Annotated in this window: 58 protein-coding genes (1 of these 58 cut by a window edge); 6 read left to right on the top strand and 52 right to left on the bottom strand. The window is 32.9% G+C overall.

Translation table 11 applies throughout. From position 1 onward, the window contains the following. Positions 1–182: 182 nt before the first annotated feature. The 37 genes from QMG60_RS20680 to truA form a co-directional block, all read right to left on the bottom strand. Entirely contained in the window at positions 183–650 is a 468-nt protein-coding gene (locus QMG60_RS20680) for an SRPBCC family protein (RefSeq protein WP_134139965.1), read from the bottom strand. 114 nt (positions 651–764) lie between these two features. Then, positions 765–1,442, bottom strand: a complete 678-nt coding sequence (locus QMG60_RS20675) for a porin family protein (RefSeq protein ID WP_281866267.1) — start codon at positions 1,440–1,442, stop codon at positions 765–767. 54 nt (positions 1,443–1,496) lie between these two features. Beyond that, positions 1,497–2,078, bottom strand: a complete 582-nt coding sequence (locus tag QMG60_RS20670; protein ID WP_281866266.1) for a TIGR00730 family Rossman fold protein — start codon at positions 2,076–2,078, stop codon at positions 1,497–1,499. Between the two features lie 246 nt (positions 2,079–2,324). Further along, complete coding sequence (locus tag QMG60_RS20665; protein ID WP_281866265.1) at positions 2,325–2,852, bottom strand: GNAT family N-acetyltransferase; 528 nt, start codon at positions 2,850–2,852, stop codon at positions 2,325–2,327. A 61-nt stretch (positions 2,853–2,913) separates the two neighbouring features. Then, positions 2,914–4,038 (bottom strand): lactonase family protein, encoded by a 1,125-nt coding sequence (locus QMG60_RS20660; protein WP_281866264.1) that lies wholly within the window; start codon positions 4,036–4,038, stop codon positions 2,914–2,916. Positions 4,039–4,272: 234 nt separating this feature from the next. Next, positions 4,273–5,376 (bottom strand): MBL fold metallo-hydrolase, encoded by a 1,104-nt coding sequence (locus tag QMG60_RS20655; RefSeq protein ID WP_281866263.1) that lies wholly within the window; start codon positions 5,374–5,376, stop codon positions 4,273–4,275. 2 nt (positions 5,377–5,378) lie between these two features. Then, a complete protein-coding gene (locus QMG60_RS20650; RefSeq protein WP_281866262.1) occupies positions 5,379–5,801 on the bottom strand; it encodes a DUF1801 domain-containing protein in 423 nt (140 codons plus the stop codon). Between the two features lies 1 nt (position 5,802). After that, positions 5,803–6,852 carry a serine hydrolase domain-containing protein gene (locus tag QMG60_RS20645; RefSeq protein WP_281866261.1) on the bottom strand — a complete coding sequence of 350 codons (1,050 nt, stop codon included), beginning with the start codon at positions 6,850–6,852 and terminating at the stop codon, positions 5,803–5,805. 182 nt (positions 6,853–7,034) lie between these two features. Next, positions 7,035–7,403 (bottom strand): nuclear transport factor 2 family protein, encoded by a 369-nt coding sequence (locus QMG60_RS20640; RefSeq protein WP_281866260.1) that lies wholly within the window; start codon positions 7,401–7,403, stop codon positions 7,035–7,037. A gap of 79 nt (positions 7,404–7,482) precedes the next feature. Further along, a complete protein-coding gene (locus tag QMG60_RS20635; protein ID WP_281866259.1) occupies positions 7,483–7,695 on the bottom strand; it encodes an ArsR family transcriptional regulator in 213 nt (70 codons plus the stop codon). A gap of 58 nt (positions 7,696–7,753) precedes the next feature. Then, positions 7,754–8,668: a response regulator transcription factor gene (locus QMG60_RS20630; protein WP_281866258.1), complete on the bottom strand. Its 915-nt coding sequence runs from the start codon at positions 8,666–8,668 to the stop codon at positions 7,754–7,756. A 12-nt stretch (positions 8,669–8,680) separates the two neighbouring features. Then, positions 8,681–9,577 (bottom strand): NAD(P)H-binding protein, encoded by an 897-nt coding sequence (locus QMG60_RS20625; RefSeq protein WP_281866257.1) that lies wholly within the window; start codon positions 9,575–9,577, stop codon positions 8,681–8,683. Positions 9,578–9,682: 105 nt separating this feature from the next. Then, positions 9,683–10,168: an SRPBCC domain-containing protein gene (locus QMG60_RS20620; protein WP_281866256.1), complete on the bottom strand. Its 486-nt coding sequence runs from the start codon at positions 10,166–10,168 to the stop codon at positions 9,683–9,685. Between the two features lie 145 nt (positions 10,169–10,313). Then, positions 10,314–10,850, bottom strand: a complete 537-nt coding sequence (locus QMG60_RS20615; protein ID WP_281866255.1) for a hypothetical protein — start codon at positions 10,848–10,850, stop codon at positions 10,314–10,316. Between the two features lie 29 nt (positions 10,851–10,879). Further along, entirely contained in the window at positions 10,880–11,320 is a 441-nt protein-coding gene (locus QMG60_RS20610; RefSeq protein WP_281866254.1) for a hypothetical protein, read from the bottom strand. A 20-nt stretch (positions 11,321–11,340) separates the two neighbouring features. Next, positions 11,341–11,937, bottom strand: coding sequence for an NAD(P)H-dependent oxidoreductase (locus QMG60_RS20605; protein ID WP_281866253.1), 597 nt, complete (start codon positions 11,935–11,937; stop codon positions 11,341–11,343). Between the two features lie 85 nt (positions 11,938–12,022). Continuing rightward, entirely contained in the window at positions 12,023–12,229 is a 207-nt protein-coding gene (locus tag QMG60_RS20600; protein ID WP_057116634.1) for a helix-turn-helix transcriptional regulator, read from the bottom strand. 10 nt (positions 12,230–12,239) lie between these two features. Then, the gene (locus tag QMG60_RS20595) at positions 12,240–12,782 is read right to left on the bottom strand and encodes a DUF2975 domain-containing protein (RefSeq protein WP_281866252.1); all 543 of its coding nucleotides are present in this window, start codon (positions 12,780–12,782) and stop codon (positions 12,240–12,242) included. 284 nt (positions 12,783–13,066) lie between these two features. Then, positions 13,067–13,747 (bottom strand): DUF4919 domain-containing protein, encoded by a 681-nt coding sequence (locus QMG60_RS20590; protein WP_281866251.1) that lies wholly within the window; start codon positions 13,745–13,747, stop codon positions 13,067–13,069. A gap of 108 nt (positions 13,748–13,855) precedes the next feature. Beyond that, positions 13,856–14,590, bottom strand: a complete 735-nt coding sequence (locus QMG60_RS20585) for a DUF2625 domain-containing protein (protein WP_281866250.1) — start codon at positions 14,588–14,590, stop codon at positions 13,856–13,858. A 13-nt stretch (positions 14,591–14,603) separates the two neighbouring features. Next, positions 14,604–15,005: a DUF1801 domain-containing protein gene (locus QMG60_RS20580; RefSeq protein WP_057116631.1), complete on the bottom strand. Its 402-nt coding sequence runs from the start codon at positions 15,003–15,005 to the stop codon at positions 14,604–14,606. Between the two features lie 19 nt (positions 15,006–15,024). Continuing rightward, positions 15,025–15,456, bottom strand: a complete 432-nt coding sequence (locus tag QMG60_RS20575; RefSeq protein WP_281866249.1) for a GNAT family N-acetyltransferase — start codon at positions 15,454–15,456, stop codon at positions 15,025–15,027. 12 nt (positions 15,457–15,468) lie between these two features. After that, the gene (locus QMG60_RS20570) at positions 15,469–17,814 is read right to left on the bottom strand and encodes a hypothetical protein (protein ID WP_281866248.1); all 2,346 of its coding nucleotides are present in this window, start codon (positions 17,812–17,814) and stop codon (positions 15,469–15,471) included. Between the two features lie 95 nt (positions 17,815–17,909). Further along, entirely contained in the window at positions 17,910–18,248 is a 339-nt protein-coding gene (locus QMG60_RS20565) for a n-acetylglutamate synthase (protein ID WP_134139987.1), read from the bottom strand. A 10-nt stretch (positions 18,249–18,258) separates the two neighbouring features. Continuing rightward, the gene (locus QMG60_RS20560) at positions 18,259–18,906 is read right to left on the bottom strand and encodes a suppressor of fused domain protein (RefSeq protein WP_281866247.1); all 648 of its coding nucleotides are present in this window, start codon (positions 18,904–18,906) and stop codon (positions 18,259–18,261) included. A 107-nt stretch (positions 18,907–19,013) separates the two neighbouring features. After that, positions 19,014–19,505 carry a TPM domain-containing protein gene (locus QMG60_RS20555; protein WP_057116625.1) on the bottom strand — a complete coding sequence of 164 codons (492 nt, stop codon included), beginning with the start codon at positions 19,503–19,505 and terminating at the stop codon, positions 19,014–19,016. Positions 19,506–19,649: 144 nt separating this feature from the next. Continuing rightward, positions 19,650–20,399 (bottom strand): DUF2314 domain-containing protein, encoded by a 750-nt coding sequence (locus QMG60_RS20550; RefSeq protein WP_281866246.1) that lies wholly within the window; start codon positions 20,397–20,399, stop codon positions 19,650–19,652. Positions 20,400–20,504: 105 nt separating this feature from the next. Further along, positions 20,505–21,458 (bottom strand): DUF6620 family protein, encoded by a 954-nt coding sequence (locus QMG60_RS20545; protein ID WP_281866245.1) that lies wholly within the window; start codon positions 21,456–21,458, stop codon positions 20,505–20,507. 23 nt (positions 21,459–21,481) lie between these two features. Continuing rightward, on the bottom strand, positions 21,482–22,417 hold the full coding sequence (locus tag QMG60_RS20540) for a hypothetical protein (RefSeq protein WP_281866244.1): 936 nt from the start codon (positions 22,415–22,417) through the stop codon (positions 21,482–21,484). Between the two features lie 13 nt (positions 22,418–22,430). Beyond that, on the bottom strand, positions 22,431–22,673 hold the full coding sequence (locus QMG60_RS20535; RefSeq protein WP_057116621.1) for a hypothetical protein: 243 nt from the start codon (positions 22,671–22,673) through the stop codon (positions 22,431–22,433). Next, positions 22,673–23,623 (bottom strand): SPFH domain-containing protein, encoded by a 951-nt coding sequence (locus QMG60_RS20530; protein ID WP_281866243.1) that lies wholly within the window; start codon positions 23,621–23,623, stop codon positions 22,673–22,675. Before QMG60_RS20530 ends, QMG60_RS20535 begins: the two co-directional genes overlap by 1 nt. A 251-nt stretch (positions 23,624–23,874) precedes the next feature. Beyond that, complete coding sequence (gene lpdA / locus QMG60_RS20525; protein WP_134139998.1) at positions 23,875–25,263, bottom strand: dihydrolipoyl dehydrogenase; 1,389 nt, start codon at positions 25,261–25,263, stop codon at positions 23,875–23,877. A 489-nt stretch (positions 25,264–25,752) separates the two neighbouring features. Next, the gene (locus QMG60_RS20520; protein WP_111285499.1) at positions 25,753–26,337 is read right to left on the bottom strand and encodes an NUMOD4 domain-containing protein; all 585 of its coding nucleotides are present in this window, start codon (positions 26,335–26,337) and stop codon (positions 25,753–25,755) included. A gap of 390 nt (positions 26,338–26,727) precedes the next feature. Next, on the bottom strand, positions 26,728–27,024 hold the full coding sequence (locus QMG60_RS20515; protein ID WP_281866242.1) for a ubiquitin-like protein: 297 nt from the start codon (positions 27,022–27,024) through the stop codon (positions 26,728–26,730). Positions 27,025–27,368: 344 nt separating this feature from the next. Next, positions 27,369–27,662: a ubiquitin-like protein gene (locus tag QMG60_RS20510; protein ID WP_281866241.1), complete on the bottom strand. Its 294-nt coding sequence runs from the start codon at positions 27,660–27,662 to the stop codon at positions 27,369–27,371. A 176-nt stretch (positions 27,663–27,838) separates the two neighbouring features. Further along, the gene (locus QMG60_RS20505; protein WP_281866240.1) at positions 27,839–29,593 is read right to left on the bottom strand and encodes an ABC transporter ATP-binding protein; all 1,755 of its coding nucleotides are present in this window, start codon (positions 29,591–29,593) and stop codon (positions 27,839–27,841) included. Between the two features lie 88 nt (positions 29,594–29,681). Further along, on the bottom strand, positions 29,682–30,416 hold the full coding sequence (gene truA, locus QMG60_RS20500; protein ID WP_057116611.1) for a tRNA pseudouridine(38-40) synthase TruA: 735 nt from the start codon (positions 30,414–30,416) through the stop codon (positions 29,682–29,684). 262 nt (positions 30,417–30,678) lie between these two features. Here truA and QMG60_RS20495 point away from each other — a divergent pair, with 262 nt between their 5' ends. Continuing rightward, the gene (locus tag QMG60_RS20495; RefSeq protein WP_057116610.1) at positions 30,679–31,173 is read left to right on the top strand and encodes a metallophosphoesterase family protein; all 495 of its coding nucleotides are present in this window, start codon (positions 30,679–30,681) and stop codon (positions 31,171–31,173) included. A 2-nt stretch (positions 31,174–31,175) separates the two neighbouring features. Here the strand turns inward: QMG60_RS20495 and QMG60_RS20490 are convergent, their stop codons facing one another. The 3 genes from QMG60_RS20490 to QMG60_RS20480 all read right to left on the bottom strand — a co-directional run bounded on the left by QMG60_RS20490 (position 31,176) and on the right by QMG60_RS20480 (position 33,302). Continuing rightward, positions 31,176–32,093, bottom strand: a complete 918-nt coding sequence (locus QMG60_RS20490) for an ATP-binding protein (protein WP_281866239.1) — start codon at positions 32,091–32,093, stop codon at positions 31,176–31,178. A 13-nt stretch (positions 32,094–32,106) separates the two neighbouring features. Next, entirely contained in the window at positions 32,107–32,766 is a 660-nt protein-coding gene (locus QMG60_RS20485; protein ID WP_057116608.1) for a response regulator transcription factor, read from the bottom strand. Between the two features lie 125 nt (positions 32,767–32,891). Further along, positions 32,892–33,302: a DUF4293 domain-containing protein gene (locus tag QMG60_RS20480; protein WP_281866238.1), complete on the bottom strand. Its 411-nt coding sequence runs from the start codon at positions 33,300–33,302 to the stop codon at positions 32,892–32,894. 183 nt (positions 33,303–33,485) lie between these two features. On the opposite strand from QMG60_RS20480, the gene rho reads away from it, so the two are divergent. Next, a complete protein-coding gene (rho, locus tag QMG60_RS20475; RefSeq protein WP_281866237.1) occupies positions 33,486–35,339 on the top strand; it encodes a transcription termination factor Rho in 1,854 nt (617 codons plus the stop codon). Between the two features lie 146 nt (positions 35,340–35,485). Here rho and QMG60_RS20470 read toward each other — a convergent pair whose 3' ends face one another. The 4 genes from QMG60_RS20470 to QMG60_RS20455 all read right to left on the bottom strand — a co-directional run bounded on the left by QMG60_RS20470 (position 35,486) and on the right by QMG60_RS20455 (position 38,895). Then, a complete protein-coding gene (locus tag QMG60_RS20470) occupies positions 35,486–36,502 on the bottom strand; it encodes a M28 family peptidase (protein WP_281866236.1) in 1,017 nt (338 codons plus the stop codon). A gap of 8 nt (positions 36,503–36,510) precedes the next feature. Then, positions 36,511–37,512, bottom strand: a complete 1,002-nt coding sequence (locus QMG60_RS20465) for a DUF3667 domain-containing protein (RefSeq protein WP_281866235.1) — start codon at positions 37,510–37,512, stop codon at positions 36,511–36,513. Between the two features lie 46 nt (positions 37,513–37,558). Continuing rightward, positions 37,559–38,332, bottom strand: coding sequence for a dienelactone hydrolase family protein (locus QMG60_RS20460; RefSeq protein ID WP_281866234.1), 774 nt, complete (start codon positions 38,330–38,332; stop codon positions 37,559–37,561). Positions 38,333–38,442: 110 nt separating this feature from the next. Beyond that, a complete protein-coding gene (locus QMG60_RS20455) occupies positions 38,443–38,895 on the bottom strand; it encodes an Lrp/AsnC family transcriptional regulator (protein WP_057116602.1) in 453 nt (150 codons plus the stop codon). 223 nt (positions 38,896–39,118) lie between these two features. Between QMG60_RS20455 and rocD the strand changes: the two genes are divergently transcribed. Continuing rightward, complete coding sequence (gene rocD, locus QMG60_RS20450) at positions 39,119–40,372, top strand: ornithine--oxo-acid transaminase (protein ID WP_281866233.1); 1,254 nt, start codon at positions 39,119–39,121, stop codon at positions 40,370–40,372. 178 nt (positions 40,373–40,550) lie between these two features. Further along, positions 40,551–41,651: a glycosyltransferase family 2 protein gene (locus tag QMG60_RS20445; protein ID WP_281866232.1), complete on the top strand. Its 1,101-nt coding sequence runs from the start codon at positions 40,551–40,553 to the stop codon at positions 41,649–41,651. A gap of 177 nt (positions 41,652–41,828) precedes the next feature. Here the strand turns inward: QMG60_RS20445 and QMG60_RS20440 are convergent, their stop codons facing one another. The 8 genes from QMG60_RS20440 to QMG60_RS20405 form a co-directional block, all read right to left on the bottom strand. After that, the gene (locus tag QMG60_RS20440) at positions 41,829–43,481 is read right to left on the bottom strand and encodes an arylsulfatase (protein WP_281866231.1); all 1,653 of its coding nucleotides are present in this window, start codon (positions 43,479–43,481) and stop codon (positions 41,829–41,831) included. Between the two features lie 58 nt (positions 43,482–43,539). Next, entirely contained in the window at positions 43,540–44,802 is a 1,263-nt protein-coding gene (locus QMG60_RS20435) for a putative sulfate exporter family transporter (RefSeq protein ID WP_057116599.1), read from the bottom strand. Between the two features lie 116 nt (positions 44,803–44,918). Beyond that, positions 44,919–46,541 carry a sulfatase-like hydrolase/transferase gene (locus QMG60_RS20430; RefSeq protein ID WP_281866230.1) on the bottom strand — a complete coding sequence of 541 codons (1,623 nt, stop codon included), beginning with the start codon at positions 46,539–46,541 and terminating at the stop codon, positions 44,919–44,921. A 181-nt stretch (positions 46,542–46,722) separates the two neighbouring features. Continuing rightward, positions 46,723–47,439 (bottom strand): thioredoxin domain-containing protein, encoded by a 717-nt coding sequence (locus QMG60_RS20425; RefSeq protein WP_281866229.1) that lies wholly within the window; start codon positions 47,437–47,439, stop codon positions 46,723–46,725. A 4-nt stretch (positions 47,440–47,443) separates the two neighbouring features. After that, positions 47,444–48,502 (bottom strand): sterol desaturase family protein, encoded by a 1,059-nt coding sequence (locus QMG60_RS20420; protein WP_281866228.1) that lies wholly within the window; start codon positions 48,500–48,502, stop codon positions 47,444–47,446. Between the two features lie 351 nt (positions 48,503–48,853). Further along, a complete protein-coding gene (locus QMG60_RS20415; RefSeq protein WP_281866227.1) occupies positions 48,854–50,767 on the bottom strand; it encodes an arylsulfatase in 1,914 nt (637 codons plus the stop codon). A 31-nt stretch (positions 50,768–50,798) separates the two neighbouring features. After that, positions 50,799–52,271, bottom strand: coding sequence for a RagB/SusD family nutrient uptake outer membrane protein (locus QMG60_RS20410; protein WP_057116592.1), 1,473 nt, complete (start codon positions 52,269–52,271; stop codon positions 50,799–50,801). Positions 52,272–52,287: 16 nt separating this feature from the next. After that, the gene (locus QMG60_RS20405; protein ID WP_134140036.1) at positions 52,288–55,413 is read right to left on the bottom strand and encodes a TonB-dependent receptor; all 3,126 of its coding nucleotides are present in this window, start codon (positions 55,411–55,413) and stop codon (positions 52,288–52,290) included. Between the two features lie 926 nt (positions 55,414–56,339). On the opposite strand from QMG60_RS20405, the gene glp reads away from it, so the two are divergent. Continuing rightward, entirely contained in the window at positions 56,340–57,512 is a 1,173-nt protein-coding gene (glp, locus tag QMG60_RS20400; protein WP_281866226.1) for a gephyrin-like molybdotransferase Glp, read from the top strand. A gap of 89 nt (positions 57,513–57,601) precedes the next feature. Then, a protein-coding gene (locus QMG60_RS20395; RefSeq protein ID WP_281866225.1) for a sulfite exporter TauE/SafE family protein crosses the window boundary here: on the top strand, positions 57,602–57,671 show its start. Its footprint extends 677 nt past the window's final position; 70 of the gene's 747 nt are visible here — the first part of the coding sequence; its start codon is at positions 57,602–57,604; the stop codon falls past the right edge of the window.

The following is a 57,671-nucleotide window of genomic DNA, read 5'->3' as shown; positions in this document are numbered from 1 at the left end:
AACGCAAAGTGCGCTAAGGTATTTTAATTACGAGACTTGGGAGAAACCTATATATTAAGTTCGCAAAGCTTTGTCTGTAAAAAAAATAAATAAAGCTTTGTGAACTTTCCATTTTAAAGACCCTCCAAAAAACTTCTCGAACTTTGCTAAAAACCTTTGTGTTCTTTGCGTTTAAATAACCCTCAAGCAAGACCTTTCGGAAAACGATCTAAAACTAGATTTAATTGTAAGTTATGCTCTAAATACGCTTTTGCACCTGCTAAAACCAAAGTAAAACCTTCTGTAGAATTGCGAACCTGATCGATTATTTTATCTGTATCACCATGAAAGCCTGAATTTGTAATACTCACAAAAGTTTCATTTTCGTTTAACGGACTAAAAACCCATTCTACTAAAGTAATTTCGTCTGGATTTCCCCATTCAATAACAATCTTTTTATTTTCCTGTAAAACCAATGTTTGAACCGTAAGCGAAAAACCATACATTTCCCAAGTCCATTCTGTTTTTTGGTTTTCTTCCAGCTTTCCTGAACCTTTGGTAAACCAAAATTTGCTAGTAATCTGTGGATTTACAAAAGCCTCAAAAACTTCTGAGACTGGTTTCCGAATCAGCATTTCAGCTTTTGCAAATTTGTTGTTTTCTGTTTTCATTTGTTTGAAGGTTAGATGTTATAAGTTCTATGTAAAACAATATTTTACAGTCAAACTTCAATTTTTTCTTCCGACCTCTAAATTATGAAATTGCTGTAGTAAAAATGTCAAAAATTAATTAAAAGTGTAACCTACTAATAAATTAAGTGAGTTGGTTTTTATAGAACCATCGTTTATAACTGGAGTGTCAGAAATATTTGTTAAGCCTAGATTTTCTCTTAATTCAATATAAATTTGATTAATACCATTTAATTTAAATTCTTTTCCAATTCCTGCTGAAAAACCAAAATCTATAGATTTTTTATTTTTTGTGTCCTCATCATTTTCATTAATTAAACCTGGAATATTTGAGTTTGATTTTAGACCAGATTTAAGTAAATAACCTAAATAAGGTCCACCATTTATGTAAAAACTTTTATCTCCAGAGAAATTGTATTTTAACAAAATAGGAAGTACGATATAATTTAAATATGCTGTTGTTTTAAATTTATAAGTTCCAAATGGTTCTGTTGGAAGCGTTGGTTCTAATACTTCGATTGTACCTTTCGAAATCTGAGTTTTTCTCTCATAATTCAAATCTGCTTTTATCGATAAATTTTCTTGAATTTGATGTTGAAAAGAAAATCCTAATACGTAAGCGAAACCAGGATTGTTGTCTACATAAGAATCGTAACCTCTAAGGCTGGAGTAGTTTAAACCTCCTTGTATTCCGAATTTAACTTTTGAATCTTGTGCCGTTGTTTTGAAAGTAATTAAAGAAATGATAAATAATAATAAAGTAATTTTCTTCATGTTTTTTGGTTAGTTAATTTTGGTTGAATGTTTTACAGTATTTTTAAAAAGGTTTTAAACTTCCTTTTTATCAATCCATTTTCCAACTGTTGGAGGAATGTAATTTTTCATTTGGTTCAATAAATCTTCTAAATCCTCACTCACCAAAAGCATTTTTTGATTTACCTCTTTCAAAAGACCTTTTTCTGTCATAGTTTCAAGCAATTCTAAAAGTGAATCGTAGAAACCATTGACGTTTAAAATTGCAATAGGCTTTTTATGAAGTCCTAATTGTGCCCAAGTCAGCATTTCGAAAAGCTCTTCAAGAGTTCCAAAACCACCCGGAAGCGCAATTACACCGTCGCATAATTCATTCATTTTGGTTTTGCGTTCATGCATACTTTCAACCAAAATCAATTCGGTTAAGCCTTGATGTGCAATTTCTTTAGATCTTAAGAAGTTAGGAAGAACGCCAATTACTTTTCCGCCTGCATTTAAAGTTCCATCGGCAACTGCGCCCATCAAACCTACATTAGCACCTCCATATACTAATTCTATATTTTGTTCGGCTAAAGTTCTACCCAATGCAATTGCTTGTTCTTCGTAAATTTTATCAGTACCAAAACTTGAGGCGCAGAAAACTGTAATTCTTTTCATTTTTTTTTTGGAGTTATGGGTTGTGGGTTGTGGGTTAAGGGTTATTAGTTAAGGGTTATGAGTTATGGGTTATGAGGTTTTGAATTATGAGTAGTGGGTTATGAGTTATGGGTTATGGGTTATGAGGTTTTGAATTATGAGGTTTTGAATTATGAGTAGTGGGTTATAAGCTGTGAGTTTGGGTTAAACGCCACAATAATTAGCCGATGACTCTAGTTTGATTTCTAACTTCTAACTCATAACTCATTAACTCTTCTTAAGTTCATATTCAAAGTGGGGCAAATTTATCCCATTATTAACAACTACCATTGTATTCGTTTTTTGCGCTCCCAATTTTAAAACGGCTTTCTGCGAACGGAAATTTTCTGCTGCAACATGAAATATTATCGAATTTATATATTGAAAAGCATAATCAATCAATAGTTTTTTACAAGATTTATTATAAGGTCCGCCCCAAAATTTTCTTGCTAAGAAAGTATATCCAATCGCAATACTTGAGTTTTCTGGTTTATAATCGTAATAACGGGTAGTTCCTATAATTTCATTGGTTTGCTTATCTAAAATTAAAAAAGCACCCGTAGAATTTATTCCTGTTTCAAAAAAGGTTTTAAAACCTTTTCTGTTACTTCTGTCTTTTGCAGGATGCTGTTCCCAAATTAAAGGATCTGAAGCAACTTTGAACAGCTCTTCAAAATGACTTTCTTCTAAAGGAATTAATTTTACGATTTCATCTTCTAAAAAATCGGGTTGTAAGTTGAAATATGGTTTTGTCATTTTTTGAAGTTTTATAGTTAGTTTTTAATTGAGATCGTAGAATATGTCATTATAAAATAAATTAAATCCGTTTAATCTGCACACACGAAACATTTTCCATTTTAATTTCTTTACCAACTTTCTTTAGTAATCCCGTTTTGGGATCTCTTCTAAAAACAATCACATTCCCAGTGAGAACATTCGAAGCAACCAAAAATTTGCCGCTTTCATCAATGGCAAAAATTCGAGGATGTTTTCCTAAAGTCGGTTGATAACCAATATTTTTCAAAAGGCCATTTTCGTCAATAGAGAAAATGGCAATATTGTTTTCTTGACCTCGGTTTGTGGCGTATAGAAATTTTCCGTCTGGTGAAATATGAATGTCTGAACTTTCAAAACCTTCTTTTATTTTGTCAGGATGAGCAGCAATGCGCTGGATTTTGTTTAAAACGCCATCATTATATTTATAAACACTTATTTGACCCGCCATTTCTTCAATACAATAACCAAATTTTTGATTCGGATGAAAGGTAAAATGTCTTGGACCAGCTTCTAAATCGGTTTTGGTAAATGGATTTTTAGTTTCCATTAACGGCTTTTTTCGATTTTCATCAAAAGCATAACAACGGATTTTATCGGCACCTAAATCGGGTAAAAAGAGATAATCAAATTGGGGAGAAAACACAGAGGAATGGACATGAGATCTTGTTTGTCTTTCTTTGTGTGTGCTTCCTTCCATATATTGAAAATTCTGTGCAATAGAATCTATTTTTCCGTTTTCTAAAATCGGGAAAACAGAAACGCTTCCTTCTGTATAATTGGCATTTGCAATCCATTTGCCACTTTTGTGAACGGCAACATAAACAGGATTTTCGCCTCCGCTTCTCTGACTGTTTAGAAAAGTCAGACTTTTAGCTGCAGGATTAAACTCAAAACTACTAATGCTTCCCGCGTTCGGCGTTTTGGTATCGGTACACGCATAAACAAATTTACCATTTGGAGAAAGAGTTAAAAAAGAAGGATTAACAATATTCTTAACCGAAGTAACCTTTACCAATTTACCACTTAAAGTATCGAGCTGATAAACCTGAATAGCCTCTGCCGATTTATCACGATTGTACGATCCTAAAAAGACATAAGTACTTTGAGCAAACAGGTTAAACGTTAGGAGAAACGTAATCGTTATGAAAGTTATTTTTTGTTTCATTTTTATGAAGTTTCAGGTTTCAGGTTTCAAGTTTCAAGTTTCAGGTTTCAGGTTTCAAGTTTTTGCCCGCATTGTCAGGCTGAGCGAAGTCGAAGCCTTTTGCGTTGTAAACTTCTCCCGAATTCTCGGGACGCTTAGGGTAACATTGAAAATGTTTAGATTCAGGTTTCAAGTAAAATCAACAATTAACCATTAACCATTAACCATTCACAATTGACAATTCAACATTAAAAATTACCTAACCCCTTTCCACCATTGTTTAAATTTTTGGTTTTCATTTTTCAACTCTACTGTTTCACCAATCATTGGTGTGATCAAAGAAATTGGATTATCAGATAAACTATTTAATTCTGTCACTCTGATTAACGGCTCATCCCAAGAGTGAAGTGATAAAGCAAATTTAGAAGAATGAACTGGAAAAACCTTTTTCGCTTTTAAATCTTTCATGGCTTTTATCACATCTTCTGGCATATTGTGAATGTATTTCCATTTTTCGTTGTATTGACCATTATCAATTAAAGCAATATCAAAAGGTCCGTATTTTTCGCCGATTTCAGCAAAATGCGAATCGTAACCGCTGTCTCCGCCCAGATACATTTTAAAATCTTTCGTTTCTAAAACAAAAGAAGTCCAGAGCGTATTGCAGCGTTTAAAACTTCTGCCCGAAAAATGTCTGGAGGGAGCCGTGTGAATAGTAAGATTTTCATCTAATACTATTGTACTGTACCAATCTTTTTCGATGATATTTTCTGGAGGAAAACCCCAGAATTCAAAATGAGAACCCACTCCAAGAGCAGTAATTATTTTTTTAGTTTTGGGTTTTAATTTTAAAATAGTTTCATAATCCAGATGATCGTAATGATCGTGTGTAATCAATAAATAATCAATTTCTGGAAGATCATCAACAGTATAAATATCAGATCCTTTAAACGATTTTGTAGTGCCGGGAATAGGAGAGGCGTTCCCGCTGAAAACAGGATCGATTAGAAAACGCTTTCCTTCAAGCTGTATAAAATATGAAGAATGCCCAAACCAAACCAAAATATCCTGATCGATAGGTAATTCGTGTAAATTGGTTTTTACGGACGGAATCAAATCGGTTGGAATTTTTCTGTCTACTTTTTTAAAGAAAAATTCAAACAAAACTCCGACAAAGCTAGCTCCTTCGGCAAGATCTGGCGTGAAATGCTGGTTTTCGAATTTTCCGTTTTTATATTGAGGCGAATTTTGAATTGTGGTTAATCTTTCACCAGAAGGTGCTTTTCCGAATTTTGGATGTTGTAAAAAGTTATAAGTTATAAAAACTATTAGAACTAGGATAATTAAGAATGTGATCATTTTTATTGTTGGGGATATAATTTTTGGGTAAATTCGATTGAACGCAAAATTATCTTTTTTAAGACTTCAATATCGATATCAGTCAATTTATTGATGTAAATGCAGGCTTTTGAAGATTTATGTTTTCCTAGTTTAGACAAAAGTTCCTCTCTATTTTCTTCTGGTAAATAGAAATAAACAGTAGTGGCAGCTTTTCTTGGCGAATAAGCGGCTAATGGGGCATCGCCTTCGTGTCCGCTGTCGTATTTGTAATGATAGCTTCCGAAACCAATAATACTTGTCCCCCACATTTTTGGTTCAAAACCTGTGGCTTCCTGCATTATTTTTACGAGTTCAAAAGCATCATTTCTTTTTGCGTCATTTTCGACAGCATTAATAAAATCAGTTACACTTTGCTGCGTTTCGGTAGTTTTATTTTTTGCCATTTTATAATTTTTGATTGAATAATTTGCTCTTCATCAAAATGTCTTTGATCTTAATTTCTGAAGCATAAAAAAGATCAGATTTAGCGTTCATTTGATTTTCTAGAATAATTAAACTAATTCCAGAATCAGGAAAATATAAGTTAAGAGAAGAGAAACCATCTCCTAAACCTGTGTGTCCCAAATATTTTATAGGCTCGTTGTCGATAATTCTTATGCCGTAACCGTAGCCTTTTTTGTCTTTTCCGAAGACATTATGCTGCGACAAAATATTATACTTTATCATTAATTTATAGGTTTCTGGCTTTAAGATTTTCCCGTTGTGCAGCTTATTATTCCAAATTACCAAATCTGCTGCGGTAGAAACAACGCCGTCTGCACCTAAACTTTGCGGTGTGATCTGGCTTTGGGTTACTTTTTCTAAAACATTGTTTTCATTAAAATATCCTGAAACTAAATTTTGAATTTTGCTTTTATCGTAAGAGAAAGTATTCTTCATTTCTAGTTTTTGAAAAAGCTCATTTTGTAATACTGAAAAGTTTTTTTGTGCCGAATATGCCGCAATTTCTGCCAATAAATTATTGCTTAGATTTCCGTATTTAAAATCGGTTCCAGGTTTAAAAGCCAATGGTTTATCTAAATCTACAATTCCGTGAGTATGATTTAATAATTGATGAACGGTAACTGAATCTGCCCAAGTTTGTTTAATATGAGGTAAATATTTTTTAATTGGAGATTGCAGGTCAATTTTTCCTTTTTCTACTTCCAATAAAATCAAAACAGCAGTGATCTGTTTGCTGTTGGACATAATCTCAAACTGGCTTTCGGGTTTTAAAACTTTTTTAGAATCAAAATCAGAATATCCTTTTGCTTTCGAATACAAAGTTTTTCCCTTTTGGGAAATAAGAACAACGCCATTAAAAAGCGGATCTGCATTTTGAATTAAACTGTCAATACTTTTTTTATAATCTACTTTTTTTTGTGCCGCTGAATAACAGCTGGATAAAACAAGTACTAAAAATAAAAAAGACGAAAGTTTAAAAAATAAGTTCATTGATGGATTAAAGATTGGTGATTAGCGTTTTATGTGTTTTACAATTAAAGATTAAAAATTAAAGATTAAAAATTAAAGATTAAAAATTAAAGATTAAAAATTAAAGATTAAAAATTAAAGATTAAAAATTTATGATTGACAATTAACAATTAACAATTAACAATTAACAATTCACCATTAATCTAAAACATTCCATTTTCGTTAATAGTTTCTTTAGGAATCGGCTGGCCTAAATCCCACAGTTCGACGATTTTATCCGATTCAAATTTAAGGATATGAACAACAGCAAAACCAATATCTGTTGGTGTTTGTTTGAGGTGCGAATGTACTGCGACAAGATTTCCGTCTTCTAAAATATGGTGAATTTTAAAAACCTTGTTCGGATTTGTTCTGGCAGATTCTTCCATAGCCAGCATCAAAGTTTCGGCATCACCTTTGAAGTGCTGGTTATGATGTTTGAAATTCTTTCCGACATATAATCTAAAACCTTCGTGAGAATGCCCTTTTGCGGCCAATTTCAGAAAGTTCTTAGCGATTTCTTTCTTAGTCATAATTCGAGATTTAAAAGCAAACTAAGGTAAGGAATTCGGCTCGATAATTATTGCAGAAAATGACTGGAAATTTATAAAATTAAACTTCTTCAGATTTAATTTTTGAGAGATCAATTCCTAATTTAGAAAACTCTTTTTCGCCCAATTCTGTAATATAAAAATGTTTGTCTGAAGGCGATTTTTTAGCAATCCAGTTTTTGTCTGCAAAGTTTTCTAAAAGGAGTTCTCCAAGTTTACCGCCAAGATGTTCGTAGCATTTTTTGGCAGGTTTCATTGTAGATTTTGTGCTCATTTATTTTCGTTTTTAGTATAACGAATTTATGAAATAAATGAATCGTTTCGCTAAATGTTTAATTGAAAGATTGTCTGAATTCCAGAGGAGAAACATTCGTTTTGGTTTTAAATAATTTGCTAAACGACTGCTGATGTTCGAAACCTAATTCAAAAGCAATTTCGCTTATAGATAAGTTTGTGGTCGAAAGTTTTTCTTTTGCTTTTTCAATCAGTTTATTGTGAATGTGCTGCTGCGTGCTTTGTCCGGTAAGATGTTTCAATAAACCGCTTAAATAATTAGGAGAAACATTCAGGCTTTCGGCGATATAATGAACAGTGGGCAGACCTTTTTTAGACAGAGAATCGTTGTTGAAATAATCCTCAAGTAATTTCTCTAAACGCGCCAGAATCTGATGATTGCTTATTTTTCTGGTAATAAACTGACGGTTATAAAAACGCTCCGAATAAGTAAGCAATAATTCGATTTGGGCAATAATTACCTCTTGGCTGAATTTGTCAATATTCGATTGATATTCCTGCTGAATATTTTTGATGAGATCGATAATCATTTTTTCTTCTTTATCAGAAAGATGCAATGCTTCATGAACGGCATATCCAAAATATTCGTATTGTTTAATCTTCTGCGCAAGTGGTGTATTCCATAAAAAATCAGGATGGATCAATAATGACCATCCTGTATGCTGCATTTCGGAATTTCCTTCTATAGAAAAAACTTGACCCGGCGAAATAAATAACAAAACTCCTTCTTTAAAATCATATTCCTGCTGGCCATAACGCATTTTGGCATTTGCGTTTCGTTTGAGTGCAATGGAGTAGAAATCAAGCATCAGGCTTTTTGGTTCATTTTCGTTTAAGTATTTTAAATCTTCAAAATTATAAACACTTACAAGAGGATGTTCCGGTTTAGGCAGATTTCGAAATTGATGAAATTCGCTGATACTTTTTATTCGAACGGGTTGTTGATTTGCCATAGTCTAAAGTACTTAATTTTGGTTGTATATAGAAGCAAATTCTTTGGCATATTCAGCCAGTTTTGTTTTTCCTAATTCAAAAGGACGGTTTTTATAATAATCTTCACCTAGTGTACCGTTGTAAAGTCCGGCATACATTTCAACTAAACCTTGGGCAATTTTTGGCTGCATCCCAACAGAAACTAATCCGTTTAGGACTTCTTCGTCGCTGATTAACTGCCATTTTAAATCTGGTTTTCCAATGGCATCGCCCAAAATTTTAGCTGTTTCATCACCCGTTAATTCTTCACTAGAAACATAACGAATTTTTCTTCCGTCAAGCGGAGTTGTGATTTCTTCTGCAATAGCGCTGGCAATATCGTTTGGAGAAACCCACGGAATCAATTGATCTCCTCCGTAATTTGCTGCAATGATTCCTTGGTTTTTAATCATCGGAATATAAGCCAGCAAATTGTAATAAAATGAAGTCGGACGCATAAACGTAATCGAAACATCTGAAAGTTTATTCAGAACGGCTTCAATCTCGTTATAACGCTGGATAATTCCAGAATTCTGTTCTAAATGTGCACCAATACTACTCAGAAAAACAACACGTTTTACACCAGATTGCTGGATTGCTTCGGCATAATTATTTCCTATTTTTCGTGTAAACGCATCCAAATCAAGATTCGGATCAAAATAATTCGCTCTAGGAATCATACAATAAACGGCATCTGCGCCAGTAAAAGTTTTGGTTAAAAAACTCAAATCTTCTACAGAACCAATTGCTGCCGATGCACCCAATTTTTCAATTTCTTCTCGTCTTTCATTGCTGCTTGCAATTACGGTAACCGAATGTCCTTTTTGTACTAAAGCTGCAGTTAAAGGCTTGCTGATGTTCCCTAAAGAACCTGTAATTATAATTTTCATAATTCTATTTTTTTGATGATACAAAGTTGCGAAGCATCTATCAAAGAGATGTAGTCAAATCTATTATTGATGTAGTCTAAAAATAGAATTATGAATCTGTATTATTTATTTTTCAGATAATTTTCGTTCGGTTTCTGTTTGAGGTTTTCCAGTTGCATTCGGTTCACCCTTACCAGTTGTAATCAGCTTTTTTAAACTGTTTTGAATATAATTCGTCCAACCAGATTTACAGACTTCATAACATTCGTATTCAGGAACTAATCCGAAATGGGTGAATGTAAGCTCTGTTTTTCCGTTTTCTTCTGCGATTTCAAAAGTTGGTTTTGTTCCTGTCCATTCGGTTTTATCTTCGGTGAATTTAAAATAGTTTTGCTCAACCAGCCAGACTATTTTTTCATTTTTAATAACTTCAACCAGTTTTATTTGGCATCGATGAACATCTTCATAATGGTAATCAAATTCATCATTAAGTTCGGCAGTATTTCCTTCAATTTCTTCAGACCACCAGCCCCTAACATTTTGTATGGCTTTAAAAACTTCTTCTGCAGATTGATCGACTATTATTTTTGTGGTAAAACTTTGTGCGCTCATTTTTAGTGATTTATAAATTAGTAAAGTAAAATTACAATCTAAAAATCAATTAGTTGAGGTGTTTAAAAGACAATTTTACGGTGTGTTTCGGACAAGGAAGGGGGGAGGGATTTTAGATTTTAGATTTTAGACTTTAGATTTAAACTTAATGTTGAATCATTTCTGTTTTACTTTTTCTAAAAATTCCAATTAATAAATTGATTATATAAATTGGAGTGGCTACGAAAATTATGATTAAGAATTCAGACACTAAAGTAATATTGATTAATTCAAAATCATCAAAATAATTATAAGTACGATTATTAAGATGGAGCTTGCCAAATACTACAACGATCCAATAAAAGAGAAAACTACCGATTAAAATTAAGGTATGAATAATAGTCAAAAGTTTAAACAGCTGTTTATTTAAAATTTTTAGAACCAGCCAATACCCGAGCCCCATTAATAGATAAGAAAAAAATAAAACAATAGCTAAATGATAATTTGAAATGACAAAGTAAGTATCTGAAATGTTTATATCTAATGATGAGTTAGGATAATTGCTTGACACTAATGCAATGAATGCAACTAATACAGCAACAAACCAAAATAAATGATAAACTTTTATTTTTTTAAGATTCATGTTTATTTTATTAAAGTCAATAGAAATTTTAGGTAGGAGTGTTCTTAATCCTTCTTCCAAATTATTAACAAATTGATTTTAAGATTTAATTAAATACCGTCAATTAATGTGGAAGCACCTAAAACAAGACTTAAAAAAATCAAAATACTGATCAAACCAATCAAACAAGTTCTCCAACCGCTGAAAGTTTCTCCACCTTTTTCGATATGGTCTTGAATATTTTTTTCTTGATAAGTTTGAACAGCATAAGAAGCCATTCCTAAATAAGCCGCTGGAAATAAAATTGAAGGAAAGTTATCAGGAAGCCAGAATACCAATACAATAACTATTATTGTAGAAATTATAGTGAAAATCCATGTTTTTCTTGCTTTATCAAAATCGTTAAAAGCTTTAAAATTTTCAGCAATGCAATATCCTCCAACTAGAATACCAGCAAAAAATGTTGCTGTTTTTATGGCTTTGGAAGAGTAAATTTTTTCGGTTGGAATTTCTTCAAATACTGATTTTTGTGACTCGTCTTCTTGTATCATTTTTTATTAATATTGGGTAATTACTGCTTTATAGTTTTTATTTTTTCTGGAATTTGATTCATTTGGTCAAAGTGCTTTTCCATCACATTTTCCAAGTCCAAAGTACCGCCTAGAATAATCATTTCTTTATTTTCAAAACGTTTTCCAAGTCGATCTTGTAGCATTATTTTTTCCATGCTTTGGGCAATTTCGATTTCATGTAAAAAATCATTTGGATGTCCAGCCGTACAGATCACAAGTCCAAGGGGAATTGTTTTCATTTTTCTTGAAGTTTCATTTTGACCGTATGCATATCCAACAGAATAAACACGATCAAACCAGCCTTTTAGTTTAGCAGGACAATCGCTCCACCAAACGGGATACAGAAAAATAATGCAGTCTGCTCTTTCTATTTTTTCTTGTTCACTCAAAACATCTGCCGAAATCGGCAGTTCTGTTCTTCCAAAACCTTCACGTTCGTATTCTTCTTCAGACATATCGCTGATGAAATTGGAAGCGTATAAATCGGAAATTTCGACATTCCATTTTTCAAGAGCTAAAACAGATTTTAATTTTTCTAAAACTTGAAACGTATATGATTTTCTGCTGGGATGTGCGTAAACAATTAAAATATTCATTTTTAGATTCTTTAGATTTAAAACCTTTTGAAATAGAAATAATTTTGTACGAAAATACAAATTAAATCCAAAAAAGCTATCTAATTTATTCTTCCGAAAATTCTAGAATATCTCCAGGCTGGCAGTCCAATACTTTACAGATTGCTTCAAGTGTGCTAAAACGAATTGCTTTTGCTTTGCCGGTTTTTAAAATCGAAAGATTAGATAATGTCAAATCTACTTTTTCTGAAAGTTCGTTTAATGACATTTTTCTTTTTGCCATCATTACATCTAAATTTACTATTATAGGCATAATTTCTCGTTTAAATAGTTAAGTCAATTTCAGACTGAATTTCAATTCCTCTTTTAAAAACCTGTCCGATAACAAATAGTATAACACCCATAAATATCCATACGCTGGCACCTTCTAAATTTAATGTTTCTAGCGCAGGAAGCTTTACACCATTTGTAGTGAGCCAATTGTTAAATTTTGAAGCCCAGTAAGAAAACAAACCTATTCCAAAAGCCAGATAAGCCATGTAAAATATAAAACGACCCATTTCTGCAGTGAAAGGCTGTGTCACATTTAGTTTTTTCTCGTGCAGCATTTTTACAATTAGGTAAAACATAATCGCTTTTAAAACAGCTACAATACTTATAAGAATCATTTCTTGAATATAATGGCTGGGACTGAAATTATACAGATATAGTAAATTGAGAAAACGTGCGTTGTATGAATTTATAGTCATCGTATAAATACCGTTAAATAAATACATACCCGCTTCTACGCATAAACCAATAAAAATGATCCAGGATAGAATATTCAAAAATTTCAGGATTTCTGGTGTTCCAATTTTAATTTCCATTGTAATTAGATTAAAAGTTATGCTGCTAAAATAATAAATATTTATTGATAAACAATAAAAATATAATTTTTATCAAAAAAAAAAAACTCCAGTAGACAAAAATCTATTGGAGTTGTTATTTTGTTTTTTAGAAGCAGTACTTTAGTTTTAAAAAGACCACTTGTCCCGCTGTCCACTATATCTTTTTTGGCAGACAATAGGAGTGGAGAGCCAAAAAAGGATGCCGTTTCCATCGGGGCTAGAAGAGAAATTTAATTTTTCATAAGAGCAAAATTTGAAAAAAATTATCGAATTGCTTTTCTTTCGTTTTCCAGCATTTTTTCAATATTAAAATAAATACCGTCAACATTGTAAGCACCTTTTTCAAAACTTAGATAATCGCAGTTGTCGACAAGAGACTGACCTTTGGATTCGATTTCGAAAACGTTCAAAAGAACATATTCGTGTTCGACTAGTAAAACATGAAAACCAGTTTCGCATTTTTTTCCGTCACCAGAAGATAAAATCACATTCATAATACTGTGAAATCTAAAAGAAGTTATTTTAGATGAAGTTTCGTCGCCCTTTAAATGGTAAATATATGAGAGGTAATTGAGTTGTTTGAGGTCAAAAGGAAATTCACTTAAAGAATGATTGATTAATTTAATAATCTCATCATAATCTGCGTTTTCGAGTTTTTCTTTTCCAAATAATTCGTTTAGTTTTTGCTCATCTGGCGATTTCCAAAAGGCATTGTATTTGGGTTGAAAAAAGTACCCAAGATACAAATGACGGTATTCCTCATGCGATAATAAAGTATCATTTTTCGTCAGCCTTTCCATTAATTTGGGATAAAAGAATTTGGAATTCTCATCGTTAATTTCTTTTTCGATTGCTTTGTAATCTGGAATTGTGAAACCAAGTTCTTGAGAATACGTTTGAATTCCCAAACAAAAAATTAGGAGAAGAAAAATTTGTTTCAGCATGATTAGAAGGTTTTAGGTTGTAGTTCTGATCTTACTAAAATACAAATTAATTTGACGCAAAACGTTGTTGTGAAAACTGATACGTGAAGGACACTATTTAATAAATCATTAATGGCTAAGCTGTTTTCTTAAATCTAAATTTAAGCTGTATTGTTCTTCAATAGGAACAGGTTTTCGATAGACTTTGTTTATATCGCTTGCTTCTTCTGACCATAAAAAAGGATAAAAACTAAAAACTTGATCACCTTTAAGTACAGCAACATCACTTTTCCAATTTTCCCATCTGCTTCCTGAATAAAATTTGTCTAAATCGTTGTTGAAACAAAATTCTAAAAATTGAGAATAGGTAATATCAAGCGGTTCGTATTCTAAATTATCTGGAGAAAAATAATAAACATTGCCAAGATCTGTTCCTAAAGCGCCTCCGTTTAATATATAAAAACCACCCAGAGCGTCGTCTGCGATTAAAAAATAAGAAGGAGCTTCTCCAAATTCTTTAAAAGATTTTCCTTTATTCCAATCCGGAAGACTGCGGTTGAGTTTGGAACTGCCTGAGCCTAAAATCCTAATCCAGCCGTTGTCTACTATGATTCCTCCGGTTTTATATACAATCGCACCCATTGGTGATTTTGTTGTTACTTGTGTATGATACAAAGCATCTTTGGCTTTTTGTGAATCTGCTGGAAGAATTTCTACTTTATTTTTGGCAGTATCAATCCATTCTTTTACTAATTTCCATCCAGAATCTTTTGGATCTATGAGTTCGTTTACAGGGCGCATTTTGGTTTGTGAAAAAGTTGTTGATGTAAAAAAAATAACGGCTAATAATTGAAAAAATTTCATTTTGTTTTTTAAGTTAATAGGGTTTGGTCATTAATCGAATAAGAACTCCTTTTCGTTTTACAAGATTTTTATAATCCCACTGAATTTCTTTTCCTTTTTCCAGCCAGCGTTTTAAATCTTCTTCATTGATTTGATCGGAGTTTGTATAACGGATTTCGGCAGCTTTAAAAGATCCTTCATTTTGAAGTTTTTCTTCGTCAAAAGATTGTCCGCTCCAAAAAAGCAATCTAACAGAATCTTTCAATTTGCTATAACCCACAATCGGATTTCCATCTAAAAACCAAACTGGGTGTGCATGCCAGATTTTATTTTCCGCTTCAGGCAGCAAATGGTTGATTATAGTACTTAAAACTGTGCATATCTTTTGATCTTCATCGCTTTGAGAATCGTTATATGCCTGAATTTCTTTATTCATGTTTTTTAAGTTTAATGTGTTAAACTATTTCTTCAGAAGATTTTAAAAAAATACAGCTGCCATGTTGGGAGTATGCCTTTTCTTTTTCTGTAAATCCTCTTTTTTTATAAAATTCAATTGCTTTTGTATTGTTTTCTAGACATTTTAAAGTTACGGCAGATTTTGTTACGCCAATAGCTGCTTTTAATAATTCTGTTCCAATTTTTTTGTTTTGATATTTTTCGTCAACATATAAATGATGAATAAAATTTGTCGGCATCCAAATCGAAATAAGACCAACAGGAATATCATTTACTAATGCAGTGAGAATATATTCTCCTTTTGTGTATTTTTCGAAATCATCTAGATGGAATTTGGATGTATCGAGCCATGAAAAAGTTTTTTTTCTTTCGTTTAAAAACAATTCTTTTAAAGCTGGATAATGTTTATTTTGGACTTCTTCTATGATCATTAACGAATTCGTTTATTGATTTATTTTGAAATCTTCTGAAATCAAAGAACCATCTTGTGCAAAACCTTGAACTGAAAATAAATAACCTTCTAATTGAGGATTGGATTTTATTTTGAATGAAACCTCTCCATTATTCGTTTGTAAATCTGGTTTCCAGTCAATTTCTGTCCAATTACTGTACTTTTCGGTATTGAAAGCGTAAATTGGTGAATAGTATTTTTTCTCTTTATCAAATCCGTCTGTAATGATGTATTGATTAAAAAGTTCAACGATATTATTTTGATAGTTTTGTGTGGTGAAAACCTGAAAAATTTTATTTCCTTTCACAGTTTGAATCATAATGTTTTCGATGTCTTTTATTTCTAAAGAAACACCAAGTAATTCATTAGATGAAATATATTTTCCATCAATATACAAAACAGCTTCTTTGTCAATTCCAGTTTCTAGATAGGTTTCTTGACCTTTCCAGGTTACCATTTTGACATTTTGATCAAAATTTAAAAAATACATTAAATCTTTGTTCTTAAAATGTTCTGCAATTTCTATATCATAATATTTCCCAATATCAAAAACCAATGGCTGGTATTTTTTAATGAGCTTTTTTCGATCGACAGCTCTTTTGTTTTGGGCAGTAATTCTTATTTCATCCAATTTTATAGAGCCTGCCGTATACATTTCATTCCATGAATTCTCGTTTAAAATAGAAGTTGATTTTATTCTGTTTTCAATGTTTACATTAGTCAGCGACGAGTTTTTTAAATTATTAAGCTGAATATTTTCTGGTTTTATGGCTTCGTTATTATTGTTTACAAATGAAATTTTGACTGCATCTCCCTTGTAAATGAGAAGATTATTGAAGCTGAAATCTTTTTTTCCATTCAAAAATATTTTATCAATAATTATATTATCTGTTGTTAATAGAGCCAGATGATTTGCAGGAAGAGTTGACAAGCTGCCCTTTAGCTTAAATCCTGCTTCAAAATCATATTTATAAACAGGATTTAATTCAGCAATCATTTCTTTTAATGTAAATTGAGTCCAGCCTTGCGTAAGCAACAGCAAATCTAAATGCTGGTTTCTGTTATCATTTTTTGTATTAAAATAATAGGCAGGATTTTCAATATATCCTTTTACATAAGGAGATAGGAGGAAAGCACTTTTTATAGTATTGTTTTCCGTATAATTTAATGCGTTTAGAGGTAATACTGACGTACTCAAATTTGCATTTATACTTTGATCTAAGTGAGATATTTTAAGCTTGTAGTTAATAGAATCATTTTCAACAGTTGTTTTTTCTATCGCAACGATTGGTTGTACTTCTTTTTCAACGTAAAATTTTCTTTCCGCAATTGGCTGATTATCTTTAAAAAGGGTAATCGTATTAATACCCTTATAGAAGTTTTTTTTGTCGATTTCTAGATTTAATGTTTCTAAGTTTTGAATTTCGAGATAATCTAGAATATTATTTTTTTGATGAAATAAGAGTTTGTAACGATTCTTTTTTATTTCAGGAACAGAATTGCTGTTTGTCTTAAGACTTAGTTTAATATACTCATGCGGTGTATTGTCAAGATTTAAAAGAATACCTGTTTTTTGAGCAGCAGGCAGATTTACTTTTATTAAAGTGTCATTAATATGGACAACGGCACTGTATGTTTCATTTGGCTCATAGAGAAAGTTACACTTTGTCATTCCCAAATGCTGGCTTTTAAAAGTGGCAACTTCCTTATTTTTTGTATTTATTATCTTGCCTAAATAATCAATTCCTTTTCCATTGCATAGTGATTTAATGCCAATTGTATTTTCTACATTCTCCAGTAAATAACCTCCTTCTGGAAAGAACTGAATATCATATTTATTTTTCGAAGAGGTTTGCTTTACGGAAATGTTGTTCAGAATATTTATTTGTTGAATAAAGGTATTGTCATCTCCAAAGTTTCTCATGTAATTTGTCGCAGCTTCAAGATAATAAACTCCAGTTTTTAGCGAATCGTTTATTATAAACTGTCCCTTTCCGATTCCTTTATAAATAAAAACTTGCTGATTTTGAATTATTTTGCCTTTTACATCTAAGAGATTCACATTGAGACGTGTTGTTTTTAGAGAAGGTTTGTTCGAAATGTCACCAACATAAGCTTTAAACCAAACAATGTCATCAATAAAATAGGATGTTTTATTGGTATGAAGAAACACTTTTTCAAAATATAACGGATTTTTTTTAAGCGGTTCAATAACACTATCAAGAAAGGATTCTTTTTGTGAAAAAGTTGTTTCGGGATTTTTCACTGCATTTTCCTGAGAAAATGAAATGCCGTAAAAACATGCTGTAATAATAAAAGTTATAATCTTTAATTTCATTTAGAGATGTCTTTTTATATTGAGGTTATGTTTTTATACGGGCTAATTTTTTTAAAAGACCAAATCAAATTCGACTTGTTTTAGATATCTGATTTCTACTGTTCTTCGATTATAGAATTTCCTTTAGAATGATCTCCAGAGGTCCATTGCCAGGTTTCATGGAGTCTTATTTTTCCGTTCTCTAAAACTTCTGGTTTCGAGGAACACATTCCTGTCATTAATTCGCCTTTGTCATTTACTTGATGATAGCGCATTTCGATATTTCCTTTTTCATCAACCAAACCAATTAAGTGCCCAGTAACTATTTTTCCTCCCGAATATTGAGCCGTTAAAATATTTCCTTCTTGTTGATAATGAAATACTGTCTCGTGAGACGTTTCTCCATTGTCACTATTACTGAAGGGTTTAAAAATTTTACCGTTGTAATTAATCATTTTGGATTTTTTAGTCTTTTCGATTTAAATCGGTAATCAATAACGGATTGTTCTCTTTAAGTTTGTTGACTAATTCTTCGGCTGTTCCAGGATTTGCTTTGATATGTTCGAATTCAGATGAAGTTATTCCAACAATCTGTAGAAATGAAACTTCTCCATGCGGGGTATGTTTTTTTTCAATTTCGGGATCATTTACAATAACAAGTGCTGTAATATCGGTATCTGTATCGAGACGAATAGGTCCGTTTGCAGGCATGTAATGAAATTCTTCAAACCAGTTACCGCTGCTAAAAACATATTTTGCAATATTTTGAAGTAGGACCACTGCCCAGCTTGGGTTTCCGTTATCGGCTTCGAAAGGTTTTAGTCTAAAAGTAAGCTCAAAACCCCATTTGCTAAATTCCCCATCAACTTTTTCTTCATTATAATATAATTCAGAAAATCCGTAGGTTATAAAATGATAATGATTTGTTTGTTTTTTACTTTCATAGACGCTTATACCATCTAGAGGGTCATCTCCACCAAGCATATAACTAATCGCAGGTACAAAATGTTTAGGTTCCTGCCCTGGATAAAGTCGGTCAAATTCTTTGTCAATTTCTAACCATCCAACAGCGTCATCTTCTGAAAATTCTTTCTTGTATTCTTCTAAAGTCATCTTTATCGGTTTGTAGTTTAAGTGTATACAAGATATTATTTTTATTCGAAAACTGGGAATTTACGATATAAAAAAATCCGACCCGCTTTCGCAAATCGGATCTTGTTTTATTCTATTTTTTTTATCAGCTGCAGAGTGCCTTGCTGTAAACCTTTGTAATAATCGCCTTTTTTTAACTCAGGAACCACATACGCAGCTATGATATCTTTCATTTCTTGATCGGTCATTTTTGCACGTATTTTGTCAACTCCCTGTACTTGAATTTGTCTTAGTTGTTTACTGATTACAATTAAAATTGAAGTGTCGATCTTTAATTTAGAAAGCAGGTATTTATCTAAGTCCAGCGAATAATCTGTCAGGTCTGTATAAGGTGCTATTGATGAGGTTGTAACAATTAGGATTTTGCTTTTTGTTTTGGCTTCACTTGCTTTCAGATAATCATTTAAATCCTTGATTTGTTTTGGAGTAAGGATTTTTTCGAAATCATTTACATAATCGTATGATTTGGCAAAGATGTTTTGTGCTTCACCTTTTGTTTGTGCAAAAAAATAATTTGGAAAAAAAAGAACAATTGCAAAAACGAATACTAATTTTTTCATGGCAGATATGTTGATTTGGGCGATGCAAAACTAATGCTTTATTATTAAAATTCAGACCTTAAATTGTTACGAAAAATCAATATTTATTTCCCATAACATTCAAATAAAAAAATCCGATTTACAAGTAAATCGGATTTTTAAATTTTACTGCAATAAAGGAAGTAAATGATCCCATTTAAGTTCTTTTGCAAAATCTAATGCAGTTTTTCCATTTTCGGTTTTTGCATTTTTATCTGCGCCAGATTCTAATAAAACTTCAATAGAAGTCTGATTTCCTGCAATTGTTTCGCGATGTAAAAAAGTATAACCCAATTCGTCTTGAGCTGTTATTTCTTCAGGATTATTTTTTACAAAGTCAATAAGGCTTTCTTTCATGTTTTTACTCATAGGATGTTCAATGATGTTTTCTGGTTTTTCTTTTTGTTCGTTAACCACCAGAATATCATTAAAATCACCAAAATCTAACCCCCAAGCTTCATCATGTGATGCTCTTTCTTCCTCACTCATTTCAGAACGCATTGCCTGAATCGTAAAAGCACCATACGTTTTTCCGCCAATTGTAAATAACCAATCGCTGATTTGATTTACTGGAATTTGTACTTCATCACCGTTATTTACATTCGTTAATTCGTCAGGATCATTTACTAGAACACCGTATATATTTTCTCCGTCAAAATTTACATCGTTAATCCACATGTGTTCTACAACAGTTTCATTGTCGATTTCCTGCGTAAAAGCCAGTTTTACACAAGCAACATCAAGCCCTGGAATTATTCTGCGGTATTCCCAAGACAATTCTCTCCAGAAATATTTAAAGGTTTCTTGTGCTTTTTTATAAGCCTCAATCATTTTTGGATTTTCTCCGTCGGCGTAGAATATTTTTGTCTCTTCCATTATATAGTATTTATGAGTGATTTTCTAATTTTTACGTTATTCTAAACGAATAAAAAACCGATTTGTTTTCGCAAATCGGTTTTTTTATATCAAAAGTAAATCGGGTTAGAAATTTACATCGTCTGCAATATTACCGCCTTGTTCTGCGGCAAATTTTGCAGCATATTCTTTTTGTTTTTCCTGCTGATAATTTGTGAATTCCATGATGTGTTCTGAATTCCAATTCTGATTTTGCTCCGTCATCCATTGCATTGCCACAGATTGAAAATCGGCAAGATTGATTCCGAAATTATCCAAAATCCATTGAGCACCGTCAATTCCGTATTCATAAGCTGCTTGTCTTGCTCCGGCAAGTTCTTCGTAGAAATAGCGATCAGTTCTGATTCTTTCTAGATTTGCAGCACCTTCTTCAGAAATTTCAGCTTTAAGATTTTCCAACTGCGGAACTGTTACATTTTCAGCGTAATATTGTCCGAATAAAGTTGTAACCGTAAACGAAGTATCTTCGCCCATACGCTGCGGCCAGATTGTATTTAATTCTTCCCAGATTATTGGTTCAAATCCCATTGCTTTACAAACTTCCAAGTAATCTATTCCGGCGCTTATTTTAAGACACATTGCGGTATAAGTTCTTAAATCTACGCCATGTACAGGTTCTAAAAACGGATTGTTGTCATCTACTTTTACAAATCCTGAAGTTTGAATTCCTGAGTATTTTAGTGAATTAGCATGTTCAAATCGTATCATTTGATCAGAATCGCAATTGTTCCATTCTGTGTAAACTGCTTTTCTGTAGTTGAAATATATATTTTGAATATCTTTTTCATCTAGATTTTCGCCGTTTGCTCTTTCGTCTGCAATCCAAGCTTCCGCTCTTGCAGCTACTTCATTATCAAAATCTTCTACATCGTAATGTGTTCCGTGTAAAGTTTCAGGATCGTATTCTGTTTCTTGATAATTGTTATCGTCTTCGTAATTGTTATTTGAAGTCTGGGCTTCGTAATTTTGGTTTTCCTGTTTATTGTCTCCGGTTAGAGATCCAAAAAGCTTTTTAAACATTTGTCGATTTTTAGGGTTAATAACTATTTATATTTCAATTGATTTTGATACATTTTTTCGTTGTGTTCTTTCAAATCTGGGGTAATTTTATTCCACTCATCATACATTGCTCTTAAATAAGTATGATATAATTTTGGAGCATTTTGAATTGCAGACTGTCTTTGTTCTTCCAGTTCATCCATTTTCGCATTGATTTCACTCAAAACTTTTTTGTCTGTTTCGTGTATTGTGCTCAAACTTAATTCATGTCGCTGATTGTATAAGGCACGTTCTTTTTCATTTTCAATTTCATAAGCCTCTTGTAAATGTGCAGTTCTCTGTTCGGCAAGTCCCCGTGCAATATGTTGTAAATTCCTTCCCTGTGTGCTTGGCGCAAAAGTATTCTGTGTTTTGCAATACGGACATGAAATATAGGTTTCGATTAAAAAGATTTTTTCGATTGTGATATTTCCACCGCATTGTTTACAGCTGAATTTATCTTTAATAGATTCAAATTCATCTAAGATTTTCTGATATTCTATTTCAAGATCACGCTCCTGTGTTTTTTCTATTTGTTTTCTCCAATATTCATATTTGTCTTCAAAACCTCTATGATAACGATCGGAACAAACAGTTCTAAAATCAGAAATTAACCCGTAATATTTACTTAGAACAGAAACCTGCGAATTGATGTTTTGGTAAGTATCCAATATTTTTTCTTCGAAAGTGTCTCTGGCTTTTTCTCTTATATTGTTTAATTGCCCATTTACACCTGAATAAACTTTCTGAAAAGTTCTTTTATAAAGATCATCGTCTTCTTCTAAAATCTGTTTTAGTTCTGGAATTGCTGCCGTTGCAAACTCTTCCATTTTGGTTTCCAATTTTTCTAAAAAATTAAACCATCTTTCTTGTGATTCCTGAAGTTCACAATACCAATCGGGTAGACTTTCTTCTTTTTCTTTCTTGAATAATCCGAACACTTATCTTGATTTTTTAAATTGAATTATCTTCTTTCTTAATGTAAACTCCGTCTGTAAGTTGTACTGTTATGAACTCAAATCCGCAATAAGCGCAATGTGTTACGCCATCTTGTTTGGCTCTTCCAGCGCCGCAATTTGGGCAATCCCTTACATTCATTTGGGCTTGGGTAATTTCTAATTCACCGCCGTAATTAGATTGTTTTTTTGCGTTTGCTTTAAGTTTGTCCAGAAATGAATTGACTTTTTTTTCTTCCATTACAGTTGACTTAATAGTTCAGATTTCTTTGTTTTAAATTCCGCTTCGTCAATTAAACCAGCATCAAACAATGATTTGAGTTTTTGAAGTTTAGAAGTCAGATCGTCTGTTTCTTGTTTTGGAGTTTCTTTATTCTGCTGTATTTGGTTTAAAAGAATTCCCATACTCAGTGCATTTTGTGTTGCATCGTGAAGCGCTGTTCCTTTGTCTCCAATAGCAGTTGCGGTGTTAAATTTGGTAAACTTATCCATATCCGTTACCATATTCATATTGGTGATTTTATCGTAATGAGCGGTAACTTCTTCTGGCAATGTCACGCTGGTAATAACAAACTGCGTTAATTCAATTCCCAATTGTAGAAAATAAGGTTTAAGATAAGGCTCTATTTTTTGACCTAATTGGGTAATATTTCCAGCAACATCAGTAATTGTAATATTTTCATTTGCGAGAACTTCACCAAATTTTGGCGCAACAAAATCTCTTAATTGATTCTGTAATTCAAAAATGGTCAACTGTTGATATGTTCCTGCATATTGACGAAAGAATTTGGCAGCATCAACAATCTTAATATCAAAACTCCCAAAAGCGCGAACCCTGATTTGCCCAAACTGAGGATCATTTAATAGGATAGGAGCAGGAGTTCCCCATTTGTTATTGATAAATTGATGAGTATTGAAAAAGTAAACGTCAGCTTTAAACGGACTTTCAAATCCGTATTTCCAGCCTTTTAGTTTACTCAGAATCGGAATGTTTTCTGTAGATAAGGTGTAAAGTCCCGGTGAGAATACATCTGCAAGCTGTCCTTCATTTAGTAACATTGCCTGCTGACTTTCTCTAACGGTTAATTTTGCTCCGTTTTTGATTTCTTTGTCTTCATCATAATATTTCCACATTAATAGATTGGGATCAATTGTAGTGGCTTCAATTATTTCTATAAATGGTAATTTCATGCAAAATTATTTAGAAATAATAAAAATAAGAATTTTAAGACGATGAGAAAATTTTTTAATGTCAAGTTTTTAACAAATTTTTCTTTATAAAAGTTTAAGGCTTTATTTTTGAGACAATGTATTATCATTCTTTGTTCCTCGAAATGACAAACAAAGCTGTTGATTGGATATAACAATAAAAAAATCCGACTCGCTTTCGCAAATCGGATTTTTAGATTGAAAATTATATATAACCGTAAAACGGTATATTTTTACAAGTGAATTACTTCGCCGTAAGCATCTGCAACAGCTTCCATAACAGCCTCGCTCATTGTTGGGTGAGGGTGGATAGATTTAAGGATTTCATGACCTGTAGTTTCTAGTTTACGAGCTACAACTGCTTCAGCAATCATATCTGTAACACCAGCACCAATCATGTGGCATCCTAACCATTCTCCGTATTTAGCATCAAAAATTACTTTTACGAATCCGTCTGCAGCTCCGGCAGCTTTTGCTTTTCCAGAAGCTGAGAATGGGAATTTACCAATTTTTAATTCGTAACCTTTTTCTTTTGCTTGTTTTTCTGTTAAACCTACAGAAGCGATTTCAGGAGTTGCATAAGTACAACCTGGAACGTTTCCGTAATCAATAGGATCTACGTGAAGACCTTTAATTTTTTCCACACAGTTAATTCCCTCAGCAGAAGCTACGTGAGCTAAAGCCTGACCTGGAGTAACGTCTCCAATTGCGTAGTATCCTGGAATGTTAGTTGCGTTGTAAGCGTCTACCAAGATTTTATCTCTGTCAACAGCAATACCAACTTCTTCTAATCCGATATTTTCAATGTTTGTTTTGATTCCAACAGCAGAAAGTACGATGTCGGCTTCAAGAACTTCTTCTCCTTTTGCAGTTTTAACAAACGCTTTTACTCCTGCACCAGTTGTGTCTATACGCTCAACAGATGAGTTAGTCATAACTTTAATTCCTGCTTTTTTCAATGAACGCTCAAATTGTTTTGAGATATCTTCGTCTTCTACAGGAACTACGTTTGGCATAAATTCTACGATTGTAACATCTGTTCCCATTGAGTTGTAGAAGTGAGCGAACTCAACTCCAATTGCTCCAGAACCAACAATGATCATAGATTTTGGCTGTGTTGGCAATGACATTGCCTGACGGTATCCTATTACTTTTACACCATCTTGAGGTAAGTTTGGTAACTCACGAGAGCGAGCTCCAGTAGCGATGATAATGTGGTCAGCGCTGTATTCTGTAACTTTATTATCTTTATCAGTAACGTCAAGTTTTTTTCCTGGTTTTAGTTTTCCAAAACCTTCAATAACGTCAATTTTGTTTTTTTTCATTAAGAATTGAACTCCTTTGCTCATTCCTTCAGCAACACCACGGCTGCGTTGAATTACTGCTGGGAAATCTTTGTCAAATTCTGAAACTTTCAATCCGTAATCAGAAGCGTGTTTTAAATAATCAAAAACCTGAGCCGATTTTAGTAATGCTTTAGTTGGGATACATCCCCAGTTTAAACATACACCACCAAGATTTTCTTTTTCAACTACAGCTACTTTAAAGCCTAATTGTGAAGCTCTAATTGCTGTAACATATCCGCCAGGACCACTTCCTAAAACAATAACGTCGTATTTCATTTTTTTGGTTTTTAATATTAACTACCGAAAATGAAGTTTATATTTCCGAAACTCATTTTTCGATTATTATTCTTTTGTTATTTGTGCTTGCGAATTTAATGATTTATTTTAAATCAACGTTCGAAAATTTGTTTTTAGCAACACAGATTTTGGTCTTTTCACAGAAACTGAAGGAATTGTTAATTGTAAATTGTGAATTATGAACTGAAAATTGACATTTAGAAGTTAAATCTGAAAATTTATCGATACCAATACCAATGTCAAATATCAATGTCAAAAATAATATAGCCACAGATTGTTAGGATTAAAAAGATTTTAAAATCAGTATTAATCTGTGTAATCTGTGGCTATTATAATTTTAAATTTCATGTGGAATTCTTTGCGTGGCTTCGACTTCCTTGTTAATTGTTAATTGTTAGTTGTTAATTTTGAAGTAACATCAAACAATTAATAATCAACCATCAACCATTAACTATCAACCATTAACCATTAAATCTTAACGTGTCCCCAGTTTTCTCCGCTGGCAATTCTTCTAATCTGCATTTCGCTTACTCCGAATTGTTTGGCAATCATTTTAAGACGCGTTTTTTGTTCTGGGCGCGCAAGAATTTTTTTGATTAACATGACTTTCGTTGTTGTTAATTTTCGTCCGTCGGCTTTAAGATTGTGTTCGATTAGATTCTTTTTGGCTTGGATAACTCTCGGACTTTTACGGCTGTGCGCCATCATTTCCTGCTTGGTTGCCCAGCGTAAATTGCTTACATCATCATTTGCTCTGTTGTAATCTAAATGCAGAACATACGTTTGATCTTCGGAATCTTTCGGAATAAAATATTGGGCTACTAATTTGTATAGGAAGAGATATTTGTTTACGATTTTATCGTCTTTTTTAACCTTAAAACGGAAGGTTGGATATCCATCGCTTAATCCGCCTTTCAGGATGCGTCCGTTTTCAATTTCATCAGTAAAACTTATAAGTCTTCCTCTGTTTGAAATTGCATATCTTAATTGTAATGAGGCATTTATTTCTATTTCTTTAAACTGTTCGTTCGGATAAAATCTATTTTGTGGCATTTTCTTTTACATTTGATTTCTATATTCTCAAAGATAAATAATAAACGAAAAATTACCGCTATGTTGTTGATTATGAAAGATCAATTTTATGATTTCTATAACGCTAATTTAACGTTTTAAAGCGATTTCGACAGTTTTTAATCGGATTTTAAATCACAAATTGTGAATTATGTAGTTTTTTAATTTTGAGTGTAGTGTGAAATTTAAGATAAAAGGTCATTAAGTTATGAATCTATCCAGTTTGCTTAACCTTTAACAATGCAATTAAGTAAAGTTATATGTGAAAAAAGGGTCTGACTTTAGTTAAAGTTAGACCCTTTTATTGTAATAAGTGTATTTAGAATTTATTTTAAATGTTTTCTAAACACATGGTTATCTTCTTTACAAAAATTATTTATTACATGGATTACTAATAACGAGATGTACAGAGTAGTCTTTTTGAATATTATAATCAGATAATGTCCTGCTGTCTTCAAGTTGTATTCCTCCAAATATAATTCTTTGGCATTCTACTGGAATTCCTTCTTTCTCGAATATTTTAGCCTTAAGATTATCAATAGTATCAGAACTTTCCATCTCAACGGTTATAGTTTTTCCACTACCCACAACTCTTACAAAAATTTGCATTGAGAATGCATTAATCGAAAAGGCTAGAAATAAAACGGTAATAAGTAATTTTTTTCTCATGGTATTTTTTAAAAATGATTATTTATTTTTCAAACATACTTATTTATTTGTAAGAATACAAGTTGTATTGTTGAGTTATGCTAAATTCATTTTGCCTTAAATATAATGAATGATTGTATTTTTAGTGTTTAAGTGTTTGTAAGATTTTGAGAGTTAAAGATGTAAGTCATTTCTTAAAGCTAATTAGCTATTAAAATTCAATCAGATTTAGATAGAGAAACATTTAAAATCAATTCTAAGGTCGTATGAAAAAAGGGTTCAACTTTAAAAAAAGCCAAACCCTTTTATTTTTAATCTTACACATTTTTTTAAAAGTGTTTTTTTGCTACTTCTTTAAGAAACAATTAATTGCATGGATAACCTATAACTAGATGTATAAAGGAATCTTTTTGAATGTTATAATCAGATAATGTTCTGCCGTCTTCAAGTTGTTTTCCTGCAAATATAAGCCTTATACAATCAGGATGAATTCCTGCTTTATCTTGTATCTTAAACTTAATATTCTCAATAGTATCAGAACTTTCCACCTCAAGAGTTATAGTTTGTAGAGAACCAACAACTCTTATAATAATTTGCATTGAGAATGCATTAGCCGAAAAGGCTAGAAATAAAACGATAAAAAGTAATTTTTTTTTCATAAGTTTTTTTGAAAATTATTATTCATTTCAAACTTACTTATTTATTTGTAAGAAAACAAGTAATATTATTGGGGTGTGTTAATTTATTTTGCCCAAAATATAATTAATAATCCTGTTTTTAGTATTTAAATTATCTGTAAGAATTTGAAAATAAAAGATATAGAATTTTTGCAGAGTTAATTAGCTACTGAAAATTGCGAATCGTACAGGTTTTTATAATAACCATCAGTTTTGTGCAATAATTCCTGATGCGTTCCTTGTTCAACAATTAGTCCTTTGTCCATCACTACAATCTTATCTGCATTTACAATTGTTGCCAATCGGTGGGCAATAATAATAGAAGTTCTTCCTTTTGTAATTGTTTCAGTTGCACGCTGAATCAATTCTTCAGAATAGGTATCTATAGAAGAAGTTGCTTCGTCTAAAATCAAAATACTTGGATTGCTTACATACGAACGTAAAAAAGCAATCAATTGTCTTTGTCCAGACGACAGCATTACGCCTCGCTCTTTTACATCAAAATCATAATTATCGGGCAGATTCATAATAAAATCATGAACGCCAATTTTCTTCGCGGCATCAATTACTTGATCGCGGGTAATTTCTGGATTATGTAAAGTGATGTTATTGTAAATAGTATCGGCAAACAAAAATACATCTTGTAAAACCACTGCGATTTGTTTTCGAAGTGAAGCCAACGTATAGTTCTCGATATTTTCGTCGTCAATAGAGATTGTTCCGCTGTTAATTTCGTAAAAACGATTCAACAGATTGATTATAGTAGATTTTCCTGCACCTGTAGAACCTACAATGGCTACTGTTTGTCCCGCAGCAACAGATAAATCAATTCCTTTTATAACTTCTTCCTCGGGAATATAACTAAAACGCACCGCTTCAAATTCTATGCTTCCGTTAAAAACTGGCGCTTCAATTTTTCCAGTATCCTGAATATGATCTTGTGTATCTATAATATCAAAAACACGATTGGCTGCAATCATTCCCAACTGCATCTCATTGAATTTATCTGCAATTTGTCTTAATGGATTAAAGAGCATTCCAATGAACATTGTATACGAAAACAAATCTCCAAAAGTGGTAAAATGATCTCCGTTCAAGATTCTAAAACCGCCGTAAACCACAACTAATCCCAAAGTGATAGATGAAATAATATCAGCAATAGGGAAGAAGATCGAGTTGTATAAAATCGTTTTGATCCAAGCAACGCGATGTTTATTGTTGATGTCTTTGAAGTTTTCGGCTTCGATTTTTTCACGGTTAAAAAGCTGAACGATTTTCATTCCCGTTACGCGTTCCTGTACAAAAGAATTCATGTTCGCAATCTGAGTTCTCACTTCTTCAAAAGCCACCTGCATTTTACGTTGAAATATTCTAGTAATGAAAACCAAAATAGGCATGGCAAGAACCACAATCCAAGTCAGCTTCCAGTTCATGTAAAACATAAAAATAAGTACGACAAACATTTTCATCAAGTCGCTTATAATCATAAATAAACCTTGACTGAAAATACGGGCAATCGATTCAATGTCTGAAACGGCTCGAGTAACCAACTGGCCAACCGGAACCAAATCAAAATACTTCATTCTGAAACTCAAAATGTGTTTAAAAAGTTTTGTTCGAATGTCCTTAACAATGTCTTGACCGAGCCAGTTCGCCCAATATACAAAGTAAAACTGCGAGAAAACTTCCATTAATAAAACTACACCCATCAAAATGATATACATCAATAATCCCGTCTTGTCATGGGTTTTGATATATCCATCTACGGTTTCTTTAAGTAAATAGGGGCGGAGTGCGGCGAAAATAGACAGCGATACGGCGAAAATAATTACACCGTAGTAACGCCATTTATAAGGCTTTGTATATTTTAAAATTCGTTTGAATAATCCTGTATCGAATGCTTTTGCTTTCATTTTTTTTGGTGCTTTAAGCTATAAGCTTTAGGCAGTAGGCTTTTAATAAAGTGCTAGAAGCTTATTGCTTAAAGCCTATAGCCTACAGCTATAAATAATCGTAATCTATTTTGGTTAAATATAAACCATGTGCTGGAACCGAAAATCCAGCTTTTTCCCTGCTTTTGCTGGCAATTATATTTTCAAAATCTGCCAGCGTAATTTTGTGTAAACCGATATTAATTAAAGTACCGACAATTGCCCGAACCATATTTCTCAAAAATCGATTTGCTGAAATAGTAAAAATCAGTTTTGAGTTTTCTTGTTTCCAAAACGCCTCAAAGATAGTGCAGTCAAAAGTATTTACATCTGTGTTTACTTTTGAAAAACATTGAAAATCGGTATGTTTCAATAATAACTGCGCCGCTTCGTTCATCAAATTCACATCCAGTTTCTGATTTACATACCAGCTTAATTCCTGTAAAAATGGATTTTTAATGGTATTGATATGATATTCGTACGTTCTTTTTGTAGCATCAAATCGGCAATGCGCATCATCATGAACCAGAATAATATCAAAAATGGCAATATCTTTTGGTAAATAAGAATTCAGTTTATGAATCAAAATTGGAACATCTAAAGTTTTCTCAGTATCAAAATGCCCAAACATTTCAGTTGCATGCACACCAGTATCTGTTCTTCCAGCGCCCATAATGCTAATAGATTCATTCAATAAAACCGATAAAGCTTTATTTAAAGTTTCCTGAACAGAAGAAGCGTTGGGCTGTATCTGCCAGCCATGATAATGTGTTCCGTTATAAGCAAATTGAATAAAATATCTCACTGTAGAGGTTCAAAGGTTCAGAGGCACAAAGGTACGAAAAAAGGTTCTGAGATTCTAAGATGCTGTCGCGAGACTTCGGGACTAAGTTTTTTCTTTTTAGGGACAAAGGTTCAAAGGTTTTTCTGTGATGTATATCTGTAGAAACCCACCGCAGTGTGTCTAACGGCAGATTGGAGTTTTTAAGGTTCTAAGTTTTTTTAACATGTGTCAACAAAAAAATCTCAGTATCTTAGCATCTTAGAACTTTAGCTCCTTTAAAAAAATGACAAAAATCCTTCTGCTTTCTGATACGCACAGCCATATAGATGATACTATTTTAAAATATGTTAATCAGGCAGATGAAGTTTGGCACGCCGGCGATATTGGAGATCTGAATGTTACCGATACTATAAAAAAACTAAAACCGCTTAGGGCTGTTTACGGTAATATCGACGATGCAAAAGCAAGAATGGAATTCCCTTTAAACAATCGTTTTTCATGTGAAAATGTTTCCGTATGGATTACGCATATTGGCGGTTATCCTGGAAAATACAATCCTAATATTAAAGAAGAAATGGCACAGAATCCGCCAAAGCTTTTTATCTGCGGGCATTCTCACATTTTAAAAGTAATGTTTGATAAGAAAAATAATTTATTGCACATGAATCCGGGTGCCGCAGGAAAAAGTGGTTTTCATAAAGTGAGAACAATGCTTCGATTCGTAATCGATGATGATAAAATCAAAGATTTAGAAATTGTGGAAATTGGAGCAAAATAACTTTAATTCGGTAACGGAATCTGAATTTTAATTTTAGTTCCTTCGTTTTCTTTTGATGTAATAGATAATGATCCTTTGTACTTTTTAATTCTGGCTCTAATTCGGTTCAAACCAAAACCTTCTACATCTTTTAGTTTTTGAGTTCTAAAACCAATTCCGTCATCATGTATGCTCAAGATCAATTGGTTGTTTTTTTCAGTCAAAGAAAGCCGAGCTTTTTTGGCGTCGCTGTGTTTTATAATGTTGTTGAAGAGTTCGCTTACAATGAAATAAATTTTCATTTCAAATTTTTCAAGATATCTTCTGCTGGTTGGGATAGAACTCGAAAATTCAAATTCAATCGCAGAATTGGAGTTTTTTTCGCATAAATCTTCTAATGCATAAATTAACCCAAAGCGAACTAAAAGCGAAGGAACAAGATCGTGGGACATATCTCGTAAAAGTTCATGTGCTTCAGACAAAATGGCTTTTGCTTTTTGTATTTCATCAGATTTAATATCGTTTTGCGCAGTAAACGTATTTAAATGTAATCCAGCAGATGAAAGCAGTGAATTAATATTATCATGCAGAAAAGAAGCTATTTTTTTTCGCTCTATTTCCTGAGTATCAATTCCAGAATTAATGATGTCAAGGAGGATTTTTTGTTTCGTATCTTTTCGTTTTATTTTTTGTTTTAATTTATTGTTCTGATATAAAAAATAAAATAAAAAGAAGATGATAACTATGAGAACAATTGATAAACTGACTATTTTTTTATTTCGCAACTGCTCACTCATTTTAAGCTGATTAACAGTTGTTTTGTTTTCAGTTTGTGTTACAGGATTGTGACTTTGAAGATTTGAAACAACTTTTTGCGAAACAAAAATTCCTTTGACAGCGAAGGAGAAAACAAGTGATATGAAAAAATTAAAACCAAACATAAAAAACTGATTTTTATGGATTAATCAAATTGTTTTTAAGAGCATATTTTACTAAACCAATTGTGCTTTTAATGTTTAGTTTTTTCATAATGTTTTTGCGATGGGTTTCAACAGTATGTGAACTAATGAAAAGTTTTTCGCTGATTTCTTTTCCGCTGTATTCCAAGGCAATTAAAATGATGATCTCGATTTCACGCGGACTTAGAATCGGATTTTCGATAACTGCATTGTGGTTCAATTTAGGATTATCTTTAAAGGTATTAAAGATTTTTTCTCTAACAGCATCGCTAAAATATTCCTGTCCGTTATAAACTGCTTCAACCGCTTCAATGATGTTTTCGCCTGCGCAATTTTTTGTGAGATAACCTTTTGCGCCAAGTTTCATTACTTCTTTAATGATTTTTAAATCATCATAACTAGATAAAATAATGACTTTGCAGGGCGATTGTTTTTCATTAAATTCTTTTAACGTTTCAATTCCATCTTTTTTCGGCATGCTGATATCCAGAATTAAAACATCAGCTCCATCCAAAACCACATCATTAAAAACTGTTGTGCCGTCTAGTGAACTTCCTGCTACTTCGAAGTTTGGCACTGTTTTTAATAAGTTAGATAATCCATCAATTAAAACCTGATGATCGTCTGCAAGATGGATTTTTATTTTTGGAGTCATTTCTTTAGAAGCTAATTAAATAACAAAATTATGAAAATTATCTTACAAGTATTTCGTTTTAAGGCGAAAAAAAACCCGAATAAAATTCGGGTTCTTCTTCGCACATAAAAATTAAGTTTATAGGTTTATCTCAAACGGTCGACAGATTTTACAAGATCTTCATCCTTCTTGATGGCCTTATTAGCTAAAACTAATAATACGATAGCAATAATTGGTAGAAACATCCCAATACCTTTCTCAGAGACTTCAGCCTCTCCAGATAAATTTAGCGAACGATATACAAATAATCCTAATAAAATTAAATTTAATATTATGTTCAGTCTGTTTAATACAAACTGATTTTGTCTCTTTTTGAATGAAATAATACTAATTACACTAAGCATTGTGGTTAACCCTAACAAAACGGTGTAAAGCTGGTCCTGCATAAAAAAGAATGGTTTTCCTGCACTTGTCGTCCATAACGGAACAAAAAGCATTAAAATGCCCGTTGCAGCAAAAGCCAGAAATAGATATACAGTTTGAATTCTTTGTATCATGATCTAAAAATGTTTTACAAAAATATATTTTCTTTTTTTAAAATACTATTGTATGATTAAATTTTATTCGTATTATTGCATCATAATACCGTAAGCACTTCATACTGCGGTCAATTCAAATTAATTATCTACCTATTCTTTTTACAGTATTTCCTTTAAAATAATTAAATTCATAGAACATTCATGTTTGATATTTCTGCATTAAAAGAAATGAAGCTTGCTGAGCTTCAAGAAATAGCTAAGTTAGCTAAAACAATAAAGATTAATGGTGTCAAAAAAGAGACTTTAATTAGTCAAATTTTAGCACATCAAGAAAGTACTCTTGCGCCCGCTGAAGCTCCTCAAACAGAAGCAGTTTCTGATTCTAAAGACGAAAAACCAAAGCGAGCGAGAATAGCTCCAGTGAAAACTAAAGCAGCAAATACCAAAAATACTCCCGTTTTAGAATTTGATAAAGTAGAGGAAACTGTTCAAAAAAACGATACTGCTGAAACTGTGCAGCCAATTGCAGAAGCTGCCGCTCCAGAAGTACAAGGAGATAAGACATCAGCAGCAAAGAAAGAGCCTAAAATTGTAAAGTTCAACAAATCGGCTTACGAGAAAAAAGTAGCTCTTAAAAAAGATAAAGAAGTTGTAAAAGAAATTACAAATGAAGAGCCTTCAGAATCAGTTACTTCAGAAATAGCTACTTCTGAACCAACAGCTGAAACGGCTGAGAAAACTCCACAAATTGCTCCTGCAAAAAAGGTTAATCCGAATCAAAATAAAAACCAGAATCCAAACCAAAATCAAAACCCGAATTCGAATCCAAATCAGAATCAAAACGGGAATGGCAATGGAAACGGAAATGGAAATCACAACAACCAAAATCCTAATCATAAAAATAAAAAAAGCAATAATTTTAGAGATTCAGACTTTGAATTTGATGGAATTATCGAAAGTGAAGGCGTTCTTGAAATGATGCCCGACGGTTACGGATTTTTACGTTCATCAGATTACAATTATTTAGCTTCTCCAGATGATATTTATTTATCAACTTCGCAAATTAGATTATTTGGTCTAAAAACCGGAGATACTGTAAAAGGAGTGGTTCGCCCTCCAAAAGAAGGAGAGAAGTTTTTTCCTTTGGTTCGTGTATTAAAAATTAATGGGCACGATCCGCAGGTTGTTCGCGATAGAGTTTCTTTCGAACATTTAACACCAGTTTTCCCTTCAGAAAAATTCAAACTAGCAGAAAAAGGCAGTTCTGTTTCAACCCGAATTATTGATTTGTTTTCACCTATTGGTAAAGGACAGCGTGGTATGATCGTTGCACAGCCAAAAACGGGTAAAACAATGCTTCTTAAAGATATTGCAAATGCAATTGCTGCTAACCACCCAGAGGTTTATTTGATCGTTCTTCTTATCGACGAACGTCCTGAGGAGGTTACTGATATGCAGAGAAGTGTTCGTGGTGAAGTTATCGCTTCTACTTTTGATAGAGAGCCACAAGAACACGTAAAAATTGCTAATATAGTACTTGAAAAAGCAAAACGTTTAGTAGAATGCGGCCACGATGTTGTGATTCTTTTAGATTCTATTACACGTTTGGCAAGAGCTTATAATACAGTACAGCCAGCATCTGGAAAAGTATTAAGTGGAGGTGTTGATGCAAATGCATTGCAAAAACCAAAACGTTTCTTTGGAGCTGCGAGAAATGTAGAAAACGGAGGTTCTTTAAGTATCATCGCAACTGCATTAACAGAAACAGGTTCTAAAATGGACGAAGTTATCTTCGAAGAATTTAAAGGAACTGGTAACATGGAATTACAATTAGATCGTAAGATAGCCAATAAACGTATTTTCCCTGCAATCGATCTTACTTCGTCTAGTACACGTCGTGATGATTTATTGTTAGACGAAAAAACATTACAAAGAATGTGGATTATGCGTAAATATCTATCGGATATGAACCCAGTAGAATCTATGGATTTTGTAAATGACCGTTTCAAGAAAACTAAAAACAACGAAGAGTTTTTAATTTCGATGAATGACTAGCGAGAGGTTCTTAGGGACTAAGGTTCTAAGGTACTGAGGTTTTTCTTAAGAGGTTAAATTTCAATAAAATACAAAAGGGATGAGTTTTTAAACTCATCCCTTTTGTATTTTACCTTAGCGCCTTAGAACCTTAGCAACTCAGAACCTTATTTCTTATCAACTACAGGTCTATTTTCTCTGTTCGCTAAATCCCATGCGATTACAAAAGCTAATTTTGTTCTTCTGGCTAAAGCATCGTATTCGATTTTTTCTGGAATATCGTCTTTTCCATGGTAATCTTCGTGAACTCCGTTAAATAAGAAAACAGATGGAATACCATGTTTTGCGAAATTATAATGATCAGAACGCTCGTAAAAATGATTTGGATCTTTAGGGTCGTTAAATTTAAAATCTAAGTCCATTTTGATGTATTTGTCATTTTGAGCTACAACAGCATTATGTAAATCTGAAGATAATCTGTCCGCACCAATCACATATACGTAATTGTTTGTTTTAGCATGCTCAACATCGCGACGTCCGATCATGTCAATATTGATGTCAGCAATCGTATTTGCGATTGGAAATAATGGATTTTCAGAATAGAAACGAGATCCGTGCAAACCATGTTCTTCTCCGGTAACGTGAAGAAATAATATAGAACGTTTTGGTCCGTGGCCTTGTTTTTTAGCTTTAGCAAACGCTTTAGCCATTTCTATAACCGCTACAGTTCCAGAACCATCATCGTCAGCTCCATTATAAACCTCTCCGTCTTTAATTCCAACGTGGTCATAATGAGCAGAAATTACTAAAACTTCATTTGGTTTTTCAGAACCTTCAATGTATGCCCAGATATTTTCTGAGTCAGGTAAATTTTGATTGCGTTTTGCGTTTAAGAAAGCAGCAGGAATTGACTGGTAGTAATCTGAAGCGCCTTTAGGAAAAGATACCCCGTTTTTTTTGTATTGCTCAATCATATAAAGACCAGCTTTTTTCTGTCCTTTAGAACCTGTTTCTCGGCCTTCCATTTCATCAGAAGCAACAGTATAAAGCATTTTTTTAAGATCCTTCTCGGTAATAACTTTGATATATTTTGTCGGATCCGAATTGTCTTTGGATGCAACTGACTGCGTAGTTTTACAAGAATACGCAGAAGCAATTAATAATAAAACGAGTAATTTTTTCATTCTTATTGTTAGTGTAAATTAATAAATGTGTAAAGAATATAAAAGGTGAGTAAAAATATAATAAATAGTGAGTTTATTACAAATAAGAAAAAACTTTTTATAAAGGACACTATTCTAGATTCGCCATAAAAACGATGGTGTGCGGGATAAAAATAATAACACATCCAAATTGTTCCTGCAAATGTTGTAATTCCTGATATAAAAGATAACGGACTATCTTCTCCCAAAAGACCAATTAATCGGTTGACGATAAACATGATAAGAAATATCAACAGCAGAAATGAAAAATAGTGAAGTGTAAAAATACCATGATCAAAATAATACCATCTTTTTTTACTGTGGAAAAGCCACAAGAAAAATGCAAAAAAAGGCATGATGATAAACAGGATTTTAGGTATGTTATGTACAAAAGATTCTATAAATTTTTCAATAATTTGCTTTTTAGTATTATTCTCTGTCACGTGCACAGCCTTTTCATATAGCCAGTATTCAAATTGTGTCAGTTTTTCGCTTTCTTTCCCATATTTTTGAATGGAATCGATTTCTTTCATTGTTTTCAATTGAAAATAGGACTTATCCAATGTTTTTGACTTCAAATAAGACTTTTCAGTGTAGCTTTTAATTTCTTTTGTATTTTCTTTTTCTAAACTGGACGCAATTTGCTTTTCACTTTTTGTCAAATTCTCAGTTATCTCACTTGGGAATAATGCAATTAAAAGAAAAGTAATAAAACTTATAAAAATATAAAGACGAACCGGAGCCAGATAAGAAAGCCTTTTTCCAGAAAGATATTCTTTAGTTAAAGTAGAAGGTTTAAAAAGAAGGTTTTTTATTGTTTTCCAAAAAGCATTTTCATAATGCGTTAAATCTTCAAAGAAATGAATAAATAAATGATGAAATGTTTTTCTGGAATCTGTATTTTCCTGTCCGCAATTTGGACAGAATTTTTGTTCTACAACATGCCTGCAGTTCAAGCAGGTTTTATCTTCTCTAATTTTACTATGTGACATTGGTTTGGTTTAGTTAATTTGTTTTTGGCTGGGAGGGCAGGTAGTATTACTTTTTTAGAACTTCATTCAAAAATAATTGCAAATGGTCAAAAGATCTTTTTGCAGCAACAGGATTATAAGCCGCACCTTTTGAATTATCATTTCCAGCTTCTGGATTGGTGAATGAATGAACAGAATCAGCATAATAAATCATTTGCCAGTCGGCTTTTGCATCACGCATTTCTTGTTGGAATGCTGTAATTTCGTCTTTTGGTACAAACGGATCGTCAGCTCCGTGGCATATTAAAACTTTCGTAGTTATAGTTTCTGTTTTTCTGCTGGCATCTTTCCCTAAACCGCCATGAAATGAAGCAACTCCTTTAAGTTTTAGATGACCGCGTGCAGCTTCTAAAACTCCTGTTCCTCCAAAGCAATAACCAATAGCAACAATATTATCGGCATTGGCTCCCTGTTTTACTAGTTCTTGTAATGCAGTATTGATGCGTTTTTGGTACGCTTCAAAATTGGCTTTATAAAAACCAGCTTGTTTTCCAGCTTCTCCGGTATTTTTTGGATAATTTCCTTCTCCATAAATATCAGCGATAAAAACATGATAACCCAATTTAGATAATTCCTCCGCGATTCCTTTAGAAGCATTGTCGATTCCCAGCCAGGCAGGTAAAAGTAAGATTCCAGGATTTTGACTGCTCTTTTTAGCAGATTTTATAAATAAACCATTTAACTGCTGGTTTCCTTCTGTATACTTAACGGGTTTTAGTTGTGCATTCATAAGGTTTGAAAATAAGATTGCACTGAATAAAATTAGCACTGTATTTTTCATAATTCTACAATTTTTAACAAATATCAGAAATATTATGTTACAAAAAAACCTCACAAGTAAATTCTTGTGAGGTTTGTAACCAATATTTTAGATAACAAATACGTGTTTTTTTATAAGGATATATTTCTTTTAAAAGCGCAGCCCAATTCTACTATAGAATCAGTTTTGGCAATACCTGGAATTCCATCAATTTTTTCATAAAGAATGCGGCGCATGTGTTCATGATTTTTGGCAATTATTTTTATGTATAAAGTAAAGGAACCCGTTACATAATAACATTCTGTGATTTCTGGAATTTCTTTAAGTGCTTCAATTATTCGGTCAGAATCAGAATCTTTGTTTAGCGTAATTCCCGTAAAAGATGCCCAGTCATATCCAATTTTCTTTTCCTGAATAATGGGCTTTATACCTCCAATTACACCTTGTTCGATCATTCTGTTAATACGTTGATGCACCATTGTATTTGATATTTTCAAATTAGCAGCAATCGCAGAAAAAGCCATTCTGCCATCTTTTTCTAATTCTTTAATAATACTAATATCAAATTCGTCTAATAATTCCATTCAATAAAATCGTTTAATAAATTCGGTTTTTGTGATTTATAAAAGTAACTATTTTTTTTAATAAAGGGAGGATAAAATATAAAATGTATTAAAATGAATATAGCTTTTTAAATGCTGAAAAAATAATTTTTGACTTTAATTTTGTTATTTTTGAGTCAAAATATAATTTTATAGTCGAAAATTAATTTAATTTTAATATTTTTGTAAAAATAAAAAGCAGATTATGATAAGTACAGAAAAAGCACTTTCATCAAAATCAGAAATTTTGATCGAAAAAGAAAATAGATATGGAGCTCACAATTACCATCCGCTTCCAGTAGTTTTAGAACGCGGAGAAGGAGTGTACGTTTGGGATGTTGACGGCAAAAAATATTATGATTTTTTATCGGCTTATTCTGCAGTAAATCAAGGTCATTGTCATCCAAAAATTGTGAACGCAATGATAGAGCAAGCGCAAAAACTAACTTTGACTTCTCGTGCTTTTTACAATGATAAATTAGGAAATTACGAAGAATATGTAACCAATTATTTTGGATTTGATAAAGTTCTTCCAATGAATACTGGAGCTGAAGCCGTTGAAACAGCACTTAAAGTTTGCAGAAAATGGGCGTATGAAGTAAAAGGAATTCCTGAAAATCAAGCGCAGGTTATCGTGTGTGAGAATAATTTTCACGGAAGAACCACTACAATTATCTCTTTCTCAAACGATGAAACAGCCCGTAAAAACTTCGGACCTTTTACAGATGGTTTTATAAAAATTGAATACGATAATCTTGAAGCTCTTGAAAATGCTTTAAATTCATCAAAAAATATTGCTGGATTTTTAGTAGAGCCAATTCAAGGGGAAGCGGGAGTGTATGTTCCTTCTGAAGGCTATTTAGCAAAAGCAAAAGCCCTTTGTGAAAAACACAATGTACTTTTTATTGCAGATGAGGTGCAGACTGGAATTGCACGTACAGGAAAATTATTAGCCGTTCATCATGAAAATGTGCAACCAGATATTTTAATTCTAGGCAAAGCAATTTCTGGCGGTGTTTATCCAGTTTCGGCTGTTTTGTGTAACGACGAAATTATGAATGTTATTAAACCAGGACAACACGGATCTACTTTTGGTGGAAATCCTGTTGCTGCTGCTGTTGCCATTGCTGCTCTAGAAGTAATTAAAGATGAGAAACTTGCTGAAAATGCAGAACGTTTGGGAATTATTTTAAGAGATGGATTAAATAAAATCGCTGAAAAAAATAATTTAATTACGCTTGTCCGCGGAAAAGGACTTTTGAATGCAATTGTAATCAACACCGATGAACACTCTGATTTAGCGTGGGAAATCTGCTTAAAATTTAGAGACAACGGATTATTAGCAAAACCAACTCACGGAAATAAAATTAGATTAGCTCCGCCTTTGGTTATGACAGAAGAGCAAATTAATGAATGTCTGGAGATTATTGAGAAATCTTTGAATGATTTTAAGATTTAATCTATAAACCTATTTTTCAATTATATAAAAAACATACTCATACTTTGGGTATGTTTTTTTTTAAATGATATTCAAGAAAAAAAAACATTATTCTGTTATTATTCAGTCTTTTAAGGGTAGTTTTAAATGGGTTGCAGGTGTAATTTTGCTCTCAAATTTTAAACTAATTTGAGTTATTATGATTACAATAAGCCTTTGCATGATTGTGAAGAATGAAGAACAGTTATTAGCAAGATGTTTAAACTCTGTAAAACATCTTGTAGATGAAATTATTATAATCGATACAGGTTCAACAGATAAAACAAAAGATATTGCAAATTCATTTACAGATAAAGTTTATGATTTTAAATGGACAAATAATTTTGCAGATGCCAGAAATTTTGCTTTTTCTAAAGCAACAAAAGATTATCAATTTTGGCTTGATGCAGATGATATTTTTGTTGAAAAAGATCAAGTTTTATTTTTAGAATTAAAAGAAACGCTTTCATTAGAAACAGATATGGTTTTAATGAAATATAATTATTCAGTAGATGAGAATAATAATCCATTGTTTTCATTTTATAGAGAAAGATTGGTTAAGAGAGAGAACAATTATAAATGGAATGATCCCGTTCATGAGTATATAGAATACGGTGGTAATTATTTAGTTTCGGAAATTGCCGTAACACACAAAAGAGTATCCTCTTCTTCAGATAGAAACTTAAAGATTTATAAAGAAATGGTTGAGAGAGGAGATTATTTTTCACCTAGATCACTTTTTTATTATGCAAGAGAGTTAAGGGATCATGAAATGTATGCTGAAGCAGAAAACTATTTTACAAAATTTTTGGAAACCCAAAAAGGATCGGCTGATGATTTTGTTTACGCCTGCCTGGAAATTGGAAAAATTCTCAAAAAACAAGGTAAATTGGATGATGCGTTAAAGGCATTATTTTATAGTTTCACTTTTGATAATCCTAGAGCAGAAACCTGTTGTGAGATTGCAGGTATTTTTCAAAATAAAGGCGATTTTAAAAAAGCTATTTATTGGTACAAATTTATCCTTGGATTAGAATTTCCTGAAAATGATATTGCTACAACAACCCCAGAATGCTGGAATTTTATTCCTCATATAGAATTAGCAGTGTGCTATGATAAAATTAGTGATATTGAGCAAGCAATTTTTCATAATGAAGAAGCTGGAAAGTTTAAAATAAATCATAAATCAGTACTGCACAATCGTCAATATTTTGCTTCTGTGATGGAAGAAAAAAAGACTTTTCTATTTAAATGGAATTAAATATTTAAGAGCAGAAATTTAAGCTTCATATTGTTTTAGAGATTTTATTATCGTAAGAGATAAAAATAAAAAGCAGCAAATAAATTGCTGCTTTTTTTGTACACCATTTTTATTTAAAAGCGACTATTTTACAACAATCGCTTTTGTTATAATTACTAAAAATATCAAAAAAAGTAATTATTTCTTAGGCACTGCTCCAGGGATCAGTTCTTCTTTTTGTTTGAATTTGCTGTATTCTACAACTCCAGTTTTATCTGCCCAGTCAAAATATTTTGCAGAAAGATCATTTACAATTCCTGGATTTTGAGCTGCGACATTTGTTGTTTCGCCTCGGTCTTTTTCAAGATCATAAAGTTCCCATTGGTACGACGGATAAATAGAAACCAATTTCCATTTTCCTTCTCTAACAGCTCTATTTCCAGCTCTTTCCCAGAATAACGGTGCACCTCTGTTTACTTCAGAAGCATTTTCAAATAATACTGGCAGTAAACTTTTCCCTGGAAGCGGATTAGAATTTACACCATTAAGGTTTTTAGGATATTCAATTCCAGCCAATTCGTAAAAAGTAGGAGCAAGGTCAATAATGTGTCCAGTTCCTTTATCAATTCTACCAGCTTTAATTTTGGATGGATACCATGCAATAAATGGAGAACTGAAACCCCCCTCGTGCATATTATTTTTATAATCCTGCAATGGAGTATTCGATAAATAAGCCCAGTTTTGTTCTTGATAATCAAAAGAACCAGAAGTTCCAACTGGTCCGTCGTTACGAACTAAACCTCTTCTTAACGGATTATAAGTGTTGAAACCGCCTTGAGCACCATTATCTGCAATAAAAATAATCAGAGTGTTTTTGTCTTTTTTCAAAGCTTTAAGTTTTTCTAAAACCTTCCCAACATTTTGGTCCATATTGTCTACCATTGCGGCGTAAACTTCCATTTTAGCTTTCCAGAATTGCTTTTCGTCATAGGTCAATTTATTCCATTCTGGAACTTCAGGATCTCTTGGTGATATAGTCTGTCCTGGAAGTAAAATTCCGTTCTCTCTTAATTTTTGAATTCTTTTTTCTCGTAAAGCATCCCAGCCTTCATCAAATTTTCCTCTGTATTTAGCAATATCAACAGGTTTTGCCTGCAGCGGCCAGTGAGGCGCAGTAAAAGCGAGATATAAAAAGAAAGGTTTGTTTTCTTTATTTTGTTCGTCTAAGAAGGTAACCGCATTGTTTCCGATTTCATCTGTAAAGTAATACGAATCGTCTTTTGGATGCAGCTCTTCATTATTGCGAATCATTTTTACAGGATAAGGTGTTTTTCCAAACGGAAGCGGTTTAGTATCAAAATAATTTGAAGCACCTTTTAAAATTCCGTAAAACTTGTCAAAACCTCTTTGGTTTGGCCATTGCGATTGATCTTCAGAACCTACATGCCATTTTCCAGACATTAAAGTGCTGTAACCTCCAGAGCGGAAAACTTCACCAAGAGTCAAAGATTCCTTATTTAAATAACCCTGATAAGCTGGTAAACCTAAATTCACATCAAAATAACCAACTCCAGCTTTATGCTGATATTGTCCCGTTAATAAAGAGGCTCTGGTTGGCGCGCAAATCGAGTTGTTATAAAATTCGCGAAGGCGTGTTCCTTCTTTTGCTAAGCGATCCAGATTTGGTGTTTTAATTTCAGAACCATAATTTCCTAAATCCGAATAGCCCATATCGTCCACCATAATCAAAATTACGTTTGGTTTAGAAGATGCAGTTTGGGCATTGGTTTTATAAGAACCTATTATTCCTGTCAGTAAAACGGAAAATAAAATGTTTATTCTTTTATTCATGTTATTATAATTTACTAGTCAAAATTTTATCTTGGATATTTTTGTAAAGTGAAGATTTTTAAGGCTTAAAAAGTAAAAAAGCGATAATCAATGTGATAATAATATTGAATAATTGAGCCGTTAAAAATGCTATTAAAGGTTTTCTGCTATTATGTTGCAGTAAATCTTTAAAATTAGTTTCTAAACCAATACTTGTAAAGGCCAGAGCAAACCAAAGTCCCTGTAGGTTTTTCAAACTTTCTTTTAGTACTTCTCGAGTTTCAGGAGCTACAAAAAATGAAAAAACAATTGATGCCCCGATAAAGCCAATGACAAACTTTGGAAAGCGTTCCCAAATTACACCCAATGTTGGTTTAGAATTCTTTACTTCAGCAGATTGATTATGTGTGTAAGTCCAATAAATGGAAATGGCAAAAGCGGCTAAACCCAGTAAAACATTCTGCGAAAATTTTACAATTGTACTTATTTTTAAAGCTGTTTCTCCCACCAAAGTCCCAGATGCTACAACCGCTCCAGAAGTATCAATACTCCCGCCAAGCCAGGCTCCGGTAACTTCTTCGGGAAAATTAAAATGACTGGCAATTATGGGCATAAAAATCATCATCGGAATGGCGGTAACCAAAACCATCGAAATTACATAAGATAATTTTTTAGAATCTCCTTTTATTGCACCCGAAGTTGCTATTGCCGCAGAAACACCGCAGATAGAAACAGCACTCGAAATCATCATTGTTAATTCTTCATCTACTTTTAACTTTTTGCAAAGCCAGAATGCAAAATACCAAACGGATAAAACAACCACTAAAGCCTGAATTAAACCTAAAGACCCTGCTTTTAAAATATCTGAAAAAATAACACTAGTTCCCAACAAAACGAGCCCGATTTTGACAAAGAGTTCGGTTGACAAAGCAGAACGAAACCATTCTGGAAGTTTGAAAAAATTCCCAATTATTAATCCGATTAGTAAACTGAAAATTACAGCTTCTAGATTTAATGCTTTAACTTCTGTATTTCCTGCAATTATTAGTGCAAGAATAGTTAGAATATAAATTACTGGAAATGTGAATAGGAAATTTTTAATTGATTTTCCCACTAGAAAAGTTCCGATAAGTCCGATTGAAATAAAATAAATAAATTGAAAACCAATAATTTGGAGGTTTTTTATTTCGAATACATTAGTGATTAAATCAGCTCCGTTTGTCCATTTGAAAACAGGAACTTGTGGAAGGAAAATAAAAAGAGATATTCCGATAATAAGAAAACCGAGAATGACGACAGTCCAATCTTCGTGAATATTAAATTGTTTTGTTGAGGTTGACATTTAAATGCTTTCTTTCCTGCAAGGTTTTCAAAACCTCGTAGGTATTAATTTTAGATTTGAATTTTAGATTAAACCCGACAGCTTTTTAAAACCTGTCGGGTTTGTGTAAAGGATGATTAGAGATCTACAAAGTATTTTTGTTTTCCAAAATCAAATTCATAATAGGTTAGATTTGGCCAAAGCGGATCAATCAAACCTTTTTCCCAAGTTTGTAAAGCAGTTTGCAATTCTTTTACCTTTTCTGGATTTTTCTGCGCTAGATCTGTTGTTTCAAATTTATCAGAAGCAAGATTATACAGCCAATTTTCATGTGTTTTGCCGCTAATGATTAATTTCCAGTCGCCGCTTCTAATCGCTTTTGCATCGCCCGAGCGCCAGTATAAATCTTTATGAGCTGTTTTATTTTCATTTACTGTTGCAACTAGATCTACACCGTCATAAACTCTATCTTTTGGTAAATCAGAATGTATGGCTGCGGCAATTGTGGTGAAAAAATCTAAAGTACTAACCGGTTTTTTGTAAACCGTATTTGGTTTGATTTTTCCTTTCCACGAAAGTGCAAAAGGAACATTTATACCGCCTTCAAAATGAGAAAATTTACCGCCTTTTAACGGTGCATTTGTTGTGGCAAAAGTATAATCGGCACCGCCATTATCACTGGCAAAAATGATTAAAGTATTCTCTTCAAGTCCTTCTTTTTTCACTTTTGCACGAATTCTGCCAATCGCATCATCCAAAGCGCTGATCATCGCAAAATAAACGCGTTTGTTTTCGTCTTTTACATTCGGAAAACGATCGTAATATTTTTTTCGAACCTGAAATGGCGTGTGTGGTGCATTAAAAGGAATGTACAGCAAGAAAGGTTTGTTTTTATTTTTATCGATAAAAGCTTCGGCTTCGTCAGCAAATTTTTCTGTTAAATACGCTTTTTCATCAATTATGGTATTGTCTCGGCGAATTTGTCCAATTCCGACACGGCCTTTTCCCCAAATCGTTTTATCGGTAAAATCTTTATGATGATGATTTACAATATCAGGATTATTATCTTCTGGAGCATATAATGAAAAAGCCTGATAAAATCCGTAATGGTAATCGAAACCTCTATCCAGCGGAAAAAATCCTTTGTTATGTCCCAAATGCCATTTCCCGATAATACCGGTGCTGTAACCTTGTCTTTTGGCTAAATCGGCAAAAGTAATTTCAGATTTTGGCAAACCCTGCGTTGCAATAGAGGCGTCATTTGGATATTTGATCTTATCGTTTAATTTCCAATTATTGGTATCCAGCAAATATTTAAAAGCATAATATTCTAAGTTGTTTTTAGGATAACGATCGCCTGGCTGATATTCATGTCCAAAACGTTCCTGATATCTTCCTGTTATTAATCCAGCTCTCGAAGGCGAACAAATCGCAGCCGATGCATATCCATCTGTAAATGTAACGCCAGATGCTGCCAGAGAATCAATCTGTGGTGTTGGAGTCGATTTTCCGCCGTAGAGCGAAATATCATATTTGCCTAAATCATCGGCTAAAAGAATAATAATATTGGTCTTTTTTCCAGAAACGGAATCAGCAGCAACTTTTGATGCTAAAAATTCGTTTTTTCCTTCGGCTAGTTTTTGATCTTCTTTTACTAGGGTTTCATTGGTATTGATTGGCCAGAATAGAAAGGCGGCTAGAATAAGCAGAATAATTAAAATGGGTATAACGATCTTGGTTATTTTTTTATATGCTGGCATATTGGTTTTGGTTAGTTATTTTTGAATTTTATGCGCATTTTTTCATTTCGAAGAATCTTTAAAAGTGGTCTTTCAAATATTGTCGATTTTGATAGCGTGGCTTCGACTTCGCTCAGCCTGACATAATGCGGATGTGTTTTAGTTAATTAGATGAACTTCTTCAGAAGTAAAAAATCAAGTATTATTTCGAAGCCAATGCAACATCAACTTCATTTTTTAAATCGCTGATGCCTTCTTTTTTAAACACAATTTTTCCATCTTGGTATAAGAGTAAAGTTGGAAAAACTTTAATTGTTTTTAGATCTGCAATAACCTGCGGACTATCTTCTAATTCGATTTCTACGATTTTTAAATTCGAACTATATTCTCCTCTAATCGTTTCTAAAACAGGTTTTACTTTTTTACACGGACCACAATATTTGGAACCAATATCTACTAAAACCGTTTTGTTATCTGCAATTATTTTATTGAATTCTTTTAAGGATAATTTGCTTTTAAGATTGGAATAAAACGGTTTTCCGCCGCCAATCCAATTTGCAATACCGCCTTCTAAGCTATACGCTTCTGAAAATCCCGTTTTTAGTAATTCTTTTTCTAAAATAACACTTCTGCCGGCTCCAATAGAATAGATAAAAACAGGTTTAGATTTATCTAGTTTAGCCACATATTGGTCATAATTTTCAGATTGAAGGTTGAAATTTACAGCACCTTCAATATGATTTAAAGCAAATTCTTCTGGCGTTCGCGCGTCTACAATCTGCGGATTTTTTTGACTTTTTATTTTCGAATAAAATGAATCTAACGATAATGAACTATGATTTTCATTTTGCGAAAAAGCAGCAACTGCCCATACAAAGGCAATTGCTGTTATACTGGTTTTTAAGATTTTATTTCTCATACCATTACGCTTGTTCTAGTACTGGAGCTTGCGGTTGTTCTTCAGAAACTGGTTTGGCTTTTATTGGTAGTGACAATACACCTTCTGCAAGAGAACTTCCTTCTTTTTTAGACTTGAAAATTGGCCATAAAAATTGTGCGTACCATTCTTCTTGTTTGTATGATTTTGTTCCGTATGATTCTGGGAATTTACGAGTGATTAATCCAGTTCCGAAGATTACATCCCAGATAAAAAACATGTTTCCGAAGTTTCCTTTAAAATGTCCAACGCCATCTCCGCTTGTATCTGCGTGGTGTGCGTGGTGGGTTGCTGGAGTAGAAATCAATCTTTCTAAAACCCATGCAATTGGATGCAAAACTTTGTATTTGTAAAATGGCTTGTCCCAAGCAATACTTGAATGTGCGCCCAAAGTGATGAAACTTTTGATTACTAAAACAAATAAAGCTGGTAATCCTAAACCTAAATACGTTAACGTTGCCGTCAAATAAATTTGAGAAAAGAAAACCGTGTAAATAAAGTTTTGTCTAGAAGCCATCGCCATTCCCATGTATGGAGCTGAGTGATGTGTTCTATGAAAACGCCATAAAAACGGAACTTGGTGATGCAGTCTATGATACCAATACTGCGTTAAATCGTCTGCAATTGCAATTAAGAAAAACCCTCCCCAAAACGGAACCCATGCCAATGCATTTGACAGATTTGGAAGTAAATAAGGCAAAGCTGTTAAACTAAAAAAGGCAATTACCGGCGGTAAAAGTAATTTTGGAGCTAAAAAACAAACGATATCAATTTTACGTTCTTCGCCTGTCCATTCGTCATCGTACAAACCTGCTGCAAATTCGATAACTCCCAAAACCAGCATAAAAACTGTTAATCCCCAAGTGCGGATATTTTCAAAAGCAGGTTTTGCGAATTCTAAAAATCCAGGAAGCGCAATATGAGAATCAGTTACTGATCCGCCTGTTAGTTTAAAATAAAGGTAAATTGCCACTACCGGCAATGAATAGATGAAAAAACTTATCGTTAAATCTCTTGTTAATTTTTCTTTTTGAACTATTGCCATGATTTCTTATTTTAAAAATTGATTAATTAATGCTAATCCTCCAGCTAAAATTACCAGCGGAACTAAAAATAGGATTGCCCCAACGACAATCTTTTTCCCTATGATTTCATAATCTACTCGTTTCATATCTTTTTGAATTTTAATTCTTTAATGTAAAAATAAATAATTTAACTTCTAATTCTATGGATTTAGTAGAGTTTTATTTTTTATTTTTTCATTAATTTGTTAGAATTTGTTGTTTTACTTCACTTTTTGAATGGTTGGAAGTGTTTCAACGGTTAAATTTTTATTTTTATTGTTTGAAATCAACCTAGAAGGTTTTAAAACCTACATAGGTTGATTTATTCATTATTAATTATTGGATCCTCCGGGTTTAGTAGCCTGTTTAATCAAATCAGACACTGTTTTTCCTTTATCGGCTCCTGTATTATGGATTCGTCTGTTGTACACATCCTGCCAGTCTATTAACGGGTAAACGTTGTTTTCTTTTGCCTGTTCATCAAACAATTTTTGAAGCTCTGCCAGTTTCTCAGGATATTTTTTCGCAAGATTATTACGCTCGTTAAAATCTTCGTTTAAGTTGTACAATTCCCAAACATCAGTATCGAAATTACTTGGTGCAGGCTTTTCATTTTTACCAAAAGCTTTTTTAACGGCAAACGAATCTGGAAGATGTGCTGCTCCAGCTTTCCAACCATCTTTGTAAATTGCTCTGTTTCCGAAGATATAGTAATATTGAACTTTGTGTAAAGATTCTGCTTTCGGATTATCTAATGAGGCCTGGAATGAAGAACCTTGAATAATATCTTGCTTGATTCCTTTGATGTATTCTGGAGCTTTAATTCCCACAATATCCAATGTTGTTGGAAGCAAATCGGTTACGTGGCTGTATTGATTTCTAATACCGCCTTTGTCTTTAATTCCGTTTGGATAAAAAACAATTAACGGATTATGTGTTCCTCCTTCAGATTGGGCATCTTGTTTCCAGTTTTTAAACGGAACATTTGTTGCTTGAGCCCATCCTAACGGATAATTGGTATTTAACCCTTTTGGCGTACCAATTTCATCAATATTAGCTAAGTTTTTCTTTAAATTTTCCTCGTCAGATATACCTTGAGAAAACAAACTTTGATTGATTGTTCCTTCTGTAGTTCCTTCTTTACTAGCTCCATTATCTCCAATTGCTACAAAAATCAAAGTATTGTCAAGCTGTCCGCTTTCTTTTAAATAATTTACGACTCTTCCAACTTCATAATCTGTATAAGTCAAGAAACCAGCATAAACTTCCATAAATCTAGCATAAACTTTCTTTTGTTCTGGAGTCAATTTTTTCCAATCTGTAATCAATGGGTTGCGTTCTGGCAACACCGCATTGGCAGGAATAACACCTAATTTCTTTTGGTTTGCAATTACTTTTTCGCGGTAAACATCATAACCTTCGTCAAATTTTCCTTTATAAGGATCGCTCCATTTTGTAGCAACTTGATGAGGTGCGTGCGCTGCTCCCGGTGCGTAGTATAAAAAGAATGGTTTTCCAGGTGCGGCTTTTTGTTGTTTTTGAATATAGCTGATTGCTTTGTCTGTAATTAATTCATTTAAATGACGTCCGTCAGGTTTAATATGAACTTGATCTTCAACCAAATCAGGATTGTATTGATCCGTCTGTGAACCCAAAAATCCGTAAAAATGATCGAAACCTTTTCCTGTCGGCCATCTGTCAAACGGACCTGCATCTGTAGCATCTTCGTCTGGTGTTACGCCATATTTACCAACTGCAAAAGTATTGTATCCGTTTTCACGCAAAATCTCAGCGATTGTTCCTTTATCAGAAGGAATTCTTCCGTCCCATCCTGGGAAACCAGCAGATAAAATAGTGTGAGAAAATCCGCTTACGTGAACTCTTCCTGAATTTCTTCCTGTTAATAACGCAGCACGTGTTGGAGCACAAATTGCAGTAGTATGGAAATTCGTATAACGTAAACCATTATTAGCCAGATTATCAAAAGTAGGTGTATTGATTAAACCTCCAAAAGTACTTGCAGCACCAAATCCAACGTCATCCAATAAAATCCAAACAATATTTGGAGCACCTTTTGGAGCTTTTACTGGTTCTGGCCAATATTCTTTAGAATCAGCCAAAGTTTTGCCAACAGTTCCTTTAAATTCTGTGTTTTCTTGTGCAAACCCGATCTGGACGGCTAGAAAAGCGGTAAACAAAAGCCCCGTTTTTGGACTTTTGTTTAAAAGGTTATTTAATTTTTTCATGATTTTATAGTTTTTTTAGTTACTTTTTAGATTAATATCCAGGGTTTTGAGGTAAACCGTCAGGGTTAATATTTCGTTCGCTTTGAGGAATTGGATAAAGATTATTTCTTTCTGAAACCGAATTTTTAGCCGTTACTTTTTTCACTTCAGTAACCAGAGTTCCCCATCTTACCAAGTCGAACCAGCGCTGTCCTTCCTGAACAAATTCTTTTTTACGTTCTTCCTGAATTGCCGCTCTAAACGTTGTCTGATTTAGTCCTGCCAAATCAACAGCTGCATCTGGAGTCGTAATTGGTTTTCCAAAAGCTCTTCTTCTTACCTGATTGATTAATTCGTAAGTTTCGGCAGTTGGTCCGCTTTGTTCATTTATCGCTTCCGCTAAAGACAATAAGATATCGGCATAACGAATAATTGGAAAGTTGATAGCGACATTTCCAGGTGTTGCTAAATTGGTTAAATCCAAGTATTTTTTGAAAATTGGTTTCGGAAATGTGTATAGCGTTCCAGTTGTGGGATTCAGCAATTGTTTGGCGTAACTCACATCTCTTCTTTTATCTCCAGGCGCATAAATGTCATAAAATAATGCTACGTCTGAAATAATATCTGCTGGTTCTGTCGCAGTAAATCCAGTAAATGATGTTGATTGAAAAGTACTTCCGCTAGATCCGTTTCCTGCTTGATTAGGTTCAAACTGAACAGAAAAAATATGCTCTTTTCCGTTCTTTTTGGTTTTTGTGAAGATATCTTGAAAATCTTCAAACAAAGCATATCCATATCCGCCGTTAATTACTTCTCTAGCTTTTAAAATTGCATTTGGCCAGTCTTTTCTCGTCAAATAAACTTTTGCCAAAATTGCTTTTGCAGCTCCAGAAGTTGCACGGCCGGCATCTGCAGCAGTGTAAGTAGGAGGTAAAGCTTCAGCATCAGTCAAGTCTTGAATAATCTGAGTATAAACTTCTTCTACAGTTGCTCTGTTAGTTTTTAAGTCTCCTAAATTAATAGATTTTGCTTCGTGTAAAACAATTGGGACACCGCCCCAAAGACGCACTGCTTGAAAATACAACAATCCTCGTATGAATTTTGCTTCATTGATTAGCCTAGTTTTGATAACTTCATTTCCAGCTACTTTCGGGATATTATCAATCGACACATTCGCTCTGTTGATTCCATTGTAAATTTGTCTCCAAGCTACTTGAACACGGTCATTTGTTGCATCATGCGTTAAACTGCTCATTGCTCTAACTTGCGGATTTGTGGCAGAAACTCCAGCTGCAGCATAATCTGAACCCATATCTGTTAAGAAATAAAGGTTTCTTCCAAATAAACTCTGCTCTCCCGGATCAATACTTAACGAAGCGTAAACTGCAGTTACACTAGCTACAGCATCATCCTGGGTTATAAAGTAATTGTCTTCTGTTACAAAAGAGGTAGGCGTTACCTCTAGTTCCGTGCACGATACAAGTAAACCGGCACTAAAAAGGAATGTTATAATAATCTTTTTCATTTTATATTTTTTTTACTTAGAAAGTTACGTTCAAGCCCGAGATGAATGTTTTAGAGTTTGGATAAGAACCAAAATCAATTCCCGGATATAAGTTGTTTTGTTCGTATGAACTTACCTCTGGATCATAACCAGTGTATTTTGTCCATGTAATTAGGTTTTCTGCTGAGATATAAAATTTCACGCTTTTTGTTCCTAATTTTTTAGAAACGCTTTTTGGTAAAGTATATCCTAATGTGATTAATTTTAATCTTAAGAAGGAAGCATCTTCTACATAGCGCTCAGAAACAATTCCTAATGGGGAACTTGTTGCCCTAGGAATTTCATTGCTTGGGTTTGTTGGTGTCCAGCGATCATTTAAAGTAGATGCTGCATTTGTTCCCAGCGTAGAAATTTCTAACTGCTGATTTAAAGCATTGAAAATTTTACCGCCATAAGATCCTTGAAAAGAGAAATTTAAATCAAAATCATGATAAGATATCGTGTTGCTAAAACTTCCAACAAATTTTGGCTGAGAAGTTCCTAAATTTCCTTTGTCCAATGCATTGATTACGCCGTCGCCATTTGCATCCACATATTTTCTGTCTCCGACTTTTGTATTGGCTAAACTGTTAATTTTTGGCTGTGTATTTACTTCTTCCTGAGTTTGGAAAATCCCGTTTGTTTTATATCCCCAGAAGCTTCCCAAAGGCAGACCAACTTTTACAATAACAGGCTGCTGCTGTAGTAGAGAACCATTTGGAACTACAGGGAAAAATTCATTAACGCCATTTCCTATTTCTGTAACTTTATTTTTATTGGCAGAAAATACGATGTTTGAATTCCAAGCGAAATTTTCTGTTTTGATGTTTTCTGTTGTCAAACCAATCTCAAGACCTTTATTTTCAACACCTCCAATATTTTGAAGAACAGTTGCATAACCCGAACTCAATGGAACTGGTACATTGATTAACAAATCTTTTGTTTTTTTGTAATACACATCAAATACAAAATTGATTTTTCGATCTAATAATGATAAATCCAATCCAACATTATATTGATTTGTTTTTTCCCATCTTAAATCTGGATTTGCCAATCGGGTAGGAGCCAACCCTGTATACAATGTACCTCCAAAAGAATAGTTTACAGAGCCCATTGAAGCCAGCGAAAGATAATTTCCAATTTCCTGATTTCCTGTTGTTCCAGCAGTAATTCTAAGTTTTGCTTCTGTTACACCTTTTATGTTATTTGCAAATTCTTCGTCAGTAATATTCCATGAAAATCCAGCAGAAGGGAAGTAACCCCAAAGTGATTCAGAACCAAATCTAGAAGAACCATCTGCACGTCCAGACACTGTGAAGTTGTATTTTCCTTTATAAGAGTAATTTACTCTTGCCAGCCATGATTTTAAAACACTTTCGTAAGCATCGCTGTATGGTTTTACTGGCACACCATCTTGCAAAGCATTGTATGTATTAGCATCATTTACAAATGTCTGTGCTCCTGCATTAACAACTTCTCCTTTTGTATATTGAAGTGTATAACCTCCTAAAGCAGAGAATTTATGATTTTCGCCAAAATTTGTATTGTAGTTTAAGGTATTTTCATTTAAAACAGAACTTACAGCTCTTTCACCAACAGAAGCTAAACCTTTTGTTCCTGCACCATTTGATGTGTTTGCAGGAGCGTAGTAATTTTGTTTTGTATTGATGACATCACCACTTACTGCAACTTTAGCGGTTAATTTTTTAGTGATTTTGTATTCACCAAATAAGCTGGTTAAAATTCTATTGATTTTAGTTTCGTTAGTAGTGTTTTCTAAATCATTAATGGGGTTAGGAACATAACCATTTACAGAAGTAGCATAAGGGTTATTAGTAACATTATAACTTCCATTATCGTTTTTTATAGGAACAACGGGAGCAGTCAATAAAACACCAACTAAAGGGTTTGGATTTCTTCCTCCGCTGCTGCTGGCACCTACTCCATTTGATACTGAATTGGTATAATTAGCATTTACACCAAATTTGAAATTCTGAGAATAATTTCTTTCGTAGTTAGCACGAAGTGAAATACGTTTAAAATCACTACCCAAAACAATTCCGTCTTGATCAAAATAACCAGCAGATATAGCATATCTTGATCTTTCATCACCTCCAGAAAAAGACAAGTTATGACTTTGTATTGGTGCTGCAGTTACAAATGCCGCAGACTGCCAGTCATAATTTCCAGAAGTTTTTAAGGCTTCTATCTGCGCTGCAGAAAAAGAAGGCGCCTGACCAATACTGGCTTGAACATCGTTTCTTAAACTTGCCCATTCGCTGGCATTCATTATCCTAAGTTTTTTCGAAATATTCTGAAATCCAAAATAACCTTGATACGAAATATTATCTTGTCCCTTCGTTCCTTTTTTAGTGGTAATAATGACAACACCATTGGCACCTCGAGAACCGTAAATTGCTGTTGCAGAAGCATCTTTCAATACTTCGATTGATTCAATATCGGCAGGGTTGATAGTTGACAAAACATTAACACTAGAACCTGCATAAGCTACTCCCGCAGAGCTGTTAGAATTATCATTGTAAATTAAGATTCCATCTACAACATACAGCGGTTCATTACCAGCAGTTATAGAGTTTCCTCCACGAATACGAACACTAGAAGAAGCACCAGGACGTCCAGAACTTTGCGTAACTACCACTCCAGAAATAGCACCTCTTAGAAGATTATCTGCCGAAGAAGTCACCTGAGATAAATTAGCTTTAGGCACAGAAGCTACAGAACCTGTAATGTCTTTTCTTTTCTGAGTTCCGTATCCAACAACGACCAATTCATCAAGTTCTTGGCGTTCTTCTTTAAGACTAATGGTAACTGGATTTTTTTCAACAATAATTTCTGCTTTTTTATATCCAATGTAACTTACAAGTAAAGTATATGGAAATTTTTGTCCTGTCTGAAAATAAAATTTTCCTTCCGCATCTGTCACAACGCCGTGAGTTGTTCCTTTAATTGTAACAGAAGCTCCTATAATTGGCTGATTTGTAATAGCGTCTACAACAGTTCCGTCAAGTTTAGACTGTATAAGAGGTGTAGTATTTTGGGCATGTATTCCCGCCGTTATGAAGAGTAGAAACAGCGGTATGTATATGTTTAACTTTTTTTTCATTTCTTTGTACTGGTTTTAAGTAATTAACAAGACGCCCTGAGCACTGTTTATACAGCACTCTAAAAGTGTTCTTGATTTAGTGATAAATGTTCTTTAAGCCTTGCCATTTCTGTTGCCGCAGAAATGGCTTTTTTTATTTACAGCAGCAGGTTTGCATTGTTTTCATTTTAGTTTTTTTAGTTGTTAGTTATTTAAATTATTGAATAATAGGTGTGGTTTCAAGAATCCATCCAACGCAGAAAATGCATCAGAGAGATTTTTGGGTAAAATTCAGTAAATATTTTTTTGATGGTGTTTTTTAAGAAATTTGCTGTAACAGAATATCAAATAGCAAATAAAATAAAAGTAGGTTTTAGCAACAGAAGCACATATAACAGCAAGTGTTATAGGTGTACTTTTTAGGAAGAATGTAATACGATATGCTTTCTGTTGTTTTCACAATAATAGTTTTTATGGTTTGAAATATTATTTTAAACTCTACTAATCCTATAGACAAAGTTAATTTTTATATAATAAAAACCAAAAGTTTGTTGATTTTTTTTTGAAAAAACTTCGTTTATATATACGTTTAAACTTCTATTGTATTTGTTAAGCCCTTATTTTAAAGAGATTTCAAAAGAACATATACTTCGAACATTTGTTAAAATAAATTTTTCCTGCTGGTTGAAATGTAGTATTTTACATTATTTTAAACCTCAATTTTAAGGTTTTTAATGTCTCATATTCAGGCAAAAAATGTTAAAAACTATCATATAACCTTTTTCAAATTAAAAAACAGATTAATTGTAATGAAATTTTAAAGTTGATTTTGAATAAATTAAAGTAATTTTATAAAGACGAAAAAGAAAATTCAAAATTTGATCCATCCTAATATTAAATACTTATATTTGTAATAAGTATTTATACTTAGTTTAACTAAATAAATAATGATAGAAGTAAAAGAAGCTTTAGAAATTGTAGCAACGAATAGTAATGTTATGCCAACGCAGAAAATTAAAGTACAGAAAGCGCGAGGCTATGTTTTGGCAGAAACAATTTACTCGCCAATTTCTATGCCTCCTTTTCGTCAATCTGCAATGGATGGGTATGCTTTTACGCACAGTATAAGACATCAATACGATATTGTAGGGATTTCTCAGGCTGGAGATCACTCCAATATCAAACTAAAACAAAATGAAGCCATCAGAATATTTACTGGTGCCTATGTTCCAGACGATGCTGATACAGTGGTAATGCAGGAGCATGTAATGGCCAATACAGATTCAATTCTAATTGCTCAAATGCCAGAGAAAAATACAAATGTTCGTGCAAAAGGAGAGCAAATTGGCAAAGGTGATGTTGTTTTCGAACCTAATACTTTGTTGACTCCTGCCGCAATTGGATTTCTAGCTTGTTTGGGAATTACAGAAATTGAAGTTTATAAAAAGCCCAAAATAGGTATTTTAGTTACTGGAAATGAATTAGTAGAGCCTGGAAAAAAACTAAAAAAAGGAAAAATATTCGAAAGTAATTCTATTATGCTTCAGGCAGCACTTGAGACAATTGGAATCGAAAAAACGAAAGTTTACAGAGTAAAAGATAATCTAAAAGCCACGAAGAAGGCATTAAAATCAATTTTAAAAAAGAATGATATCGTATTAATTTCGGGTGGAATTTCTGTAGGTGACTACGATTTTGTAAAAGAAGCGTTATTGAAAAATGGAGTAGAAGAACTATTTTATAAAATCAACCAAAAGCCTGGAAAACCAATGTTTTTTGGATCTAAAAAAGAAACTTTAGTTTTTGCACTTCCAGGAAATCCAGCTTCGTCATTGACTAATTTTTATATTTATGTTTTGCCGGCAGTGAAAAATAAAATGGGTTTTTCTGAAATTCATAAACCAAAAGTAGTTCGAAAGGTAAATTCTGAAATCAAAAATGATACAGGAAAAACGTTGTTTTTAAAAGCAAAATACGACGAAACAAACGTAACAATTTTAGATGGTCAAAGTTCGGCGATGCTTAACTCTTTTGCTATTGCAAACGGATTGGTAATTGTAGAGCAAGATCTAGAAAATATAAAAGAAGGACAATTAGTGACTATTTTGCCAATTGATTAGTTTTTTTAAGAAGAAAGAAAATAGAGAAAAGAAAATAGAAGAAGAAAATAGATTGAAGCAAAAAAACGATTAAACAATTAAACCAAAAAATGAGTCTCCTTAGTTCCGAAAATATAGTATTATTCAGTTTCGCCTTAATCGTTATTGCGTTTTTATATT

The organism is Flavobacterium sp. GSB-24 (assembly GCF_027924665.1).
In the GTDB taxonomy this organism is placed as follows: domain Bacteria; phylum Bacteroidota; class Bacteroidia; order Flavobacteriales; family Flavobacteriaceae; genus Flavobacterium.
Note: the sequence above shows the minus strand (reverse complement) of the source record. Positions and strands in the feature narration are given on the sequence as shown.

Coding starts and splice junctions, on each gene's coding strand:
- QMG60_RS20565 (WP_134139987.1), bottom strand. CDS start 18,248: ATGATTAATTACAACGGTAAAATTTTTAAACCCTTCAGTAATAGTGAC.
- QMG60_RS20570 (WP_281866248.1), bottom strand. CDS start 17,814: ATGAAATTAAAGATTATAACTTTTATTATTACAGCATGTTTTTACGGC.
- QMG60_RS20555 (WP_057116625.1), bottom strand. CDS start 19,505: ATGAAAAAATTAGTATTCGTTTTTGCAATTGTTCTTTTTTTTCCAAAT.
- glp (WP_281866226.1), top strand. CDS start 56,340: ATGATAGAAGTAAAAGAAGCTTTAGAAATTGTAGCAACGAATAGTAAT.
- rho (WP_281866237.1), top strand. CDS start 33,486: ATGTTTGATATTTCTGCATTAAAAGAAATGAAGCTTGCTGAGCTTCAA.
- QMG60_RS20410 (WP_057116592.1), bottom strand. CDS start 52,271: ATGAAAAAGATTATTATAACATTCCTTTTTAGTGCCGGTTTACTTGTA.
- QMG60_RS20420 (WP_281866228.1), bottom strand. CDS start 48,502: ATGGCAATAGTTCAAAAAGAAAAATTAACAAGAGATTTAACGATAAGT.
- QMG60_RS20605 (WP_281866253.1), bottom strand. CDS start 11,937: ATGAATATTTTAATTGTTTACGCACATCCCAGCAGAAAATCATATACG.
- QMG60_RS20595 (WP_281866252.1), bottom strand. CDS start 12,782: ATGGAAATTAAAATTGGAACACCAGAAATCCTGAAATTTTTGAATATT.
- QMG60_RS20405 (WP_134140036.1), bottom strand. CDS start 55,413: ATGAAAAAAAAGTTAAACATATACATACCGCTGTTTCTACTCTTCATA.
- QMG60_RS20470 (WP_281866236.1), bottom strand. CDS start 36,502: ATGAAAAAATTACTCGTTTTATTATTAATTGCTTCTGCGTATTCTTGT.
- QMG60_RS20600 (WP_057116634.1), bottom strand. CDS start 12,229: ATGCCTATAATAGTAAATTTAGATGTAATGATGGCAAAAAGAAAAATG.
- QMG60_RS20680 (WP_134139965.1), bottom strand. CDS start 650: ATGAAAACAGAAAACAACAAATTTGCAAAAGCTGAAATGCTGATTCGG.
- QMG60_RS20650 (WP_281866262.1), bottom strand. CDS start 5,801: ATGGCAAAAAATAAAACTACCGAAACGCAGCAAAGTGTAACTGATTTT.
- QMG60_RS20435 (WP_057116599.1), bottom strand. CDS start 44,802: ATGTCAACCTCAACAAAACAATTTAATATTCACGAAGATTGGACTGTC.
- QMG60_RS20535 (WP_057116621.1), bottom strand. CDS start 22,673: ATGGAAGAAAAAAAAGTCAATTCATTTCTGGACAAACTTAAAGCAAAC.
- QMG60_RS20460 (WP_281866234.1), bottom strand. CDS start 38,332: ATGAAAAATACAGTGCTAATTTTATTCAGTGCAATCTTATTTTCAAAC.
- QMG60_RS20575 (WP_281866249.1), bottom strand. CDS start 15,456: ATGATCATAGAAGAAGTCCAAAATAAACATTATCCAGCTTTAAAAGAA.
- QMG60_RS20665 (WP_281866265.1), bottom strand. CDS start 2,852: ATGACAAAACCATATTTCAACTTACAACCCGATTTTTTAGAAGATGAA.
- QMG60_RS20515 (WP_281866242.1), bottom strand. CDS start 27,024: ATGAGAAAAAAATTACTTATTACCGTTTTATTTCTAGCCTTTTCGATT.
- QMG60_RS20655 (WP_281866263.1), bottom strand. CDS start 5,376: ATGATCACATTCTTAATTATCCTAGTTCTAATAGTTTTTATAACTTAT.
- QMG60_RS20625 (WP_281866257.1), bottom strand. CDS start 9,577: ATGAAAATTATAATTACAGGTTCTTTAGGGAACATCAGCAAGCCTTTA.
- QMG60_RS20545 (WP_281866245.1), bottom strand. CDS start 21,458: ATGTTTAAAAAGCTTTTTGGATCTCTAACCGGAGACAATAAACAGGAA.
- QMG60_RS20425 (WP_281866229.1), bottom strand. CDS start 47,439: ATGAGAAATAAAATCTTAAAAACCAGTATAACAGCAATTGCCTTTGTA.
- QMG60_RS20440 (WP_281866231.1), bottom strand. CDS start 43,481: ATGAATAAAAGAATAAACATTTTATTTTCCGTTTTACTGACAGGAATA.
- QMG60_RS20640 (WP_281866260.1), bottom strand. CDS start 7,403: ATGACTAAGAAAGAAATCGCTAAGAACTTTCTGAAATTGGCCGCAAAA.
- QMG60_RS20455 (WP_057116602.1), bottom strand. CDS start 38,895: ATGGAATTATTAGACGAATTTGATATTAGTATTATTAAAGAATTAGAA.
- QMG60_RS20415 (WP_281866227.1), bottom strand. CDS start 50,767: ATGAAAAAATTAAATAACCTTTTAAACAAAAGTCCAAAAACGGGGCTT.
- lpdA (WP_134139998.1), bottom strand. CDS start 25,263: ATGAAATACGACGTTATTGTTTTAGGAAGTGGTCCTGGCGGATATGTT.
- QMG60_RS20520 (WP_111285499.1), bottom strand. CDS start 26,337: ATGCCACAAAATAGATTTTATCCGAACGAACAGTTTAAAGAAATAGAA.
- QMG60_RS20585 (WP_281866250.1), bottom strand. CDS start 14,590: ATGAAATTTTTTCAATTATTAGCCGTTATTTTTTTTACATCAACAACT.
- QMG60_RS20550 (WP_281866246.1), bottom strand. CDS start 20,399: ATGGAAGAGACAAAAATATTCTACGCCGACGGAGAAAATCCAAAAATG.
- QMG60_RS20465 (WP_281866235.1), bottom strand. CDS start 37,512: ATGTCACATAGTAAAATTAGAGAAGATAAAACCTGCTTGAACTGCAGG.
- QMG60_RS20490 (WP_281866239.1), bottom strand. CDS start 32,093: ATGTTTGGTTTTAATTTTTTCATATCACTTGTTTTCTCCTTCGCTGTC.
- QMG60_RS20675 (WP_281866267.1), bottom strand. CDS start 1,442: ATGAAGAAAATTACTTTATTATTATTTATCATTTCTTTAATTACTTTC.
- QMG60_RS20645 (WP_281866261.1), bottom strand. CDS start 6,852: ATGAACTTATTTTTTAAACTTTCGTCTTTTTTATTTTTAGTACTTGTT.
- QMG60_RS20530 (WP_281866243.1), bottom strand. CDS start 23,623: ATGAAATTACCATTTATAGAAATAATTGAAGCCACTACAATTGATCCC.
- QMG60_RS20620 (WP_281866256.1), bottom strand. CDS start 10,168: ATGAGCGCACAAAGTTTTACCACAAAAATAATAGTCGATCAATCTGCA.
- QMG60_RS20630 (WP_281866258.1), bottom strand. CDS start 8,668: ATGGCAAATCAACAACCCGTTCGAATAAAAAGTATCAGCGAATTTCAT.
- QMG60_RS20660 (WP_281866264.1), bottom strand. CDS start 4,038: ATGAAACAAAAAATAACTTTCATAACGATTACGTTTCTCCTAACGTTT.
- QMG60_RS20580 (WP_057116631.1), bottom strand. CDS start 15,005: ATGAATAAAGAAATTCAGGCATATAACGATTCTCAAAGCGATGAAGAT.
- QMG60_RS20670 (WP_281866266.1), bottom strand. CDS start 2,078: ATGAAAAGAATTACAGTTTTCTGCGCCTCAAGTTTTGGTACTGATAAA.
- QMG60_RS20560 (WP_281866247.1), bottom strand. CDS start 18,906: ATGACTTTAGAAGAATACAAGAAAGAATTTTCAGAAGATGACGCTGTT.
- QMG60_RS20485 (WP_057116608.1), bottom strand. CDS start 32,766: ATGACTCCAAAAATAAAAATCCATCTTGCAGACGATCATCAGGTTTTA.
- QMG60_RS20495 (WP_057116610.1), top strand. CDS start 30,679: ATGACAAAAATCCTTCTGCTTTCTGATACGCACAGCCATATAGATGAT.
- QMG60_RS20510 (WP_281866241.1), bottom strand. CDS start 27,662: ATGAAAAAAAAATTACTTTTTATCGTTTTATTTCTAGCCTTTTCGGCT.
- QMG60_RS20610 (WP_281866254.1), bottom strand. CDS start 11,320: ATGATACAAGAAGACGAGTCACAAAAATCAGTATTTGAAGAAATTCCA.
- QMG60_RS20430 (WP_281866230.1), bottom strand. CDS start 46,541: ATGCCAGCATATAAAAAAATAACCAAGATCGTTATACCCATTTTAATT.
- rocD (WP_281866233.1), top strand. CDS start 39,119: ATGATAAGTACAGAAAAAGCACTTTCATCAAAATCAGAAATTTTGATC.
- QMG60_RS20445 (WP_281866232.1), top strand. CDS start 40,551: ATGATTACAATAAGCCTTTGCATGATTGTGAAGAATGAAGAACAGTTA.
- QMG60_RS20505 (WP_281866240.1), bottom strand. CDS start 29,593: ATGAAAGCAAAAGCATTCGATACAGGATTATTCAAACGAATTTTAAAA.
- QMG60_RS20480 (WP_281866238.1), bottom strand. CDS start 33,302: ATGATACAAAGAATTCAAACTGTATATCTATTTCTGGCTTTTGCTGCA.
- QMG60_RS20635 (WP_281866259.1), bottom strand. CDS start 7,695: ATGAGCACAAAATCTACAATGAAACCTGCCAAAAAATGCTACGAACAT.
- QMG60_RS20590 (WP_281866251.1), bottom strand. CDS start 13,747: ATGCTGAAACAAATTTTTCTTCTCCTAATTTTTTGTTTGGGAATTCAA.